Origin of the sequence: Aquidulcibacter paucihalophilus, assembly GCA_030285985.1 — a bacterium.
GTDB lineage: Bacteria > Pseudomonadota > Alphaproteobacteria > Caulobacterales > Caulobacteraceae > Brevundimonas.
In genome coordinates, this window is record CP127384.1 from 2335422 (window position 1) to 2393092 (window position 57671).

General features: G+C 65.8%; 46 protein-coding genes (2 of these 46 cut by a window edge). 16 read left to right on the top strand and 30 right to left on the bottom strand.

All coding sequences use genetic code 11. The features are described from left to right. A protein-coding gene (locus KB221_11555; protein WIY68714.1) for a cation:proton antiporter crosses the window boundary here: on the top strand, positions 1-419 show its 3' end. It extends 802 nt beyond the left edge of the window; the window shows 419 of its 1221 coding nt (coding positions 803-1221); its start codon lies beyond the left edge, outside the window; it ends in the stop codon at positions 417-419. A 383-nt stretch (positions 420-802) separates the two neighbouring features. On the opposite strand, the gene KB221_11560 is transcribed toward KB221_11555, so the two are convergent. From KB221_11560 to KB221_11580, 5 genes are all read right to left on the bottom strand, one after another. After that, complete coding sequence (locus KB221_11560) at positions 803-1561, bottom strand: prolyl oligopeptidase family serine peptidase (GenBank protein ID WIY68715.1); 759 nt, start codon at positions 1559-1561, stop codon at positions 803-805. Positions 1562-1765: 204 nt separating this feature from the next. Beyond that, complete coding sequence (locus KB221_11565; protein WIY68716.1) at positions 1766-5095, bottom strand: TonB-dependent receptor; 3330 nt, start codon at positions 5093-5095, stop codon at positions 1766-1768. Positions 5096-5503: 408 nt separating this feature from the next. Then, positions 5504-6268, bottom strand: coding sequence for a response regulator transcription factor (locus KB221_11570; GenBank protein ID WIY68717.1), 765 nt, complete (start codon positions 6266-6268; stop codon positions 5504-5506). Between the two features lie 66 nt (positions 6269-6334). Continuing rightward, complete coding sequence (locus KB221_11575; protein WIY68718.1) at positions 6335-6919, bottom strand: hypothetical protein; 585 nt, start codon at positions 6917-6919, stop codon at positions 6335-6337. Further along, positions 6909-7136: a hypothetical protein gene (locus KB221_11580; GenBank protein WIY68719.1), complete on the bottom strand. Its 228-nt coding sequence runs from the start codon at positions 7134-7136 to the stop codon at positions 6909-6911. The genes KB221_11575 and KB221_11580 overlap by 11 nt, the downstream gene beginning before the upstream one ends. Before the next feature lie 274 nt (positions 7137-7410). Between KB221_11580 and KB221_11585 the strand changes: the two genes are divergently transcribed. Then, positions 7411-8061 (top strand): winged helix-turn-helix domain-containing protein, encoded by a 651-nt coding sequence (locus KB221_11585; protein ID WIY68720.1) that lies wholly within the window; start codon positions 7411-7413, stop codon positions 8059-8061. A gap of 140 nt (positions 8062-8201) precedes the next feature. Here the strand turns inward: KB221_11585 and KB221_11590 are convergent, their stop codons facing one another. After that, entirely contained in the window at positions 8202-11210 is a 3009-nt protein-coding gene (locus KB221_11590) for a TonB-dependent receptor (GenBank protein ID WIY68721.1), read from the bottom strand. A gap of 825 nt (positions 11211-12035) precedes the next feature. On the opposite strand from KB221_11590, the gene KB221_11595 reads away from it, so the two are divergent. The 3 genes from KB221_11595 (at position 12036) to KB221_11605 (ending at position 15632) form a co-directional block, all read left to right on the top strand. Beyond that, positions 12036-12935 (top strand): haloalkane dehalogenase, encoded by a 900-nt coding sequence (locus KB221_11595; GenBank protein WIY68722.1) that lies wholly within the window; start codon positions 12036-12038, stop codon positions 12933-12935. A gap of 557 nt (positions 12936-13492) precedes the next feature. Next, on the top strand, positions 13493-14590 hold the full coding sequence (locus KB221_11600; GenBank protein ID WIY68723.1) for a hypothetical protein: 1098 nt from the start codon (positions 13493-13495) through the stop codon (positions 14588-14590). Positions 14591-14732: 142 nt separating this feature from the next. Then, positions 14733-15632 carry a haloalkane dehalogenase gene (locus KB221_11605; GenBank protein ID WIY68724.1) on the top strand — a complete coding sequence of 300 codons (900 nt, stop codon included), beginning with the start codon at positions 14733-14735 and terminating at the stop codon, positions 15630-15632. Positions 15633-15653: 21 nt separating this feature from the next. Here the strand turns inward: KB221_11605 and KB221_11610 are convergent, their stop codons facing one another. Next, positions 15654-16127 (bottom strand): DUF1330 domain-containing protein, encoded by a 474-nt coding sequence (locus KB221_11610; protein WIY68725.1) that lies wholly within the window; start codon positions 16125-16127, stop codon positions 15654-15656. Positions 16128-16203: 76 nt separating this feature from the next. On the opposite strand from KB221_11610, the gene KB221_11615 reads away from it, so the two are divergent. Further along, on the top strand, positions 16204-17289 hold the full coding sequence (locus tag KB221_11615; protein ID WIY68726.1) for a DUF2855 family protein: 1086 nt from the start codon (positions 16204-16206) through the stop codon (positions 17287-17289). 37 nt (positions 17290-17326) lie between these two features. Here the strand turns inward: KB221_11615 and KB221_11620 are convergent, their stop codons facing one another. Continuing rightward, positions 17327-18130, bottom strand: coding sequence for an SDR family oxidoreductase (locus KB221_11620; protein ID WIY68727.1), 804 nt, complete (start codon positions 18128-18130; stop codon positions 17327-17329). 81 nt (positions 18131-18211) lie between these two features. Between KB221_11620 and KB221_11625 the strand changes: the two genes are divergently transcribed. Further along, complete coding sequence (locus KB221_11625) at positions 18212-19210, top strand: NADP-dependent oxidoreductase (GenBank protein ID WIY68728.1); 999 nt, start codon at positions 18212-18214, stop codon at positions 19208-19210. Positions 19211-19306: 96 nt separating this feature from the next. Here KB221_11625 and KB221_11630 read toward each other — a convergent pair whose 3' ends face one another. The 3 genes from KB221_11630 to KB221_11640 form a co-directional block, all read right to left on the bottom strand. Further along, the gene (locus KB221_11630) at positions 19307-19723 is read right to left on the bottom strand and encodes a hypothetical protein (GenBank protein ID WIY68729.1); all 417 of its coding nucleotides are present in this window, start codon (positions 19721-19723) and stop codon (positions 19307-19309) included. A 258-nt stretch (positions 19724-19981) separates the two neighbouring features. Beyond that, entirely contained in the window at positions 19982-20935 is a 954-nt protein-coding gene (locus tag KB221_11635; protein ID WIY68730.1) for an alpha/beta hydrolase, read from the bottom strand. Between the two features lie 26 nt (positions 20936-20961). Beyond that, positions 20962-21585 (bottom strand): TetR/AcrR family transcriptional regulator, encoded by a 624-nt coding sequence (locus KB221_11640; GenBank protein ID WIY68731.1) that lies wholly within the window; start codon positions 21583-21585, stop codon positions 20962-20964. Between the two features lie 188 nt (positions 21586-21773). On the opposite strand from KB221_11640, the gene KB221_11645 reads away from it, so the two are divergent. Then, entirely contained in the window at positions 21774-23282 is a 1509-nt protein-coding gene (locus tag KB221_11645; GenBank protein ID WIY68732.1) for an NAD(P)/FAD-dependent oxidoreductase, read from the top strand. Here KB221_11645 and KB221_11650 read toward each other — a convergent pair whose 3' ends face one another. The 6 genes from KB221_11650 to KB221_11675 are packed head-to-tail and all read right to left on the bottom strand — an operon-like array spanning position 23283 to position 31050. After that, positions 23283-24266 (bottom strand): SUMF1/EgtB/PvdO family nonheme iron enzyme, encoded by a 984-nt coding sequence (locus tag KB221_11650; protein WIY68733.1) that lies wholly within the window; start codon positions 24264-24266, stop codon positions 23283-23285. After that, on the bottom strand, positions 24263-26062 hold the full coding sequence (locus KB221_11655) for a long-chain-acyl-CoA synthetase (protein WIY68734.1): 1800 nt from the start codon (positions 26060-26062) through the stop codon (positions 24263-24265). Before KB221_11655 ends, KB221_11650 begins: the two co-directional genes overlap by 4 nt. After that, positions 26059-26760, bottom strand: a complete 702-nt coding sequence (locus tag KB221_11660; protein WIY68735.1) for a glutathione S-transferase N-terminal domain-containing protein — start codon at positions 26758-26760, stop codon at positions 26059-26061. The genes KB221_11655 and KB221_11660 overlap by 4 nt, the downstream gene beginning before the upstream one ends. After that, positions 26757-27584: a formylglycine-generating enzyme family protein gene (locus KB221_11665; protein ID WIY68736.1), complete on the bottom strand. Its 828-nt coding sequence runs from the start codon at positions 27582-27584 to the stop codon at positions 26757-26759. Before KB221_11665 ends, KB221_11660 begins: the two co-directional genes overlap by 4 nt. A 23-nt stretch (positions 27585-27607) precedes the next feature. Continuing rightward, on the bottom strand, positions 27608-30010 hold the full coding sequence (locus tag KB221_11670) for an arylsulfatase (protein WIY68737.1): 2403 nt from the start codon (positions 30008-30010) through the stop codon (positions 27608-27610). After that, positions 30007-31050 (bottom strand): glutathione S-transferase family protein, encoded by a 1044-nt coding sequence (locus KB221_11675; GenBank protein WIY68738.1) that lies wholly within the window; start codon positions 31048-31050, stop codon positions 30007-30009. Before KB221_11675 ends, KB221_11670 begins: the two co-directional genes overlap by 4 nt. A gap of 104 nt (positions 31051-31154) precedes the next feature. Between KB221_11675 and KB221_11680 the strand changes: the two genes are divergently transcribed. Continuing rightward, on the top strand, positions 31155-32216 hold the full coding sequence (locus tag KB221_11680) for a glutathione S-transferase family protein (protein WIY68739.1): 1062 nt from the start codon (positions 31155-31157) through the stop codon (positions 32214-32216). A 12-nt stretch (positions 32217-32228) separates the two neighbouring features. Beyond that, positions 32229-33392, top strand: a complete 1164-nt coding sequence (locus KB221_11685) for a glutathione S-transferase (protein ID WIY68740.1) — start codon at positions 32229-32231, stop codon at positions 33390-33392. Between the two features lie 20 nt (positions 33393-33412). Here KB221_11685 and KB221_11690 read toward each other — a convergent pair whose 3' ends face one another. After that, entirely contained in the window at positions 33413-33715 is a 303-nt protein-coding gene (locus tag KB221_11690; protein ID WIY68741.1) for an SCP2 sterol-binding domain-containing protein, read from the bottom strand. A gap of 220 nt (positions 33716-33935) precedes the next feature. On the opposite strand from KB221_11690, the gene KB221_11695 reads away from it, so the two are divergent. Beyond that, the gene (locus tag KB221_11695) at positions 33936-34448 is read left to right on the top strand and encodes a helix-turn-helix domain-containing protein (protein WIY68742.1); all 513 of its coding nucleotides are present in this window, start codon (positions 33936-33938) and stop codon (positions 34446-34448) included. Between the two features lie 75 nt (positions 34449-34523). On the opposite strand, the gene KB221_11700 is transcribed toward KB221_11695, so the two are convergent. Genes KB221_11700 through KB221_11710 form a run of 3 tightly spaced genes read right to left on the bottom strand, consistent with a single transcriptional unit; the run spans position 34524 to position 39432 of the window. Beyond that, positions 34524-35609 carry an MBL fold metallo-hydrolase gene (locus tag KB221_11700; protein ID WIY68743.1) on the bottom strand — a complete coding sequence of 362 codons (1086 nt, stop codon included), beginning with the start codon at positions 35607-35609 and terminating at the stop codon, positions 34524-34526. Beyond that, positions 35606-36955 carry a DsbA family protein gene (locus KB221_11705; GenBank protein WIY68744.1) on the bottom strand — a complete coding sequence of 450 codons (1350 nt, stop codon included), beginning with the start codon at positions 36953-36955 and terminating at the stop codon, positions 35606-35608. The genes KB221_11700 and KB221_11705 overlap by 4 nt, the downstream gene beginning before the upstream one ends. 23 nt (positions 36956-36978) lie before the next feature. Then, a complete protein-coding gene (locus tag KB221_11710; GenBank protein ID WIY68745.1) occupies positions 36979-39432 on the bottom strand; it encodes a TonB-dependent receptor in 2454 nt (817 codons plus the stop codon). A 246-nt stretch (positions 39433-39678) separates the two neighbouring features. Here KB221_11710 and KB221_11715 point away from each other — a divergent pair, with 246 nt between their 5' ends. Next, the gene (locus KB221_11715) at positions 39679-40050 is read left to right on the top strand and encodes a hypothetical protein (protein ID WIY68746.1); all 372 of its coding nucleotides are present in this window, start codon (positions 39679-39681) and stop codon (positions 40048-40050) included. A 36-nt stretch (positions 40051-40086) separates the two neighbouring features. On the opposite strand, the gene KB221_11720 is transcribed toward KB221_11715, so the two are convergent. From KB221_11720 to KB221_11735, 4 genes are all read right to left on the bottom strand, one after another. Continuing rightward, positions 40087-41517, bottom strand: coding sequence for an aldehyde dehydrogenase family protein (locus KB221_11720; GenBank protein ID WIY68747.1), 1431 nt, complete (start codon positions 41515-41517; stop codon positions 40087-40089). Next, entirely contained in the window at positions 41514-43118 is a 1605-nt protein-coding gene (locus KB221_11725) for a GMC family oxidoreductase N-terminal domain-containing protein (GenBank protein WIY68748.1), read from the bottom strand. The genes KB221_11720 and KB221_11725 overlap by 4 nt, the downstream gene beginning before the upstream one ends. Positions 43119-43120: 2 nt before the next feature. Further along, positions 43121-43579 carry a MaoC family dehydratase gene (locus tag KB221_11730; protein ID WIY68749.1) on the bottom strand — a complete coding sequence of 153 codons (459 nt, stop codon included), beginning with the start codon at positions 43577-43579 and terminating at the stop codon, positions 43121-43123. A 233-nt stretch (positions 43580-43812) separates the two neighbouring features. Then, entirely contained in the window at positions 43813-44082 is a 270-nt protein-coding gene (locus KB221_11735) for a hypothetical protein (protein WIY68750.1), read from the bottom strand. A 128-nt stretch (positions 44083-44210) separates the two neighbouring features. Between KB221_11735 and KB221_11740 the strand changes: the two genes are divergently transcribed. Continuing rightward, on the top strand, positions 44211-45866 hold the full coding sequence (locus KB221_11740; protein ID WIY68751.1) for a sulfatase-like hydrolase/transferase: 1656 nt from the start codon (positions 44211-44213) through the stop codon (positions 45864-45866). Between the two features lie 7 nt (positions 45867-45873). Further along, entirely contained in the window at positions 45874-46506 is a 633-nt protein-coding gene (locus tag KB221_11745) for a hypothetical protein (protein ID WIY68752.1), read from the top strand. 31 nt (positions 46507-46537) lie between these two features. On the opposite strand, the gene KB221_11750 is transcribed toward KB221_11745, so the two are convergent. The 4 genes from KB221_11750 to KB221_11765 all read right to left on the bottom strand — a co-directional run bounded on the left by KB221_11750 (position 46538) and on the right by KB221_11765 (position 53570). Beyond that, positions 46538-47689, bottom strand: a complete 1152-nt coding sequence (locus KB221_11750; protein ID WIY68753.1) for an NADH oxidase — start codon at positions 47687-47689, stop codon at positions 46538-46540. 82 nt (positions 47690-47771) lie between these two features. Beyond that, positions 47772-49052, bottom strand: a complete 1281-nt coding sequence (locus KB221_11755) for a hypothetical protein (GenBank protein ID WIY68754.1) — start codon at positions 49050-49052, stop codon at positions 47772-47774. A 63-nt stretch (positions 49053-49115) separates the two neighbouring features. Further along, positions 49116-52181, bottom strand: a complete 3066-nt coding sequence (locus tag KB221_11760) for a TonB-dependent receptor (GenBank protein ID WIY68755.1) — start codon at positions 52179-52181, stop codon at positions 49116-49118. Positions 52182-52214: 33 nt separating this feature from the next. Next, positions 52215-53570, bottom strand: a complete 1356-nt coding sequence (locus KB221_11765) for a dicarboxylate/amino acid:cation symporter (protein WIY68756.1) — start codon at positions 53568-53570, stop codon at positions 52215-52217. A 268-nt stretch (positions 53571-53838) separates the two neighbouring features. Between KB221_11765 and KB221_11770 the strand changes: the two genes are divergently transcribed. Next, positions 53839-55608 (top strand): ATP-binding protein, encoded by a 1770-nt coding sequence (locus KB221_11770; protein WIY68757.1) that lies wholly within the window; start codon positions 53839-53841, stop codon positions 55606-55608. Then, positions 55605-56939, top strand: coding sequence for a sigma-54 dependent transcriptional regulator (locus KB221_11775; GenBank protein WIY68758.1), 1335 nt, complete (start codon positions 55605-55607; stop codon positions 56937-56939). Before KB221_11770 ends, KB221_11775 begins: the two co-directional genes overlap by 4 nt. 104 nt (positions 56940-57043) lie before the next feature. Here the strand turns inward: KB221_11775 and KB221_11780 are convergent, their stop codons facing one another. Then, on the bottom strand, positions 57044-57671 hold the 3' end of the coding sequence (locus KB221_11780; GenBank protein ID WIY68759.1) for a hypothetical protein. 11756 nt of this gene lie beyond the right edge of the window; only the last 628 of its 12384 coding nucleotides appear in the window; the start codon falls outside the window, past its right edge; its stop codon occupies positions 57044-57046.

Consider the following 57671-nt stretch of genomic DNA (forward strand, 5'->3'; position numbering starts at 1 on the left):
TCGACCGCAGCAGGATGGACCTGTTCCGGAACCACATCCTGCTCGCGATCATGCCGGTCTTCTTCCTCAGCACAGGGCTCAAGACCCGGTGGGACGTCGGGGGGGCGGCGGTTTTCATGGCCGCCGGCCTCCTCCTCATCGCCTCCGTCGCCGGCAAGCTGGCCGGCGTTCAGCTCGCGGGCCGAATCCTGAAATGGCCCCGGGGAGAGGCGTCAAAGATCGGCTGGCTGCTCCAGACCAAGGCGCTGATCATGATCATCTTCGCCAACATCCTTCTGGACCGGCAGATCATCAGCAACGACGCCTTCACCGCCCTTTTGCTCATGGCCATCGCATCGACCATGCTGACCATTCCCATGGTGACGCCAATGCTAAGGCCAGGGACCGCCCTGGCGAAGCCAGGCTCCCGGAAAAGGTGACGAGGCGCTCCTGGTCAGCACATAGGAGGCGGCCACTCTCGTCAGCCTCCCGGCGTGAAACAAGAGGCCACCAGCCCCGCCGCCCTCAAAACGGAGACCGGTTGCCACTGGACTGCCAGCACCGCCACGCACACCCGGGACGATGCTCCGATCCGCCCCCCCGCTCCGCAAGGTCCTGACAGGTCAGCGCCACGAGATCCCGAAAGCTGGACTGTACCGGAAGCCCTGGCCCGGGGCGGGCCGGATCACCTCAGCCGGCAACCGGTGACGCCTGGACGAATACGGCTTCACGAGACGCATCCCCGACAGGGGCTCAGGCCGACCCTGCCGGAGACCTTCCGGCGCTTGCCTGGCCGCACCCCTGGCGGCCCTGCCCGCCCCTTTCAGTCTTGCGTGGCAGGCCTCGGCGCGAGGGCGTCGACGAAAAACCCGGTCGCCCGGGCGAAAATGTAGCGCCAGGTCGGCTCGTCGAACACGTGTTCCGACGACCGCATTGTGACTGTGGTCACCGGCACCCCGGCGTTCTCCAGTATGCCCGCCCAGCGGCGGGTTCGGGCAGGCGGGATCACCGGATCCCGATCCGCATGTATCAGGAGAACCTGCGGCCGGCGGACGATGTCGCCAGGCGCGACATTGCCGGCCGAGGCCACGCCGACCACCGCACGGATCGCGGTCGACTGGACGGCGACCTCGGCGGCCAGGTATCCGCCCCGGGAGTACCCCAGGGCGCCGAGACGGTCCGGGTCCACGCCGGAAAGCCCCAGCGTCCAGGCGGAGGCATCGCGCACCGCCTCGGCCCACCAGCCCGTGTCATCGGTCTGTGCCGCGTCGGGCGCGCCGCTGAAATAGTCGGGAATGACGACCGTACAGCCCCGCAGGGTCCAGGCGGCCGCTTCGCGATGGAAGTCGCGCAGAGACCCTGCAAGCCCGCCCGAGCCGTGCAGAAGGAGGATCGCCGCGCCGGTGAGATCGCCGGCCCCGGCGGGCTCCATCACGAAGACGACATGATCCCGTCCCCGGCTCTGGAAGACGGTTCGGCGCGTTTCCACGGAGCCGGCGAACGCCGTTGGCGCAGACCGGCCGAGACCCAGACCGAATGCGGCGGCGGCCAGGCAGTGGCGGCGGTTCAAGATGAGGCTCAAGCTCTGCTCCTCCTGTATCCAGACCCCGGGGCGGCGCCCCTGCCCGCCGCATGCGACGGATGGGGCGTTGACCGGGACGCATTTGGTGTCCCTGCCTTCCTGACCCGACGCGACCCCCCGTCGATCGCCGACGGGGGGCCTTGCCCGGCGATAATGGGAGTCCTTGCGGACAACCCATTACGCCCCTGGTTGTTGAAGGCAGTTCTAGAACGGGCGGTAGTTGAGCCCGATGAAGAAGCGCGTTCCGTAGGGATCGAAGTTGGCGTTCAGGACACCGCCGAGGTACCGGGCCTGTTCGGCGTCGAAGGCGTTGACCACCCCCATCCGTAGCGACAGGTCATCCCTGGCGTTCCATTTGACCGTGAAGTCATGGCGGGCGAAGTTGCCCGTGTCATAGGTGTCGAGCGGACGGACGTCGATATTGCCCGTTCCCACCTGGGCGCGGTACCGCGCGCTGTCCTGGGCGGTCTGCCAGTCCACCGTCCAGTTGACGCTCCAGATGTCGTTGGGCGTCCAGGTCAGCGACGAGGTCAGACGGACGCGCGGAAGCTGGACGTCCGATGACAGCTCCTCAAAGGCATTCGGGTTGCCCGGATTGAGGAACCGCTTCTGCTCGATCAGCCAGAGGCCGCCGACGCTATAGTCGAACCTGCCCCAGTTGCGGCCGAACACCTCTTCGGTGTCCAGCGAATAACGCGCCTGGAAGTCCAGGCCGCGCGTCTGCAGCGCGGCGTAGTTGAGCGGTGCCTGGATGAAGCCGCCGACCGGGTCCGCGCCGGGAGCCCCGATGCCGAAGGGGATCGCGGGGTTTCTCCGGAAAATGAGGTTGCAGGCCGTCGCATTGAGGGTCGGGCCGTTGACGCAGTTGGCCGCGATTTCGCCGACCAGCGGGTTCGCGATCACGTTCTGAATCTCGATTTCATAGTAGTCGAGGACGATTGTGAGGTTGGGAATGAAGCGCGGCTGAAGGACCGTCGAGAAGGTGAAGCTTTCCGACTCTTCGGGCTCGAGCGCGGGGTTGCCGCCAAGAACACCGGCAATGCCCGAAGGATAGATACGGCCACCGCCTGCGGCGAGAATGAAGTCGTCCAGGTTGGTCGCGGTGGCACCGGCGAAGTCGAAGGTCAGCGCCGTGCCATTGGCCGTATTGTAGGCGGCGAGGAGGGCCTGGCAGTTGGCGATGCGGTTCGTCCGGATCTCGGCCGTCTGCAGCGCAATGTCATTGGTGGTGCAGGGATCGACCAGGTTGTTGCCGAAGGTCTGGTTGAAGGGCGCGAAATTCTCGAACAGGTTCGGCGCGCGGAACGAGGTGTTGAAGCTGGACTTGAACGTGATGTCCCCGATCGGACGCCAGACCAGGTTCACGCCATAGACGTCGCCCTCGCCGGCGGTCGAATAGTCGAACCGACGATACGACCCGCTCAGTTCGGCGTATTCACCCAGCCAGCCGTCGCGGAACAGCGGGATGGACGCCTCGGCGAACCACTCCTCCGACGTATACTCCGCGGCAGCGAAATCCGCGCCCGTGTTGAGGAACAGGAAACGGTCACCGGTGCTGGCGGTGCGGCCGACCCCTTCCGTGAACTCACGCCGGTGTTCGGCACCGACGGCGATGCCGATCGCACCGGCCCCCCAGAAGTCCCAGAGCTGGCCGGAGATCGCCGCAACCGCCTGTTCCTGTTCGTTGGCGTGCGTCACGGTGACCGCCGCATCGACATAGTCCAGCGCCGCCTGGCTCTGGTTGCCGGCGCCGAACACATTCAGCGGGACGCAGTTGTCGACCGCTGCCTTGAAGGCGGCGTTGTTGTAGGCGGTGCGGCCGCCGAAGACCCCCCGGAAATAGTCGTCGAGGTCGCCCACGCCCGACCGCTCGATCCGACGGGCGCGGCAGACGATCTCGCCGGGACGGCCATTGACGACGCCGGCCGTGTCGATGACGGCGTCAGCGGCCAGGGCGAAGCGCTGGGCGTCGACGCCGCGCTCGACATTCGCATTCGTGGCCTCGCCGGAGACATACGACAGATCCCAGTCGATGTTCCGGATGAAGGCGATCTGATCGAAGTCACCACTCAAGGCCACGACAAAGCGATTCACTTCGCGGTGGTTGTCCTGCGTGCGATCCGGGCCGAACAGCACGTGGCGCGCCCACTGGCGGGCCGTTGTCGTCGCCGCCGTACCCTCCGTGTTGGCGTTGGCCGTCCAGTTGGTGACCGTGTTGCCCGTGATCGCATCCTTCACGTTCTGGGGCAGGTAGGCGTTGTCGGTGTACCGCAGGTCGAACTGGTTCAGGGCCCGGATCGTGTTGGTCCACGTTGGGGCATAGCTGCCGTCATTCAGGAAGATGTCGAAGAAGGTGGGCTGGGCGACGTCAAAGGTGTCCTCCTCGACCATCTTGTATTCGACGCTCAGGTCGACGTTATCCAGCAGGGCGAAATTGGCACCGACCTGGTAGCGGGCCGAGGTGGACTGCGGAAGGCGGGAATCCTGGCCGAAGCGCGAAGGTGCCTCACCATCGCCGCCGATGTTTAGCGGGCGGTTGATCCCGACGTTGCCGACCCGCTGACCGAAATTGGCAAGACGAGCGGTGTTGCCTTCGTAGATGTAGGTCCTGGTGGGGTCGACGCTGTAGCAGTTGGCGCTGGTGAGCGCCGTACAGTTGGCCAGCGGCACATCGGGATCGTTCAGCGGGCTCGGACGCTGGGCGTTGGCGAGCGTGGTCTGGCCCCAGCGCGGGCGCTGCAGGGTCCTCAGATTGCTGAACAACTGGTTGTCGATCATACCATCGTTGACCGCATTGGTCGGATCGGCATCGACGCCGACGAGGGCATGCGCGGCGTCAAGCCAGTCGATATCCAGGCTCTGGACCTCATCAATGTCCTCGTACTCACCGAAGGCGTACAGGTTCAGCCTGTCATCCAGCAGGTTGACGCCGGCCAGGGCCGAGATGCGTTTGTTGGCCTGGCCGTCCTGGTTGATCATGCCGTAGTTGGCGTCGATCTCGAGGCCTTCGAAGTCGCGGCGCAGCTGGAAGTTCAGCACACCCGAGACGGCGTCGGCGCCGTAAACCGACGAGGCGCCGCCGGTGACGATCTCGATGTTCTGGATCAGAAGGCGCGGAATGGTGTCGATGTCCACGGCCAGATTGCCCTCAGCGGCACCGACGTGCCGGCGACCGTCCACGAGAACCAGGGTACGACCGCTACCCAGCGAGCGCAGGTTGGCGAGCGCCAGCCCCCCGTCGTTCAGGAACCCACCGGCCGTGTCCGACGGAACATATGAGCTCGACAAGGCCGGCAAGGTGGCCAGGTAGTCGATCACCGTCGACTGGCCGGAAGTCAGGAGTTGCTCGCCCGTGATCTGGATCAGCGGGGTCGGGGCGTTGGTCGGGTCACGACGGATGCGCGAACCGGTGACGACGACTTCGTCGATCTCGGTGGCTTCACGGTCAGCCTGGCCCTGGACGTTGACGCCCGGGAGCTTGTCCTGGGCGAAGGCCGGGCTGGTGATGGCGAGGACGGCGGCCCCGCACAGCATCGATGTCCCCAGAAGACCGGATTTGTTTCTAGCCAATTCAAACTCCCCTAACTTCGCTGCGAAGTGATGGAGCAGGCTACACAGCAAATATCCCCGTCCAAAGAGTTTGTGTCCCTTGTTTGTCATTAGCACGACAGACGAGGCGGCCCGATCACATATTCTACACTGTAACAACTACAGTATAATTAGTTAGCGAATGGGAGGGTTGTTGCAAAGTTGCAAATGCTGCCGGCAAGGGTCGCTCGATGCATTTGTCCGGCCCGGAAGTCGGCGTTCCAGTCCTGCTGGCCGGTGTCCGAAACCGAAGGGCAGGCGACGCGGGTCCCGCCGCACGGCGGAACGCCTGGCCGCGGCGGGTCGCAGCATCTGTCAGATCGAACACTGAAACCGTCTCGCACCAGGCAGCGGTCACAATGCCGGGGATCGATCGACCTCGCTCATCTGACGGGAGGAAGCGGCGAAGCCCTGCGACCCGGCGCAGAGGGCGGCGACACCCTCTTCCATGAAATACCCGCCGGAGCGCAGCGTCTTCACCGTGTCGGATTCCAGGCCGGCCTTCATCATCTTGCGGCGAAGCCGGACGATCGATGTCCGGAAATGATTGATCGACAGGCCCGGGAGTTCTTCAGCCGCGATTTCGCCCGTCACAGGCTGGCCCGGCCGAGCGAGAAACACATAAAGCAGGGCCACTTCGCCCGGCGTGAGCACCGCGGTGTCGCCTGTCGGGCCGGTCAGCTTTCGCGTTATGGCGTCGATGCGCCACGACTGCGCACCGCGAACCCGCTGGTGGCCGCCATCCATGCCAAGGATCCGGGCATTGAGCAGCGCTCTCGAGCGCCGAACCAATGCACGCGCTCTCGCGAGGAGTTCGCGGCTGTTGAAGGGGCGGCTCAGCAGATCGTCGGCCCCGACCTCCAGGGCGATGACACGATCGGTTACATCAGCGCTGTCCGAGATCATGATGATCGGGGCGGCGTACGAAACCGCCAGCCTGCGACAGACAGCCATGGCCCCGCCATCGCGCAAGCGTCCATCGAGAATGATCAGGTCGGCGTCTTCAAGCCGAAGGGCGGCTTCCGCTTCCGCTCCGGTTTCGACGCCGCGTGCCAGGAAGCCCTCGGCCTCCAGCAGGTCGCAGATTTGCGACCGTTCGCCCTGATCGCCGCAGACCACAAGCACGCCCGGATCGAGCTCGTCGAACTGTCTGGAAACTGTCTGGCTGGTCATTGCACTCATGCTTCACAAGGCCGCCGCCCGCGAGCGGTCGCCGGGGAGTGGGAACTGGCAAGCAGCTGAAGCGCCCGGGGCATTGGGAGCAGACAGCTGAGGGGCTCTGGCTGGGTCGGCGCGGCGTCCGGTCCGGTCGTGGCGATCGCCCTCCGCTCCACCCAGCCTCGCGAGGGCCCCGCTCACGTCCGGCTGTGAGACATCCGGTCCCTCTCCCGCGCAGATCCGCACGGGGTTGGCGATCAGGCGATCGATCCTGGCGCACAGGTCCCTGCCCTGCCGGGTCAGCCGTATCGTCTTGGAGTTTCGCGCGGGCCCCTGGGCGCAGAGTTCGACCAGACCCAGGTACGGTGAAAGGGCCCAGCGGGAGCCTCTCGGCGTCAGCGCCCGAATAGAGCGTGAGGCGGTCGGCTTCTTCAGACCGCTGATGGTCGCCAGCTCCGTGACGCTGATACCTTCGTTTTCGGCGACATAGAGGAAGACCAGGATGTTGGACATGTTGATGCCCAGGTCCAGGGCGCGGAACGTCTCGATGGCGGCGAGGACCGTATCTCTCCGGCGGCTCGCGCCGAACCCGGTCAGGGCTTCAGTCGACATAGGAGTTCAGCTTTCCCGTGCTGGAAAGTCTGCCGCCAGGCGGATGCCCCGGCGACATGCCACGGCGCACCTGCCGCCGTTCCCGAAACTCGAGCGCCGCGTCCGCATAGCTGTCGCGCATGGCGCCCAGCAGGGACTCGATGCGTCTCTGATGATCCGCTGCGTCGACAAAGTCAGCGGCATCAATGTCGATGGTGATGACCGCCCGCAGTCTCATGTCGCGCACCCCGTCACGGCGCGGGATTGCGCTGTGCTGAACCGACGCCAGCGCCGGTCCGGACCAAGAGAGCGTGGGACTGAGTCCATGGAAAGGCCCTGTGAAAGCGTGCCAACTGGCATGATCGTGACGCCGATCATGACGCAAGTTAGTATTTATTCCAGTGACTTTTTTTTAATAGGAGGACGCCCCACTCTGGAACCCGCCATGCCGGGCGCTCCGGCGAAATTTGTAGTTGCCGGTTTGCAAATGTGACAAACGCGAAGCAAGCACCGTGGCCTCGGTCAAGTCGCATTCAGGCCGCGTTCTCGAGGGGCTGTTCGTGAGCATAAGAACGGAAGAGGCGGACGAGACCCTGTGGGTCATGAACCGGGAACAGATCCGGCTGGCGAAGAGCCCGCGCCGACATGACATCGTGGACCGACTGGCCGCCTCGGGACCGCTATCGATCCGTGAGCTCGCCGAAATGCTCGGGGCTCAGCCGCCGGCGCTCTATCACCACATGCGCCAGCTCGTGGAGGGCAAGATTGTTGTGGAGGCGGGGCATCGCACGGTCCGACGGAAGCGTGAGCAACTCTATGACACCGTGTCCCGACGGATTCGCCTCGGCGCGGCGCTTGAGGATCCTGCGAACGACGATCTCATGACCGAGATTGTCGCGGGGCTGACGCGGCAGATGGATCGGGACTTCCGCCACGGGCTCAGCTCGGCCGACCGCGACGTGGCGGGCGCGGCCCGTAACCTTGGATTTCTCCGGGTCGTCTGCACCCCCAGTCCCCAGACCCTCGAGAAGGTGAACAGCAAGCTCGAGCAGATCGCGGACCTTCTGTGGCGCGACCAGGCCGGCGACGGTAATCCGCCTGTCGTTTTCCACTGGCTGATGGCACCCCTCACGCCGCCCCCCGCAGATTCCGGGAAAGGCTAGCGAACAGGCCGTTCGTCGGCCGCGCCCGTCTGGCTCACAGCCCGTTGCTGACGGGGTCACTCGCGACGCTTCGCCAGGGTGAACAAAAAGGGCGGCGGACCCGAAGATCCGCCGCCCCGAAAGATCCTGGGTATCAGGCCCTAGAAGTTGGCGGTGATACCGAAGAAGAAGTAGCGGCCGTTTGAATCATACAGCTGCGGATAGGTGTTGCCGTTGCCGACGGTGCCGACGCTGGTGGACAGAGGCGGATCGCTGTCGAACACGTTGTTCACGCCGGCGCGCAGTGTGACGGTGTCCCTCACCTGCCAAACAGCGGCCAGGTCGAAGTAGTTCTTGTCGTCAAGAACCTTGTCGATGCGTGCCGGGCTGTTGTCGAGGCTGCCGTCAGGCCCGAGAACGGCGACTTCCGACTCGCCGTAGTAACGCCAGGTGCCCGAGACATCGATGTCCCACGGGGTGAGCCAGGTCACGCGTCCACGGTGACGCCATTCCGGATTCGGGACGTCGCACTGATTGGCATAGAAGCCGGCGCAGTCGTACACGCTGTTGACGAAGCCCAGACCCGTGTCGGTCCCCAGTTCCTGCAGCAATGTGCCGACGAACGAGAACTGCAGCGAGCCCATGTTGGCGGCGCCCCAGTCTTCCAGATCAACGCCGTAGTTGGCGTTGAAATCGATGCCCGAGGTGCTGCGGCCACCGATGTTGACGTTGGTGTCGATGACATTGCCGTTGTTGAGCCAGAGGGCCCCCGTCGCACCATCGCGCACGATCAACGAACACGCCAGGGCGTTGCCGGCGGTGTAGCAGGCGTCCAGGGTGTTCAGGGGACCGATCCGGCCGATGAGGTTCTCGACCTCAATGCTGTAGTAGTCGATCGACAGGTTGAAGCGCGGCAGGAAGCTCGGCGTCAGGACAACGCCGAGGGTGTAGGTGTCTGCCGACTCCGGCTCCAGATTGGGGTTGCCGCCCTGAAGGAAGTTGTACTGACCGGCGGGGCTGTCGAGCAGGCCTCCGTCGCGTTCAGCGGTCGTCACCTGGTGAGCGCCGGCACCGACGCAGCTTGCAGGAACCGGTCCGGCTCCCTCCGCTGCGCGGCCGGGGGCCGAACAGGGGTCGAAGTCCGCGTCGAACAGGTTGAAGCCCCGGGCGGTGAACAGTTCGATCACATTCGGGGCCCGCACCGCGCGCGAATAGCTGGCGCGGAAGCGGACGTCTTCAACCGGCGCATAGTCGAGGCCGACCTTGTACGTGTCGGCGCCGAAGTTTTCGTACTCCGAACGACGGTAGGCGGCGTCCAGCGAGGCCGAATAGGCCCAGGGCTGGTCGTCAGCGAGCGGAATCTGGATCTCACCGAAGACTTCAGCAACCTCGGTATCACCGACGAAGCCGATGGTGGCGCCGCCTTGACCGGCGCCGTCGCCGGTGGCGAAGGCGCTGTCCGTGACCGAACCGAGGTAGTCACGGCGATACTCGGCACCGAACGCGACCTGAACGCTGCGTGAGGCGGCCGGCATGGACCAGCCCGTGTCGCCCGTGATGGCGGCGGTCACGACCTGCTGGGTGGTCTCGCCGGTCTGGAGCAGCGGGATCTGCACATAGTCCAGAGCCGCCTGGGTCACGCCACCCGGCGCGAAGATGTTGTAGGGCACACAGGTGGGATCCGACCCGTCCACCACCGACCGGCAGGTCGCGGTAACGCCGGGGCCCGGGTCGCTGTCGACGACGTCAAACGCACGGGCGAGACGCGTGTTCGAGAAATCGTTCAGAGCGGTCCGTGCGAGGCGAACACGCGAGAACTGGGCGGCCACATCGTAGTTCCAGCCGTCCGTGATCTCGCCGCGAACCCCGGCCACACCGCGGTAGGAGGTGTAGTTGAGCGAGTCCTGACGACCGCCGCCTTCGACGTTCCGGCGACCGATCAGCATGTCGACGGAACCGGCCAGGCCGCCGCCAGCGCAGCCGATGGTGGTGCGCTGTTGGGTCGACAGCAGCGGGTTGGCGCACTGCACCGTGATGATCGGCCCGAGGAAGGCCCCCGAGGGAGCGATCTGCGCCACCGACTGATAGTCCGAGAACATCAGTTGGGCGAAGACTTCCGCCTTGTCGTTGACCTCATAGCGGCCGAAGGCGCCGAGGGTGTAACGCTCATCGGGGCGCTGGTAGTAGTTCGACGGGCCGTAGTTGTACTGGTTGAGGGCCGCGTTGAAGGGCGTGAAGGTGCCGGTGCCGACGCCGGCGGTCCCGCCGACGGTCGAATTGGACCCGGTGTTCAGCGAAATGAAGCGCCCCGGGAAGGAGGTGCTGGAGCCGCCGCAGACGAAGTCGGCGGCGCCGGCCCCGCCATCGATCGCACAGGCCGAATAGTCGCGGTCGCGCTGCAGGATCGCATTGTTGTTGCGATAGCCGGCGTAGGCCATGATGTTGCCGCGGCCGTCGGCCGAGGACGCGCCCAGGGTCACGTTCAGCGAGCGGCTCTCACCGTCGGAGACTTCGTCCTCGGGCAGGGCGAACTGCGACGGGTTGGTCGCGGCGCGACCGGCGATGACGTTCCGCAGGTTGCCCACGCCGTCATAGCCGTTGTTGTGCTGATAGAAGCCATACTGGGCGTCGATCTGCAGACCTTCGAAGTCCTTCTTCATGATGAAGTTGACGACGCCGGCGACAGCGTCCGAGCCGTAAACGGCGGAGGCGCCGCCGGTCAGGACTTCAACGCGCTCAACGAGTTGTTCCGGGATCTGGTTCAGGTCGGCGGCGTCGTCTCTCGGCGAACCGTAGCCCATCCGGCGACCGTCGATCAGCACCAGGGTGCGCGACGAGCCGAGGTTGCGCAGCGAAACCGTGGCCGTGCCCGAAGCGCCGTTCGAGACGGTCGAGTTCTGGGCGGCGAAGGCTTGCGGCAGTTGCGAGATCAGGTCTTCGACCCGGGTCACACCCGCGACGTCGATGTCCTCGCCGGTCACCTGCGTCACCGGGCTGGTGGTGACAAGATTGGCCTGCGGAATGCGCGAGCCGGTGACGACGACATCGTCGAGTTCGGCATCCTGAGGCGCCGCATCCTGCGCAAGGGCCGGGGCTGCCGCCGAGAAAAGGGCGGCGCCGCAGATGATGGTGGAAGCCAGCAGTCGCTGGCGACGAAGAGTAGCTTTCACGGGGCGATTCTCCTGAAATCGGCGACGCCGCTCCAACCGAGCGACGGGCGCATCACTCCCGAGGGCTCAGCCCTGGGGAAACGCGTCGTGAATAGTTAGCGCCAACGAACCAACTCCGCTCAACGTATACATCTACTTATGTCTTGAATATTTCACGCAATGTCGCGAAATTGGCACGACAACAGTCATACTATTGCCCGACAACTGCACTCTACTTGTAAATTGACGCAACAATTGATGCGGTTCGGTCGCGAGCCTGCACTGTTTCTGTCACAACCGATGCGGCAATGGCGGGCCGACTTGCGGCAGCGTACCCAGGAGCAGACGAGACCTGAAAGAGATGAGTCGCTCGATCGCCTCGCGCTCGCGCGCAGCTTTCCGGGCAATCAGGCCCCGCCGGCGCCCTTAGCGCCCGGAAGCCGCGAGAGACGCTATACGCGCCGAAGTATCTGTCCGGGTCACCGAACTGTTCGGCGAGTCCGCCAAAGTCGGACTGGCGGAGACCGATTGTCAGACGACTGCCGCCATCCTCAAGGCTTCACAAGGCCTCCATCTTATGGCACTCAAAGTGCCGCTAAAAGGTGGAGACAGTTCTGGCGCGCGGGGCAACACTCGCCCGAAAGGATCACACGGTTCTGCTGTCCCGCCCGTTCCACGGGTTCGCGGTTCCGGTCACCGGAGCGCCAGGCCTGAACTTCCCGGTTCGTCCCAAGGTGGCGGCTGCGCGACCAGGCATGGCGGCCAAGGGCTGCGGGCCAGGCCTGGGCCGGCTCCGGGTCTGGTGATCTGCCGGCGAATTCACAGACATATGGATTGAGGACGACGATGGAATTTCTTCGCACCCCCGATGAGCGTTTCGCCAATCTGCCGGGCTACGCATTCACACCCCGCTACGACAGCGTCGAGGCCACGGACGGCTCGATGCTGCGGATCCACTATCTCGACGAGGGCCCCGCGCAGGGGCCGGTGGTGCTTCTGCTGCATGGAGAGCCGACCTGGTCGTATCTGTACCGGTCCATGATCGGTCCGTTGGCGGATGCCGGATTTCGCGTCCTCGCGCCCGACCTGATCGGCTTCGGCCGGTCCGACAAGCCGGTCGCGCGCGAAGCCTATTCCTATGCCGCCAATCTGGATTGGCTGGAGCAGTGGTTCCTCAAGCGAGACCTCGCCGACGTCACGCTGTTCTGCCAGGACTGGGGCGGTCTCCTGGGTCTCAGACTGGTCGCGGCTCACCCCGACCGGTTCGCACGCGTACTCGCCTCCAATACCGCTCTTCCCGATGGCTCGGACCTGGGCGATGGTTTCCGGCAATGGCGCGACTTCAGTCAGAGCCGGCCGGACATGGAGGTCGGCAAGGTGGTGGCGCGGGGGGTCAATCGCCGCCTGACCCCTGCCGAGGTATCGGCCTATGACGCCCCCTTTCCCGACGTCACCTACAAGGCCGCCGTCCTGACGTTCCCGACACTTGTTCCCGTTGGTCCCGATGACCGCGAGGCAGCTGAGAACCGGCAAGCCTGGTCTGTGCTGGAACAGTTCCAGAAACCCTTCCTGACCGCGTTCGGCGACCGTGACCCCGTCCTTGGGCATCTGGACTCCGTTCTTCAGAAACGCATTCCCGGTGCGCAGAGTCGGCCTCACATCCGCCTGGAGTCAGCCGGGCATTTCAGCCAGGAGGATGAGGCGGCGTTCTTCGTCCATGCCCTGTTGAAGCTGATGGACAACTGACAGGCGCCGCGGGGGAAGCTAGTGCGCCCATCGCGTTGACGATTCCGCCCGAAGCGCCGCGAGCGGCATGGTTTCGAGGCGTGTCTGAAAGGCTTTGAGCTTGTTGTCGGCAGTCGTCATCAGGCTCTCTCAAATTGCCGCACGATCAGAGGGCAAATCTGATGGTCCTGCACCGCAGGGCCTGATCGCGGACCTCGCCCCCCCCGCTGCGTCATCCGACTCTCGATGTCGTGAAAACCATGGCTGACGCAAAAGCAGAGCCGGATGGCGTAGCGGATGAGGTCCGCCGGCAACTGGTCGCCGTTGAACGAGAACGGCTTCACGAAATCGCTTGTTCGTCCAAGGCTTACAGCCGAACGGCCAGAGATCGCCTGCCGTTCGGCTGACACACCTCTGCGCGACAACTTGTCACTGACATAACGGCACTCTTTGTGCCACATTTCTCGCCAGACGGGTGCCCGAGATCGGCGCGGCCGGCGACAGTCCGCGTGAGCCCAGGTTTTTGATCAAAACCAGACGTACCGCAGGAAACCCCGGAGCGATTCAGAAGGACTTGCATGCCGGATCGCGCTGTTCGCAGCCTTGAGTTTCTGGAGAAGTCGGCCTCGACGGCCCGGGTTCTGAACCTGTTCAAGATCTTCAAGGCCCATGGCCATACCCGCGCCTGGCGCGAACAGCCGCTGTTCCAGACGGAGGGGCTGAACCAGGCCCTCCTGATCAAACACCGGCTGCGTCGCAATGAGACCGATTTTTTCGAGGGCCCGCGCCGGGTAGCGACCAAGATCATACTGCCGATCGACAACCGTGAGCTCAAGGCGGGCGGTCGCTACTTCTTCTTCGGACAGATCAATTTCGCTTCGATTGTCAGGGAAGTGTTCGGCATCACACCGGAACACCCCGATTTCCGGACACTGGCGCTCATAGACCAGCTGCCTTCGCTGGATCCCTTCCTGCTGCGGGAGCAGTTGAGCCGGGCAGGCATTGATCCGGCCCCCTGCTATTTCGCCATCAGTGAGGCCGACATGCAGAAGATGCTGAGCTTCGTCCAGGGCGAGATCGAACCCCTGGTCCAGCTCAGCCTCGGCGGAACGCAGGCCTCGCCCGATACGGTTGCCCGGATGGCGGCCAGGATTCTTTCCAATGCACCCGGCGACCGTTTGGACAGCCTCGGCGAGGTCCTGAGACTCAACCCTGAGCAATATGAGGAAGGGATCTTCTGCTGGAAGGGCTTCCTCTATTTCAAATGGACGCTCGGCAGTCTGGGCGAGCATCTCGTCACCGTGATGTCCCGGGTTTCCAGCATCAAACCGGTGGGCCCCCTGGATGGCGAATCCCGGGAGTATATTGCCCGCGGTCGGGAGGTTGTCCGCAAACTGATCAAGCGGGCCCTCGCGGAAACCCGTCAGACGATGAAAATCTATGACGAGGCTTATGCCGGTCTTACCCGGAACGACAATCCCCTGATCTTCCGGGACTTCCTGCTCAATGCCCCCGCGCTGTTCGCCCGCCTCGGTGACCAGCTTGGTGCCATTCAGCACGTCATCAGCTTCTGGAATTTCCGCTTCAGCCCGAAGTCCGAGGCCCCCAGTGTGTCGGAGCTGATCGACATCTTCATGGATTTTGAAACGAGCCTCAAAGGTCGGCCTGAAGCGTGAGCCAAGCGGGTGGGCGAGGGTGCCAGGTCACGAAAGACCCCCTTCCCTGCCCGACCTCAACCTGCAGCCTCACAGACCGCCATCCGCGAGATTGACGCAACAGATTATATTGGCATCCTGCGTGCAATATCTGGAGATGACCATGCGGATTCTGAGAACGCCGGATTCCTGTTTCGAGGGTCTCGAAGGCTACGATTTCGCGCCCCACTACACAGAAATCGTCGACGCGGACGGCACGGCCATCCGCATCCACCACGTCGACGAGGGCCCAAGGGACGGACCGCCGGTCCTGCTGATGCACGGCAATCCGACCTGGGCCTATCTTTACCGCAAGATGATCCCGATCCTGGCCGCGGCCGGTTGCCGGGTCATGGCCGTCGACCTGGTCGGCTGCGGTCGGTCCGACAAGCCGAGCGAAAAGGACGACTACACCCTTGCCCGGCACTATGACTGGATCGGCCGCTGGCTGGCGGCGCTGGATCTGAAGGGGCTGACCCTCTTCTGTCAGGACTGGGGGGGAACGATCGGCCTCGCCCAGGTCGCCAACACCCCCGAGCGCTTCGACCGGGTCATCGCCTGCAACACCGGCGTGCCGGCGGGCGAAGGCGGCAATGAGATGCTGCGAAACTGGCTGGCGATGATGGCGGTCCTGCCGGAGTTTCCGTTCGACGCCGTCATGCAGGGCGGCATGACGGTTCCGCTCACACCCGCCATGATGGCCGCCTGGAAGGCCCCCTTCCCCGAGCCCGCCTACCAGGCCGGCATCGTCGCCTTCCCGCAACTGATCGCCATCTTCGAGGACAATCCCGGGGTGCCATTGAACCGGGAAATCCGTGAGAAGCTGAAGCGCTTCGACAAGCCGTTCCTGACCGTCTGGGGCGGAAGGGACATGGTGACCCCCGGCGGCGACCGCCGCCTTCAGCGTGAGATCCCCGGAACGACGGGGCAGGCGCACGTTCACCTGCCCGAAGCCGGCCATTTCCTGCAGGAGGACGCCCCCGAGGAGGCGGCGCGGGCGATACTCTCCTTCATGGGGCGCTGACCGGGAACGGAAGTCCCGCTGTCAGCCGGCCTCGATGCCTGACAGGTCCTGCGCCGCCCTGAGCCACGCCGGCAGCACGGTCTCGATGTTGAGCTGGCCTTCCAGGCCGGCCGCCCTGTGCACCGAGATCGCACGCCATTCCGCCGAGGTGCTCATGGCGGCAAGGGCGGCCCGGTCAGGATACTGGGCGAGGGCGACCTCGTCCCAGAGCCGGTCTACCTCGCCGATCGCCAGCCAGGTGACGTCCCCGACGAACAGGACCCGGCCGCCGTAGGCCGTGATCATGGGACCGACCTCCGCGCCGTAGAGGGCATAGGCCTCGCGGCCTGTCAGGTCGCAGGGGCGGCCGTCCTCATAGACGGCGCGATCACGGAATTTGAGCAGATTGACCATGACGATCGGCCCTTCCGGTCCGGCCTCGAACATGCCCTTCTTCTGGGCCTCCGAGACCGGGTAGAGTGCGTTTCTGACCTGGACGGCGGCAGTGGCGTTCATGAGGGTTCCTCGGTTGTTTCGTCACACATGATGCCATAAGAATCCCACCAGACAAGATTTTGACCGGAGGCTCATCGTGAACGAGATCACCCAGATCCAGGTGCGCAGGAACGACCTGCACACCACGCGGATCGTAAGTCGCCCCCTGCCCGTCCCGGCCGCGGGCGAAGTGGTGGTCTCCGTGGACCGGTTCGCCTTGACCGCCAACAACATCACCTATGCCGTCACCGGTGACTTTATCGGCTACTGGGGCTTCTTCCCCGTGGACGCCGATTGGGGCGTGGTTCCGGTCTGGGGTTACGGCACCGTGGTCGCCTCCAACTGCCCGGAGATTCCGGAGGGAGAGCGTCTGTACGGCTTCTTCCCCATGGCTTCGCATGTCGTGCTGCAGCCCGGCAAGGTGACGGCCGGTGCCTTCACGGATTTCGCCGAACATCGCCGGGCCTTGCCGGGCCTCTATAACCGCTATGTGCGGACCGCCGACGACGCCCCCGAGATCGCCGCCATGGGTGACGAGCGGTGCCTGTTGTTCCCGCTGTTCGCCACCTCCTACATTCTCTCCGACTATCTGGAAGACAACGCCAATTTCGGCGCAAAGCGCGTGCTGATCGGCAGCGCCTCGTCCAAGACCGCCTTCGGCCTCGCCCATCTGCTCGCCAACGCCCCGAACCGGACCCTCGAGGTCATCGGCCTGACCTCGCCCGGCAATGTCGCGTTCACAACCGGCCTCGGTCTGTATGACCGGGTCATCACCTATGATCAGATCGGCACCCTCGAGACCGGCATACCGACCGCGCTGGTGGACATGTCCGGGTCCGGTGCCGTGATCCAGGCGGTCGATGACCATCTGGGCAAGGACGTGGTCCTCAGTTCCATCGTCGGGGCAACCCACTGGGACGCCAAGCGGCACAAGGGCGAGACCCAGGGTGCACGGCCCACCTTCTTCTTCGCGCCCGCCCAGTTCGCCAAGCGCGAGCAGGACTGGGGCCCCGGCGTGGTGATGCAGCGCGCCCTCGAGGCCAGCGCGCAAGTCGCGGCCGACGCCCGGTCACTGCTCGATGTCCGGCACAACCGGGGGGCAGAAGCCGTGCGCGACGCCTATGTGGAAATGCTCAATGGCCGGACCTCACCCGGCATCGGGGTGATGCTGAGCGTCGCCTGAGGCCCTGCCTGTGCCGGCCCCGGAAGGGGGCCGGCTGTCAGAGGCTGTCGGTGATGATGGCCGGGGCGGGGAAGGCGGCGCTGAGGCCACCGCAGACATTCAGGGCCTGCCCGTTGATGTAGCGGGACTCATCGCTCGCAAGGAAAAGGGCGGCGTCGGCCATGTCCTCGGCCGCGCCGATCCGGCGCATCGGATTGATGTCCGCGAGCGGATTGGATCCAACCGCCGCCTCGAGAAAGTCGAACGAAGGCTTGGTCATCGGCGTGGCGGTGCCGGCCGGGCAGAGCGCATTCACGCGGACGCCCTTCCGGCCGAGCGACTGGGCCGTGTTCTGCACCAGGCTGATGACACCGGCCTTGGAGGCGCTGTAGTCGATCGGACCGGAGTTGGCCCGCTGGCCCGCAATGCTCGCCGTGACGATGATCGCGCCGGACCGCCGGGCGATCAATCGCGGCGCACCGTGCTTGATGAGCAGCATCGGCCCCACGAGATTGATGCGGATCGTCTCCATGAAATTGGCGACATCCGTGCCCTGGACAGGAACCATCCAGCCCCCGACACCCGCGTTGGCGACCAGGACATCCAACCCGCCGAAACGCTCTTCGGCGGCCGCGACGAAGGCCGCCACCGAGGCCTCATCTGCCACATCGGCACGATGGAAGGCGATGCGGTCCGAAGTCGGCCCAAAGCCATCGAGGGCCGCATCAAGCCGACGCAGGGAGCGGTCGACGCCGAAGACCTGGGCACCCTCCGCCACGAACCGGCGGGCCATCGCCAGCCCGATGCCACCACCGACCCCGGTGATCAGCGCGACTTTGCCCTCGAGTCGTCCACTGCCCATGATGCTCTCCCGATGCGATTCTTATGGCAGAGTTAGTGCCAATATATAGACTGCCGCAACCCCTATTCACGGAGCCCAGTCATGACCCGACCGACCCAGATCCGCCTCGCCCAGCGTCCCGTTGGATCGGCCGACGCTTCGACCTGGGCGACGACCCACGACGCCGGCCGTGATCCGGCAGCGGGTGAGATCCGGCTGAATGTGACCCACATCTCGCTCGACCCCGCCATGCGCGGATGGATCAACGCCGGTCGCAGCTATATCCCGCCGGTCGGCATCGGCGAGGTCATGCGGGCTATCGGCGTGGGCGAGGTGACGGCGACGGCCTCCGACCGTTTCAAGGTCGGGGAAATCGTGATGGGCCTGACAGGCGTCCAGACCGATGCCACGGTTGCCGCCAAGGATTTCAACAAGATAGAGCCGTCTTTGGCCCCGCCCTCCACCTTCCTTGGTGGCCTCGGGATGCCGGGCATGACCGCCTATTTCGGCCTGCTGGACGTGGGCAAGCCCGAGGCCGGGCAGACCGTGGTCGTCTCCGCCGCGGCCGGAGCGGTCGGCGCCGTCGTGGGGCAGATCGCAAAGCTCAAGGGGTGCCGGGTCGTCGGTCTGGCCGGGGGCGCCGACAAGTGCCGCTATGTGGTCGAGGAACTGGGCTTCGACGCCTGCATCGACTATCGGGGAGGCGCGCTGCAGGAACAGTTGAAGGCGGCCTGCCCGGACCGGATCGACATCTATTTCGACAATGTCGGCGGCGAGATCCTGGACGTCTGTCTGGGCCTTCTGGCCCAGAAGGCCCGCGTCGTGATCTGTGGCGCCATCAGCCAGTACAACGCCACCGAAGGCATGACAGGGCCCGCCAACTACATGAGCCTGCTGGTCAACCGTGCGCGGATGGAGGGCTTCGTCGTGTTCGACTACCAGAAGCAGTTCCTGGGGGCGATCATGGAGATGGCCGGCTGGATGATGTCCGGTCAGATCAAGTTCAAGGAACATGTGGTCGAGGGCATCGAGAGCTTCCCCCAAGCGTTCGACATGCTGTTTGCCGGCACGAATTTCGGCAAGCTGGTGATCAAGGTCTAGCCGGGATCAGTGGGTCTTCCCGGACCGCCGGAACCGGGTGCCACCCCGGTGCCGGCACACCGGGGATCGCCGTGCCCGGGCCGGGCGCCCGATCGGCTAGCGCCGGGCCAGCCCGGGCTTACGGTCGCCATAGACCGCGAGCAGCCAGGCGATCACGATGATCGGCAGCAGGACCATGTTGAAGATCTCGCCGGGGACTTCCACCGGCAGCGGCCTCCAGAAGTGGAGGTTCACGACGGCCCCCGCCGTCAGAAGAGCCTGCAGACCAAGCCCGAGCACAATGAGGTCCCGTCGGGCCGCGAGCATATAGGCCTCGAACAGCCCGATCACGATCTGGTTGACCCCGATGAGTGCGAACAGCGGGATGATCGTGCTTGCCGAGGTGCTCAGATCCAGCCCCGCGATCGTGCCGGCACCCCCGTCAGGGCTGAAGGCATGGACCCCGCCCCGCGCCAGATTCATGAGGGCGAAAAGGCCCAGGACGATGGACGGCCCGAGTTTCAACGGGTTCATGTGATCAGCTTCCCCAAAATGTTAGCCGTTCCGCCCGGCCGACCGCTGCGGCCGTTCGGGTCGGTCGTCTGAGCCTTTGCCGGCCGGATTCACGGTCCGCCCTCCGCCGACCATAATGCACCATGAGTGTCGATAGATGGCAAGTCTCGCGGGCGGTCCCGTCGTCGGATCGACAGTGGAGCCCATTTTCGCCCGCTGGTTCTCCCTCCGCTGGCCGGAGCGATCACGGCACCGTGGCCCCGGGTGTTCTGCGGACACTCAGGCCGGCGGCAGCGTAAGGGCCCGGCGCAAGGCGTCGAGACTATCCCGGGCCTGCTGCCGGCTGACCCGGGCCGGCAACACGACCGAGCCGTGGAAGGTCCCCGGATAGCTGTGCACCTCAACACTGACGCCGTCACGGAGGAGCTGCATGGCGTAGAGCAGTCCCTCATCGCGCAGCGGGTCGAACTCCATGGTGTTGACCAGGGCCGGAGGCAGGCCGCTGAGATCCGTCGCCCGCGCCGGCGCGGCCAGGACGGGCACATCATCCGCACCACGCCGATAGCCCGCCCCCAGATAATAGTCCCAGCTGGTCTCGGCCAGGGACCGCGTCCAGACCGGCGTGTCCGTGAAGGCCCGGGCGCTGGGGGTGTCCAGTCGATCGTCGAGTTCGGGGATGCTGAGATGCTGGAAACAGATGGCCGGCCCGGACCGGTCCCGGGCCAGGAGGCAGAGAGCGGCGGCCAGACCGCCGCCGGCACTGACGCCGTAGACCGCGATCCGCGCAGGGTCGATCCGCAACGCTGCGGCCTGCTGATGCATCCAGACGAGCGCGGCATAGCAGTCGTCCAGTCCGGCCGGATAGGGATGTTCCGGAGCGAGCCTGTAGTCGACGGTCACGACGGTCACGCCAAGGCTGACGGCGTTGTGCACGGCCAGACCGTGTTCGGTGTCCAGGCTGCCGACCACGAAGCCGCCGCCGTGGATCTGCAGAATTGCCGCCGAAACATCCGGGGCATCGTTTGGCCGATAGATCCGGATCGGCACCGGCGGCCGTCCTCCCTCGCCCGGCACCGAGCCATCCTCGATGACCAGGGCGCTGGTATCCACCCCGGCGGACAGCATCGCATTCACGTCCTCGAAGTACCGGCGTGCCGGGACCGGGTCGACGAACGACCCTGAAGGGATCGAGGCAGCGAACTGCGCCAGCTCGGGATCGAGGGGATATTTCATACTGGGTCAGACCTGTTCGAGAAACTTCAGCGACTGGCGATACCGTCCAGCAGCATGCGCCTGACGGCAGAGTTCATCCGTTTGAGAAGTTCCTGATCACCCGCGTTGATGGTCATCAGGATCGTGCTGAAGATCATGCCCACCAGCAGATGGGCCGTGGCTTCCTTGTCCAGGTCGCTGCGCAGGAAGCCCTGCTGGATGCCGTTTTCGAAATAGGCATCGACCTGCCTGGCGCACCAGTCGAAGAAGTCGGTGATCCGCCGGGTCATTTCGGGGTCGATAGAGGTCGCCTCCAGCAGCAGGATCCGGAACAGGCCCGGCGTCTCATGGAGGATCTTGCTCAGTGAGACGCCCAGCCGTGCCAGCTGGCCCTCATAGTCTTGCAGCGTTTTGCTGGCCGTGGGCGCATTGGCCTCGGCCATGGCCAGCCTGATCTTCTCGCAAACGCTATCGATAACGTGCTCGAGGATATCGCGCTTGTTCTCGAAGTATCTGTAAAACGTCCCGTGTCCGATGCCGAGACGTTTTGCGATGTGAGATATACTGGTCTGGTGATAGCCGCGCTCAGAAAACCCTATGAAGGCAGCATCGATTATTTCTTGCCGTAACTGCAAGCGATGGCGTTCCGCCCGACTCACGGGCGCAATCACTGATGCGTTATTATTCACCGGCTGTTTCTACGACCAAATCCAGACTCCATCAAGCCAAAGCTGAAATGTTGTTCCGAAACTGACATTGCATTCCGCTCAAGAGCCGACCATCATCACGCGGCCTGCGGGGACTGGATGTTCGCCGGAAAAACCCGCCGCCGGCGCGGTGGGCCCGGGAAAGAAATGCCATGAGTTCAGCGACCCGGACGAACCAGCCCGGCCGCCTCGGGACGGACCCGGCATCCGGGAGCGAACATGTCCGGGTGATCGTGGTCGGTGCTGGTTTTGCCGGCATCGGTGCTGCGATCCGGCTGCGCCAGGCCGGGATCGCCTTCGCACTTCTGGAAAAATCGGGGGAAATCGGCGGGGTATGGCGGGACAACACCTATCCGGACTGTGCCTGCGACATCCCCTCGGCCTTCTATTCCTATTCGTTTGCACCGAACCCGCGCTGGAGCCGCTTCTTTGCCGCCCAGACCGAGATCCGGGACTATTGCCAGGCCGTCGCCGCGCGTTTCGGCGTCATGCCGTTCGTGCGGGTGAATCACGAGCTCAAACAGGCCGTCTGGGATCCGGGGATGCGGCACTGGCGACTGGAGACCAGCGCCGGCCGGTTCACGGCCGATTTCGTGATCATGGCCTGTGGCCCGATGCACCAGCCCCGCCTGCCCCGCATCAAGGGATTGGACAGCTTTGCCGGCGCCAGTTTTCACTCGGCGCGGTGGGATCACAGCTATGACCTGACGGACAAACGGATCGCGGTCATCGGCAGCGGGGCCTCGGCCATCCAGTTCCTGCCCGCCATCCAGCCCCGCGTGGCGCAGCTGACCCTGTTCCAGCGGACCGCGCCGTGGGTCCTGCCCAAGATGGATACAGCCGTGTCGGCGGCTTGGCAGCGCCGGTTCGAGCGCTTTCCGATCCTGCAGTCCCTGCTGCGGCAGGCGCTCTACCGGGCCTTCGAACGGCTGAACGGCAGCCTCAACCGACCGAAAGCCCGACAACGGTTGGAGGCACGGGCGCGCCGCAACATTGAGCGGGCGACCGAGGATGAGGCCCTGCGCAGAAAGCTGACGCCGGACTTCGCGATCGGCTGCAAACGCATTCTTCAGTCCAACACCTGGTATCGGGCCCTGGCCCGGCCGAATGTGGAGGTCGTCAGCGGGGTCGCCGAGGTTCGCGGCAACACGGTCATCGCCACCGACGGCTCGTCCTGCGAGGTGGACCTGATCATCTTCGGGACCGGATTTGAGGTCGCCAATCCACCTGTGGCGGAGATCATCGTCGGCACCAGCGGGCGGTCGCTTGCCGAACAGTGGCAAGGCAGCCCGGAAGCCTACCTCGGGACCACGACCCCGGATGCCCCTAACTGTTTCCTGATGTTCGGACCGAACCTCTACACGTTCTCATCGGCCTTCGTGATGATCGAGGCTCAGCTGGACTACATCATGGACGCCCTCCGGCAGGTCGAGGCGCGGAAGATAACCACCCTCGCGATCCGCCCTGATGTCTCCCGGTCCTACAATGACGCAGTGCAGGCGGCGCTGCAGTCCAGCGTCTGGAACAGCGGCGGCTGCACCAGCTATTTCATCGACAGGAACGGCCGCAACAGCACCAACTGGCCGTGGAGCGCCGGCCGGCTGCGGCAGCGCCTGCGGCGGTTCCGGCTGCGGGACTATGAGATACAGACCGGGGCCTGATCACGGCATCGGTGCGACCGTGCGGAAGCCGACATGGGAGGCCCCTAGGGTCAGGTCCTGGGCCTGGCGCGCGCCCGGGCGGTACCGCATGCAATAGTTGGGGGCACAGAGGTAGCTGCCGCCCTTGATGACCCCCACCGCGACGCCCGGCTGACGCGGATCGGCCCCGGGCTCGCCCGGTGTGATCGTCCGCGACCGGGTCTGCCGGTACGGATCAGAGGTCCACTCCCAGACATTGCCGATCATGTCGTGAATTCCGAGGCGGTTGGCCTTGAAACACCCCACGGGGGCGGCACCGTCATAGCCGTCCCGGCCCATGTTCCTGACCGGAAAAACGCCCTGCCAGGTGTTGGCCTCGGACGGTTGCTGACTGGAGTTTCCGGCGGCGGCATCCGCCGACCGCGCCGCCCATTCCCATTCGATCTCGGTCGGCAGGCGACGCCCGGCCCATTGCGCATAAGCCTGGGCATCGGCCAGGGCGATATGAACCACCGGCAGGAAGTCCCGGCCGTTCAGGTCACTTCCGGGTCCTTCGGGATGGCGCCAGGACGCGCCGGGAACGAAGGTCCACCAGGTCCCGGGATTGCCGGGATCGAAGCGCTCGCTGTCCAGCCGGAAAACCGCGGAACCCGGCTGGAGCGCCGCCGCCGGCATGCCGGGATACTGCGCCGGATCGACCGGCCGCTCGGCAACCGTGACATAGCCAGTCTCGTCCACAAAGCGGGCGAACCGGGCATTGGTCACCTCGGTCGCATCAATGCGGAAGGCCGCGACCGTCTCGAGGCGTGGCGGACCCTCATCTTCATAGACGTCGTCGCCCATCAGGAAGCGTCCGGCCGGCACATTGATCAGCTGTCCCGGTTGATCCGTCTTGGGGGTCGCCGGGCAGACGACCGGAGCGATCCGGGCGGCGGGGCCGCAACTGCCCAGTCCCGCCATGACCAGGGCGGCAAGGACGGCGACCCGTTGCAGCCGACCGGTCATAGCCGCAGGGTCCCGGAAACGATCTCGGAATGGAGTTCGGGCGACAGGCGCACATAGGCATCGTGGCGGGGGTCGTCGAACATGAGGGTGTCGGCGATGGCGCTGGGATCAAACCCTTCCCGCACGGCCTCGGCCTTCTTCTGTTTGAACGTGCCGGTCACCTCCATGGCCGGGGTCAGGCGCAGAAACAGCGGCCGGGCGTAACCCGGAAGGCCCGAATGTACCGCCTCTCGAACCAGGGCCAGATCGCACTTCGCCTCGTCCACGACCAGACTGGCCATGCCGGTGCGGCCGCTGCAGCCGGGGATCTCCACGCCATAGACGTTGACCTCGAGGATGCCCGGGACGGCGGCGATGACCCCGGCGACCTCGGCGGTGGAGACATTCTCGCCCTTCCAGCGGAACGTGTCCCCGATACGGTCGACGAAATAGAAATAGCCGAGCCGGTCGGATCGCATGAGGTCACCCGACCGGAACCAGGCATCCCCCGGCTCGAAGACGTCGCGGAGAATCTTGCTCTCGGTCGCACCGGCGTCGGAATAGCCTTCGAACCGCATCTCGGCCTTGGCCGGATCAATCCGGGCGATGGCTTCGCCCGCCTCGCCCTCGACACAGGGGAGGCACCGGCCGGAGGTATCCCGAACCGGACATTCCGCAACGGGGTCGAACCGGATCAGGGCCACATTGACCGCGCCCTCCATATAGGAGGGGACCCTGCCGATCGCGTGCGGCCCCCCATCCAGGTTGAACAGGGTCAGATTGCTCTCGGTCGCCCCGTAGAATTCGAGGATCCGCGGAATGGCGAACCGCGCCTGGAACCGGTCCCAGACGTCCGGCCGCAGGCCGTTGCCGATGACCAGCCGCAGCCGGTGCCGACGCTCGTCCGGGTGGGCCGGGGCGTTGAGCAGATAGCGGCAGAGTTCCCCGATATACTGGAACAGGGTCGCGTCGAAACGGACGCAATCGCTCCAGAAGGCGCTGGCCGAGAACTGACGGCGCAGACCGATGGCTCCCCCCACGGTCAGGGCGATGCCGGGCGCACAGACCCCGCCGACCGTGTGATAGAGCGGCAGGGGTGCATAGATGACGTCACGCGCTGTCGATCCTGTGGCCGCCGCGAAAGAATGCATGGTCAGCAGCATCCGCAGATGGGTGATCCGCGCGGCCTTCGGCAGTCCGGTCGTGCCACTCGTATAGATCAGCAGAACCAGGTCCTCCGCCCGGATGCCGGCGCGCAGCTTACGGTCGGGACGCGCCGACGAGGCGTTGAGCAACACCGGGTCGAGATCGGCGAAGTCGCCGGCCGCCGCGCCCGACAGCCAGGCCTTGGTCGGGGTCCGCAGATGGGGACGCGCAGACCGCCAGGCCTCGGCGAGCGGGGCATCAACGATGACATGGCCGGCCCCGGCAGTGTCCACACAATGGGCCAGTCCGGCTCCGGTCAGCTGGGTATTGATCAGCGCCGTCGACAGGCCGACCTTGGCCATGCCGAACCAGATCGCCAGATAGTCAGGCCGGTTCTCCATGAACAGGGCAACCGTCGCGCCCGGCTTCAACCCCTGGTCCAGCGCCCATGCGGCATAGCGGTTGGCCCTGCGCTCGAGGTCGGCATAGGTCCAGCGCTCATCCTCGAACAGGATGGCAAGCCGTGCGGCATGACGGTCGACAGCCCCTTCGAGGTCATCGGCAAGATTGACGCCGGAGCCCGGTTTGAGACGGCGGATACGGGCCAGCATGCGCAGCCCCCCGCGAAGGAAGCGAACCTCGCGCCCGAGCGCGGAAAACAGGCCGGTCAATCCCTGGACCCACCCATGTTGACCAGGGTTTGTCCCCCACGGGCGAAGGTCTCGGCACCGCTGCGAGTGGCCGCCATCATGGCCTCGAGGTCAAACGGCACCTTGATCCCTGCCTGGGCCGCCGGACGGGCTGCAATCGCGGCAACCCAACGCTGAAGGTGTTCAAACGGTTCGATGTTCACGCCCGACCATTTGTGCGTCCTGACCCAGCACCAGTTGGCGATATCGGCGATGGAATAGTCCCCGGCCAGCCATTCATGATCCGCCAGATGCCGATCGAGGACACCGAACAGCCGCCCGCTTTCGCCCTGGTAGCGATCGATCACCACCTGGATCTTCTCGGGGAAATAGCGATGGAAGACATTGGCCTGTCCCATCATCGGGCCGATCCCGCCCATCTGGAACATCAGCCACTGGAGCACGCGACTGCGCCCCTTGGCGTCCGAGGGCATCAACTGACCGGTCTTTTCAGCAAGGTAGATCAGGATCGCCCCGGACTCGAAGACCGCGAAATCGTCGGCGTCGTGATCGACAATGGCCGGGATGCGGCCATTGGGGTTGATCGCCAGATAGTCCGGGGCCCGCTGCGCACCGGAGAGCAGGTCGATGGCATGGACCTGATAGGGCAGGCCCAGTTCCTCAAGCGCAACGGAGGCCTTCCAGCCGTTCGGGGTCGGGGCGGTGTAGAGGGAAATCATGGGGCTTCGTCCAGGCTGGAAGGCAGATCCCGGGCACACCGAAAACCGATGTGTCCTGTCGAGGTTTCGGGGGGCAGTCCGGTTCTAGCGGCCGGTCGGTAGCGCGCGCAATATTCGCCCGCACAGAGGTATGAACCGCCCTTCAGCGTCTGCCGGACCGCGCTGGCAGCGCCCTCGCCGCAGCCGCAGGTCGGGGTCCGGTCAAAGGGATCGGAGGTCCATTCCCAGACATTGCCGATCATGTCGAACAGTCCATAGCCATTGGCCGGATAGGCACCGACCGGGGTCGTTCCGGGTTCGGGAGCCTCCGACCACCACGGAAAGGCCCCTCGCCAGATGTTGGCCATCAGCCGCCCGCCCGGGGCAAGGCTGTCGCCCCAGGCATAGTCGGCCTGGTCCAGACCCCCGCGCGCCGCCACCTCCCACTCCTGTGCGTTCGGCAGGCGCTTGCCGGCCCAGACGCAATAGGCGCGTGCATCCTCGCAGGAGACATGGACCACCGGGTGATCCTCGCGGCCCGCGATCGACGATCCCGGGCCCTGCGGACAGTGCCAGGCGGCTCCATCGACGAACCGCCACCACTGTTCCGGGCGGCTCAGGTCCACGGCCTCCCGGGTCATGGCAAACACCGCCGAGCCCGGCGGATCGAGCTGTTCGGCGGTCGTCACCCACCCGGTCTCCGCGACAAACCGGGCAAAGGCCGCATTGGTCACCGGGCCAACGTCGATGGCAAAGCCGGGTACCTCGACCGCACGCACCGGGCGCTCCTCGGGATAATGGTCGTCGGACCCCAGGTGGAAGACACCACCGGGTATGACCACCATGCTTCCGAGCGCTGCCCCTGGGGTCATACGGTCATGCCCATACGATCAAGGAAGCGACGGGTTTCAAGGGGATTGGTCGGCTTGTTGTCGACCTCGATCAGGACCCGCTCGATCGTACCGCCGAACGGGTTCGGCCCCGAATAGCGAGCCGAGACCTGGTTGCCGTAATCGGCACCGATCGAAAACCCGTCATAGCCCGGCGAGAACAGGACCTGTTCATAGGTCCGCTCGCCGGCCTTGCGACCGTTCACAAACAGGCTGCCGCGGCCGTCAAACGGTCGGGCCGTCAACGTCTGGACATAGCGGACGGTATTCCGGCCCCGCACCAGCGGGACGCTGGCGACGATCCGCTCGCTCCAGGGCACGAGGCTGTATTCATAGGTCAGCCGCCCGTCCTCGACATACAGCACATAGCCGGCATGTTTGGATCCGGACGCCAGCAGCACCCCGTCCTGTCCCGGTGCCCAGGTCAGATCGACGGTGATCTTGTGGTCGAGACCACAGACGAGCGGGGACACGTCCGGCCCGAGTCGCTCGACCGGCGGCCGGAAGTCCCAGCGCGCCCGAAGACCCTTGGCCTGGCGGTCCTGCACGAGCTTGAGCATGAGGCTGCGGTCATCCAGCGGGAAGACGTTGTATTTCTCCGCATCGGCCTGCCATGCAGCCCGGAGCCGCTGCACGACCTCGGGATTGGCCGCCGCGAGGTCCCTGCTCTCGTTGGAGTCCTGGCTGAGGTCGTACAGTTCCCAGACATCATCTTCCTGCAGGGTCCCGCGTTTGTGTCGGCTGACCAGCCGCCAGCGGCCGTCCTCATAAGCCCTGTTGCCTCCCAGTTCGTAGTATTGTCCGGTCCGCGTATTTGCCCGGCCGGAAAGAAGGTTGGGCAGGAAACTCGCCCCCTCCAACGGCTTTTGAGGGGCTCCGAGATAGGTGTCCGGCCGCTCCACGCCGGCTGCTTCGAGCAGGGTCGGCATGACATCGACGACGTGGACGAACTTCTCCCGCACCCGGCCCTTGTCGCGGATCCGGCGGGGCCAGGAGACGATCAGGGGGTCGGCGACGCCACCCAGGTGCGCGTACTGCTTGTAGAGGCGGAACGGCGTGTTCGAGACACAGGCCCAGGCCATCGGGTAGTGGGGGAAGGTCGCGTCCTCGCCCATCACATCATAGAGTTCGGCGGCCTTCTCCACCGGCACCGGCCGACCGAACGCAGGGGCGAAGACATTGGGCGATCCGTCGGGGGTTCCTTCGCCGGATCCTCCGTTGTCCGACATGACCAGCACCAGGGTGTTATCGGCCTGACCGAGGTCGCGCAGCGTCTCCATCAGCCGCCCGACATTGCGGTCCATATTGGTGATCATGGCGGCATAGACCTCCATGTAGCGGGCAAAGACCCGCCGCTCGACGGCGTTCAGCTCGGCCCAGGGCCGGGTGCCGAAGGACAGGGGCGGCAGGCTGGTCGTCGCCGGCGACAGACCCATTGCCTTCTGCCGCTCCAGCCGGGCCGCACGCACCGCATCCCAGCCGATGTCATACTGCCCCTTGTAGGCGTCGCGCTCGCGTCCCCGTGCCTGCAGCGGGGAATGGGCACCCGGGAAGGCCAGCTGGAGATGGAAGGGCTTGTCCGGCGACAGCGCCTGCTGCGTGCGGATATAGCTGATCGCCCGGTCGGTCAGATCGTCACAGACATAGTAGTCGTCCGAGACGGGCGCTTCGACCGGAGTCACGCCGTCGTGCAGGGTAGAGGGTTTGAAATAGTCGGTCGAATGGCCCTGGAACCAGTAGGCGCGCTCAAATCCGCGCGAGGTCGGCCAGTTGTGATAGGGCCCGTTGGGGCCGCTGCTGCCCGAATTATTGACATGCCATTTGCCGACCAGGAAGGTCGACCAGCCGGCATCGCGCAGGATCTCGGGCATGGTCGCGGCCTCGCGGGTCAGGTCGCCGCGATAGCCGGGATAGCCGGCGTCGATATCCGCCAGCCAGCCCATGCCGGCCGAATGGGAATTAAGACCCGTGAGCAGCGCCGCCCGGGTCGGCGAACACATGGCGCAGGTGCGGAAATTGGAATAGCGCACGCCCGCCCCGGCCAGGGCGTCGAAGGCCGGTGTCCGGATCTCGCTGCCGTAACAGCCCAGATCGGCGAAACCGACATCATCCAGGACGATCGTGATGATGTTCGGCGCGCCCTGCGGGGCCGTCGGCTCAGCGGAATAGGACGGGCGTGAATCCCGGAAGGATTCCCGCACCCGCGCGGCCGCGCCGGCAGGCACTGCCGCGGGGGTGATGTAGGGCGCTGTGGCCTCGCGGATCGCTCCGATCCCCAGGGCACCACCGGCCGCCGCCGCGGTCCCGGCCGCCGTCCCGATCAACAGCGACCGTCGGTCGAGCTGGCGGAACGACCACTTCTTCGGGTCCTGATCGGTCATGCCGCAACTCCTTCGGATCCGTCGCTGGTGAGCAGCGAGTAACACCCGGTTTCTGCAAGAACAGGCTCGAGCCTGGCGCGCGCTTCGTGGTCCAGGCCCGCGAAGGCCGAAAGCACCGCCTGGAGGCATTTGGCCTGATAGCGATCCGTCGGCTGGGACAACTCAACGCCGCCTGCCCGATAGCGGAACGTCGTCTGCCCCGAGCGCAGGGCGGCGGCATTGGCCATCAGACAGGGCAGGTAGTGTGTCGCGCATTCGACCAGCAGGGCCCTCAGCGCCGGCGAGTCGACGTCCTCATCCCACTGGCCCTCGACCTCGCCCGACAGGTCGTCGGATATCTGTACCCAGCGGAACAGCCACGGATACAGGTCCCGCATCAGTGCCTGGGGCGTCGGGTCGGTGGCCAGCTGGGTCAGCTGACCGTAGAAGGCCATGTCCGCCGCACTCGGTCGGTCACCAAACAGGAAGCCCCGCTCGACCACCCGCTGGTTCAGGGCGGCCATGATCCTGGCGGCCGAGGCTTCGATGACTGGCTGGGCCGCCTCGCCCGCCCCCACGAGATCGCGGCGCCCGACCTGACGGTCCCGCCAGACCGCAGCCTGTTCGACAACGGCATCGACCCCGCCCCCCCGAAGGGCGTCAAAGGCAAGCCAGCGGCTCATCTGTTCCTGGTCGACCGGCCGGGCCCAGCGGTAAAGATACATGGCCTTTGACAGCCACTCGTCCGCCATGTCCTCGAGCAGCAGCGACAGGAAGGCCACCGCTGGATCCGTCGGGACCAGGCTGCGCGCGCCAGGGTGCCAGACCTCAAGTTGCTGGATCAACCGGGTGGAGTCGTTCCAGGCCTCACCCTCCGGGGTGACGAGCACGGGCACGACCTTGGCCTTCATCGCCTGGGCCGCCATGAACCCGACCAGACCACCCTGCCAGACAAACGGAATTCGCCGATACCGGAGGACCGCGCGCATCTTCATCGAATAGGGCGATCCGATCGCCCCCTTGAGCTGATACAGGCCCGACCCCGCCAGATCCTCGTGCAAATTAACCTCCGTTGCAGGGGTTGGAACTGTCTACTATTGGCATTCAGGCTGCCATAATGATGATGGCAGGGAGGCCGGTCAATCGATCTGGCCGGAGTGTTTCAATGCTGGTCGTGCATGGGCTGGATCTGTCGTATTTTACGGGCAAGCTGGAAGGCTATCTGCGCGCCAAGGGCCTGCCCTATCGACTGACCGAGATGAGCGTCGGCAGCTTCCGCCGGCTCGCCCGCCACACCGGCGTGCAGCAGATGCCGCAGCTGGAAATGCCGGACGGACGCTGGATGACGGATACGGTCCGGATCATCGACGCCCTCGAGACCGAATGTCCGGAACCCGCCCTGACCCCTTCAGACCCGGCCTGTCGGTTCATGGCCGAACTCATCGAGACCTTTGGAGACGAGCACCTCTGGCGACCGGCGCTCTACTACCGATGGGCTTTCGCCGACGATGCGCGTCTGATGAGCGCGCGCCTGGCGCGCGGCATGCTGCGGGACATCCCCGGTCCGGCGGCCCTGAAACGCTTGCCGATCCTGTGGCGGCAGCGCGCCCACTATCTGCGAGGCGAAGGCGTTACCCCGGCGAACCGGGCCGCGATCGAGGCGGACTATCTCGATCTGCTGGATGCCCTGGAGCCTGTCCTCAGCCGACGGGACTGGGTCATGGGCGATGCGCCGACACGGGCTGATATCGGGCTGTTCGGTCCGATGTTCCGCCATTTCCACTGCGACCCGACGCCGGGCCGGATCATGCGGGCGCGGGCACCGTCCGTCGCAGCCTGGGTCACGCGACTGTGGGCGCTGAACGGAGCGGGGGGAGCCGACGCCCGGTCAGTGACGTCGATCCCCGACGATCTGGGCGCTGTCATCAGCCTGGTCGTGGAGCGTTTCCTGCCCGAGCTCATGGCGAATGCCGCCGCCTGCGCAGCCGGCGCGGGCGAGGTCCGATACCGTCTCGGCAACCACGACATTCGCTATTCGACCAACCCCTACCGGGCCGGGCGGCTGTCACGCCTGCAGCAGGCCTTCGCGGCCCTGCCCCCATCTGCCCGGAACACTTTGACCGACCGGCTCGGCGCGGCTGCCGTTCGGCTGCTGTCAGGGCCGGTCATCCCCGATTTCGCCCCTGCCCCCGGTCTGAGTGACCGCCAGGGCCGCCCAATCCGCTGACGAGGTACAGCCATGACGCAACCCTATCTTCTCTACGGCATGCCGGTATCCATGTTTACCGGCAAGGCCCGGGCCCACCTGCGCAAACGCGGCGTTCCGTTCCAGGAACGGCTGGTCAATGACCCGCGATTTGGCGGCACCATCGCGCCGGCACTCGGCCGGTTCATGATCCCGGTCCTCGAGACGCCCGACGGCACCATCATCCAGGATACGGCCGATATTCTCGATCACGTCGAACAGGCCTTTCCGGCGGCTGTCCCGATCTATCCGACCGGACCCCGACAGTCGGTCATCGCCCGCATTTTCGAACTGTTCGGTGATGAAGGCATGATCCGGACCGGCATGCACTATCGCTGGAGCTTTCCCGAACAGAACCACGCCTTTATCCAGGCCGGGTTCGCCGCCGGGATCGCGCCCTCTGCCGAGCCGTCGCAGGTCCCGATGATCGCCGAAGCAGCGATGGCGAAAATGGGGGGCTACCTGCCCATCCTGGGTGTCACGGCCGAGACCATCCCCGCCATCGAACAGGCCTATGAGATCCTGCTGGCCGCTCTGAACGAGCATTTCCGCCGGTCGCCCTACCTGCTGGGCGGCGTGCCCAGCATCGGCGATTTCGGCCTGCTGTCGTCCTTCTATGCCCATCTGGGCCGTGACCCCTACCCGGCCGATCAGATGCGGCGGAAGGCCTATTTCGTCTTGCGCTGGGTCGAGCGGATGAATGCGGCCGATGCCGACATGCCGGAGTTCGCCGATCTGGATCCGGCCTATGCCGCGGACGACAGCCTGGCCGAGACCCTGGGTCCGGTCTGCGCGGCCGTGGCCGGGATCTACGGTGCCGAACTGACCGCCCAGGTCGAGGCGCTGGACCGCTGGCTGGCCGACCATCCAGACCTCGCGGCCGGTGAGCTCCTGCAGTCAGAGGACCGGAGCCGCCGTCCGAAGGGGCAAGTGACCTTCGACCTGATGGGGACGCCGGTCACGACCACCCTGAGGGCCTTCAGTGTCTTCAAACTGCAGTCGGTGACCGACGCGTTTGAGCGGCTGGAACCGGCCGGGCGCGAGTCCGTGCGGGCCTATCTCGCGCCGCTGGGACTGGCCCACTGGCTGGAACTCAAGGCGCGCCGACGCATTGAGCGTGTTGGGAACCGCGAGGTGTGGGCCGGTCTCCCGAGCTGAGCGACCGGCCCGGCTGTTCTCTAGTTCAGGATATTGCCCAGCTGCATGGCCAGGCCCATGTCGCCTTCGATCTTGATCTTGCCCGACATGAAGCCAGCCGTCGGGTTCAGGCGGCCGGCAGCCATTTCGAGGAAGTCGTCTTTCGAGATCTTGACCGTGCAGTCGGCCGCGCTGTCTTCATTGTCGACCACCGCCTCGTCGCCCCGGGAGTCGATCCGGATGGCTCCATCGTCGCCGAAATGGAACTTCACCGTCTTGCCCTTGATGCCACCGTTGGCCGCGACGCGGCCCCGGATCTCCGAGGTGATTTCGTCTAGCGTCATGTCACGTTCCTCCGGTATGGGAATAAAACAGGTTAAGGTGGCTGGAATAGCCACGCGGAATGCGTAATGTTTTGGCATTCCGGATGTCAATATTTGGAGCATTCTTTTGCTGGAAAGCGCGGACGAAGAGTCTGTTGTCGACGGTCGGCGCATCCGCAGTCAGCGCAGCCGCTCTGCGGTCGCCCGGGCACTGCTCGACCTGGTTCGCGAGACACGTCAGATGCCGACGATGGACGCCGTCGCCGACCGGGCCAATGTGTCCCGGCGCTCCGTCTTCCGGCATTTCGCCGACACCAATGAGCTGATCATCGCGGCGACCCAATTGCAGCGCGAAGAGGTCTTCGCCCGGTTTCATTCACGCGACATCAGCGGGCTGCCCGAACCCGAGCTGATTACTGCCGTGGCGCAGAGACTGGGCCGGCTGTGGGAATATGTCAGCCCGGTGCGGGATGTCGCCCGATCCATGCGCGCCATGAATCCTGTGATCGACCGCATGCTGCGCGAGGACGAAGGCACCCACCGCAACTACCTGAACACCGTCTTCTCGACGTCTCTGAACCAGGCGGCCGAAGCCGACCGGGAACTGTTCCTGCGCTCCATGGTCCTGGCCTCATCCTGGCCGACATGGATCGGAATGCGCCGCGACCAGCAATTGACCGTAGTCGAGGCCAGACGGGTGATGGAGCACACGCTTCGGTCGCTGCTGCTGGCCGCCCGAACGCCGGCCGGCTGAGCCCGGAAGCAACCGGGACCGAGCGGCCTGCCGCGGGCCGGGTCTGGACGCGATCACGTCCAGACCGAACGCGATCTAGAACAGGCGTTTGCGCTGCATGCTGTCGTCACCGCGCGGCAGGCTGAACAGCATGCCGTCCTCGCCGACGATGATCGGGCCGTCAAAATGCTTGCGCGCATCGCCCAGGAAGGCCGCGTACCCATAGTCGAGGGGCTGGGGTGGCACGAGGTGGTTCAGAACCAGCGTGTCCACGCCCGCGGCCTTCGCCGCATCGGCTGCCTGTTCGGGGGTGGCGTGATAGTCGACGATGTCACGCATGACCTGGGCCAGATTGGCCTGCCCCTTGTCATCCAGTCGCTTTTCGATGGTCGAAAGCAGGGCCGGCTGCAGGGCATCGTGAACGAGGATGTCGGCACCGGCCGCCATGGCGTTCAGGTGGGCCGAGACCGCCGTGTCGCCGCTGAAGACCACGCTGCGCCCGGCATAGTCGAAGCGATAGCCTACGGCCGTATGGACCGGATTATGATTGACGGTGAACGCCGTCACCACGAGGCCATCGGCATTATAGACCACGAGCCCGCCGGCGGCCGCTGCACCCTGGATACTGAAGGCGACGGGGGCGGCCCCCTGTCCGGAGGGCGGCGCAATGGCAGCGCTGTGGTGCGCGACCCGATAGCCCGAGTCGAGCACATAGGCGGCATTGAACCCGGCGGCCACACTCTCGACGCCCTCCGGTCCGTAGAGAGGCATTGGCCGGGTGCGGGTCCCGCTGACCCAGCTCTGCAGCAGGACCGGCGGCAGACCGTCGATGTGGTCGGAATGGAAATGGGTCAGGAAGATCGCTTCGATCCGCGAGGCCGGAATCCCCATTCTCGCCAGGCTGCGGGCGGCCCCCTCCCCGCTGTCGATCACGAAGACCTTGCCACCGACAATCACGGCGCTGCATGGACCCGCCCGGGTCGGGTCGGGGAAGGGTGACCCGGTTCCGCAAAGCGCGACATTGAGACCGTCCGCCATGTCAGCGACACTGTCGCGACCGACCTGGGTGTTCGCAATACGCCCCAGCACGCCGGCCCCGATGGGTCGCTGGAACACGATCAGCACTCCGGCCGCCAGAACGACGAGGATGAGACCGGCGAGTGCAACGCGGCGAAGGTTCATGTTTTTGTTCCGGTTCCGAAGTCTGAGGCGGTCGCCTTGGGCCCGCCGAGGGTTTCAATAATGGCCTGCTCGACCAGCCAGAGCCGGTCCTGGCCCCAGGTGGCCAGGTCTCCGAAACGGAACGACGGCACGCCCCAGAGCTGATCAGCGAACATGGAGCGGCGATTGTCCTCGGCGACCTCGCGCCAGCTCTCATCCGCCATCCAGACGAGGGCCTGTTGCCAGTCGAGTCCGGCCCGTTCGACCAGATGACGCAGGCCACTGTCGGAGCCGGCATCGATCGCCTCGGCGAACACACCGCGCAGGAAGGAGCATGCGAAAGCCATGCCGGATCCCGTTGCGATGGCACCGTTCAGGATGGCCAGACCGCGTTCCACCGGCCGTCCCACCGGATCGCAGACAGAGCCAAAGGGAAACCCGAGATGGTCGGCCTCCCGTTTGCAGTCGCGCAGGATATAGGTCCGCTTGGCCGCCGGGACCGGAAGGCCGCGCATGACCATGGGCAGGACAAATCGCAGGCGCAGTTCCACCCCGTAGTGGCTGACAAGGGCCCGGACCCGTTCCATCGCCAGATAGGTGTAGGGACTTCGGAACGAGAGAAACATCTCCAGGGCCGGTGTACGCGTGTCTGCGGCTCGAGCGGTTTCGAGAAACCTCAGTTGCGGGCGCGTGGCCAGGGCGTGGAACGCCGGGCCGCCGTCGCCGCATCCAAGGGCCCCGAGCCGCATCTCCAGATCGCCGAGACGATCAACGCCCCAATACCACTCACCGGCATGATGCAGGGTCGCGCCGAGATAGTGACCAAGCCGGTTCCGCAGGCGGTCGCCAGCCTCAAGCGCCGCCGCGACGGTCGCCGGGGTCGCTGAACCGAACGCCGCCTCAGCAGCGTCGAGGGAGTCTCCCGCGCCGAGGGCACGCGCGACAACCGGGGCCGCGACCGCAAAACGCCCGGTGTCGATCGCGGACTTCAGAATGGACTGGGCCCGTTCCACCTCCGGCGCGGACGGAATGGCCCGGTCACAATAGTCCAGACCATAGGCGGGGGCGATCAGCGCCGCGTCCCGCCGGGCATAGACCGTCAGCTTCTGCCGCTCCGGTGCCGCCCAGCCGGGCGGCGGGGGCACCAGATGTGGCGTGAGTACGACCCCGTATTGCTCGACCAGGCCGGCAAGCCGGCCGGCCATCAGGGCAGAATAGGGGTCGTCCACCTGATGGAAATACAGGACTTCATGCGGTTTTCCGGCCCGAACACGAGCATCCTCGAACCGGCGACGCTGCGTATCGCGTCGCCGGTTCGAGGTGATCGCCCGGCTGACCATGGGCCCGATCAGTGCCTTGATCCCCATGGCCGAGCCCTGGCGTCCCCCGATCAGAAGTTACGACGAAGGGTGATGCCCATCGTACGCGGAGCCTCCATGAAGGCGCTCTGGCTGCCCGTCTGGAAGACCGTGTCGAAAACAATGTTGGCGACCCGTTCGTCCGTCAGGTTGCGAACCCAGATCTCCGCACCCCAGGCCTCGTCAAGCGTGCCAATGCCGATGCTGGCATTGAGCATGACATAGCCGTCCTGGAAGGAGAGCGGGTCGAGGTCCTGGGCGGTGGCGTATTCCGACCGGTACAGATAGTTGAGGTTGGCCCGCAGACCGAGGGAACCGGTCAACGGCGTCTCATAGGTGATGCCGCCGGAGATCAGGACCTCGGAGACGAAGTTCGGCGTCCTGCCGCTCAGGTCCTGAACGTTCTGACCGGCAAGGACCTGGGCTGCGGTAGCCTGGGCGTTGGCAAAGTCGGTGTACTGGACGTCCTGCAGGGTGCCGCCGCCATCGATGATGATGTTGTCGGTCAGCCGGATGCGGTAGTCCCACTCCAGTCCCTTGCTCTCCAGTCCGCCGGCGTTGGTAATCCGGAAGCTGCTGCCGTCAAAAGCATTGGTCTGGTAATCTTCCAGCGCCTGGAAGAACAGGTTGGCGTTGAGCTGGCCCCGACCGTCCCAGAAGCGGATCTTGGTCCCCACTTCAAAGGCATCGACGACCTCGGGGTTGAAGATCACCCTGTTGGGGTCAGCCACCGGGTTGCCCGGCGTGGTCTGCGCGGCCGTACGGTTGAGGTTGAAACCGCCCGACTTGTAACCCCGGGCATAGCGGGCAAACAGGTTGACCTCATCGGAGAGCTCATAGGCCACGCTGACCGTCCCGGAGAGATCGTCATCCTTGATTTCTGCAGTGAACGGATTGACCGCCGGGTAGAGCTGCAGACTCCGGAGCGCCGCAAACGGAGCCAGGGGACCAACGAACTGGATCTGGGAGAGCGTATCGAATGACTGGATCCGATAGTCGGCATTCTTCTCTTCACGCGAGTAGCGAAGCCCACCCGTGATCGCGAGCCGATCCGTCACATTGAAGGTCGCCTGGCCGAACAGGGCCGCGCTGCGGCTTTCGTAGTCATAGTCGTCGTTGACGGCGACGCCGGGGGCCAGGAACGTGCCCACAGGGCGTCCGGTCACCTGCTCCAGACGGGTCAGGATCGGCACGGTCACCCCGGGCGCGACAGGCACGCGCGGCGTGATCGCCTCGATATAGGCGCGGAGCTGGTTGCCGTAGCGGAGCTCCTGGTCGGCGAAGATGTCCTGGTTGAACAGGAAACCGCCGATCAGCCACTCGAGCCGGGCATCCGGATCCGCCGAGGCCAGACGGACCTCGAGGGACCCCTCCGTGATGTCCTGACCGGTGGTCTGGGACAGCATGTTGAGGTTGGTGAAGTCGGCATCGACCGTGGGCATGGTCTCAAAGGTGCGACGCGAGGCGATGACGGTCAGGTCGGTCGCCCCCAGGTTCCAGTCCAGCTGGGCCGAAACACCCTGGTCGACCGAGGAGTCGTCGAGGGGCTGGGTGGCCGGATTCACAGCCACATCATAGATGCTGTTGTCGACAAAGCGGCCGGCGAAACCGCCATGGGACCCTGCCGTCCCTGTCCGCAGCACGCCCCCCAGCGCAGTGAGCGCCGCCGAGGTCGGGCCATAGAAGACGGGTATGGCGGCACAGCAGACCTCCTCGGTCTCGGACCGGTCGGCGATCAGACGCAGCGTCGCATCGGGCGAGATATCCCAGAGCAGTTGCCCCTTAACCGACCAGCGCGACCGGTCATTGTAGGTGCCGCCCAGGCGGAAATCGTCGACGTAGCCGTCACGCTCCTGCGAGGTCGCGGTCAGGCGTCCCGCCACGGAGTCGCCCAGCAGGGGTCCGGTGACAGTCGCCATGAACTGGCGATGGCCATAGTCGCCCGCAGACGCCGTGAACTGGCCGCCGGGGACAAACTCGGGCTGTCTTGTCTGCACGGCGATGACGCCGCCAGACGTATTCCGACCAAACAGCGTGCCCTGCGGTCCGCGCAGCACCTCGATCTGGCTGACGTCGGCGAGGTCGCCGAGGGCCGCCCCGGGACGGCCGCGATAGACGCCATCCAGGAACACGCCAACGGACTGCTCAAGCCCGGTGTTCTGGCCGGCAGTGCCGACACCGCGGATGGTGAAGACCGTCTGGGTCGATCCGGTGCTGGAGTTGACCGCAAGGGTCGGGGCCACAATCTGCAGATCGCGCACATCGCGGACCTGGGCGGCCTGAAGCTGCTCGCTTGAATAGGCGGTCACGGCCACCGGAACATCGAACAGGCTCTCGGACCGCTTGGTCGCCTGGACGATGATCTCGTCCAGCCTTGCGGGCTCCGAGGCACCGCTCTGCGGGTCCTGCGCCATGGCAACATTGGAAGCTGCCATGGCCGCTGTAAGCGACAACAGCGATACGCCGAGTTTCCTGGTGGTCTTCATAACAATCCTCCCCTTGGCTGCCACGCTATTGAAAGCTGGAGCCTCCCCTCGTCCTGTCTCGTTTTTTACACGGCGGACCTGAGGGGTACGTTAGCACCATAAGTGCCAAAATAAAGTGGGCTTGCGACGATTAAGCTTTGCCGCAGAATACCGGCTTGGTTAAGCGTTCCGGGCGATCGGCGGTCAGGAGGATCCTGACCATACCGGACGCAGTTCTGTCACCGACCATGCCAAGAGGGCCGCGTCTTGAATACCATCGTCCGGTTTGCACTGTTTGGCCTCGGGGCCCTGACCCTGCCGCTGGCCGCAGGATTCCTGCTGACACCTGCTCGGGTCGCCCTGCGACTGGGACTGGAACCGACAGGCCCGGTCGGACTGTCGACCCTGCGCGGCGACTTCTTCGCCCTCTTCCTGATGTTCGGCCTCTCGGCGATCTATGCCGCGGTGCGTAACCGGTCGGACGTCCTGCTCATCCCGATGATCATGCTCGCGGTCATCATCCTGGGACGCCTGGTCAGTGCCGTCCTGGACGGCAGCGGCGCAAAGGCCATGCCGCTGATCGCGGTCGAGGTGGTGATGCTGGCGATTGTCTTCGTCGGCTACCGGACCCTGCCGTAGCGCCGTCCTGCACCCTGTCCGGGGGAATGCCCCGGTTCAGGATTTGAGTGCGATGCCGGCAGCGAAGCGGAACACGGCACCATAGGGCGGCGCGATCAGCCGGCTCGAGTGCCACCGGCCCGCCTCGAACACGCTGCGGGCATGGCTGAACTCCTCGAAGCCACGCTGTCCGTGATAGGCCCCCGAGCCACTCTCGCCGACGCCGCCGAATGGCAGGTGTTCATTGGAGAGATGGACCATGGTCGTGTTCACCGAGACCCCGCCCGAGAGGGTGCTGTCCAGCACCTGACGGACGACGGCACGGTCATCGCTGAACACATAGAGCGCCAGGGGCCGTTCCCCCGCGTTCACCCGGGCGCAGGCCGCGGCAATGGAGGCGCTGCTCACGATCGGCAGCACCGGTCCGAAAATCTCCTCACGCATGACGGCCAGGTCGGCGGGCGGATCAATCATGACGGTGGGAGCTATCCGCCGGCTACCGGCAAGGGACGCGGCGTCGTGGGGCGGCTGCAGGATCTGCACCCCCCTGTGTCGCGCCTCGTCGATCATCGCCGTCAATCGCGCATGGTGCCGGTCCGAGACGATGGCGGTGTAGTCGGGGTTGGAAGCGAATTCGGGATAGAAGACCCCCGCCTGCCGGATCACGGCCTGACCCAGGGCCTCGGCGCGGTGGCCCTCGACCAGCACATAGTCCGGCGCGACGCAGGTCTGGCCCGCGTTCAGGAACCGGCCCCAGGCCAGGGGATGGGCCACGCGGTCCAGAGGGATTGAGGCATCAACGATGACCGGGGACTTGCCGCCGAGTTCCAGCGTGACCGGCGTCAGGTTCCGGGCGGCGGCCTGACCCACGGAACGGCCGATCCGCGTTGAGCCGGTATAGAACAGATGGTCGAACCGCTCGCTGCAAAAGACCTCGGCGACATCGGCCCCACCGGTCACCACCGCAACCTGGTCAGCGGGGAAGCGCTCGGACAGCAGACGAGCCATCAGGTCACTGGTCCGGGGGGTCAGTTCGGACGGCTTGATCAGGGCCCGGCAGCCGGCCGCCAGGGCAGCAATCAACGGAACGAGGCTCAACTGGATCGGATAGTTCCAGGGCGCGACAATCCCGACGACGCCCTTGGGCTCATACCGGACAAGGGATCGCCCCGGTGCCGCCATTGAAGGCGTCGGCACCGTGCGAACCTTCATCCATCGCGACAGGTCCTTGCGGGCATGCCGCGCCGCCTGGGCCGTGACGACAATCTCCAGCAGCCGCGTCTCGTTGCGCGATCGCCCGCCGAAATCGGCATCGATCGCCTCGGCAATGGCGTCCTCATTGTCGAGCACTAGGGCTTCCACGATGCCCAGGTCGCGCCGCCGGTCGGCCAGCGAACGCCGGGGATCCTGTGCGAAAGCGGCCTGCTGGGCCGCGATAAGGGCCCGGATCCTGTCCGATGCAGGTGGGGCTGTCAGGGTCCCGGTCATTGGGCTGTCTCCAGGATCATAGCGGCGCCAAGGGTGGCGATCATGATGGTCGGGGCATTGGTGTTGCCGCCGACCAGCCGGGGCATGACGGACGCGTCGACGACCCGGAGCCCCTCAACGCCCCGTACCCTCAGTTGCGGGTCGACCACAGAGAGCTCGCCCTGCCCCATCATGCAGGTGCCGACCGGATGATAAAGGGTCTCGGCCCGTGCCCGGACGTCATCCATCAGCGCGGAACGGCTGGTCTTGTCCGGACCCGGCAGCAACTCGGCGCGGCGGTCAAATTCAAACGCTGCCGAACCCAGCAAGGTCCGGACGATCTCCAGCCCATCGGTCAGGACCTCGAGGTCATGCGGGGCCGTCAGATAGGCCGGGTCGATCGCCGGCGGCACGGCCGGATCGTCGCTGACGATGCGGATCCGGCCGCGGCTCTCCGGATAGAGCACACAGGCATGGAGCGTCGCCCCGTGCCCGAGCGGCAGTTCGCGTCCGTGCGGCGCGGCCAGACCCGGTGTGAAAACCAGCTGGATGTCCGGCAGGTCGCCGGCCCGGGATGAACGGACAAAGGCACCGCCCTGGATCGGATTGGTCGACAGGGGGCCCGGCCGCCCGGCCAGCCAGGCGGCGACACCGCCCACCAGGGGCGGCAATCCCCGCAAGGACAGGCCGATTGAGGCCGCGCTACGGGTCGAGATCTGGCCGATAATGTCGATATGGTCCTGCAGGTTGCGGCCGACGCCCGGCAGGTCGACTTCGGGCGTGACGCCTGCGGCGCGAAGATCCGCGGCATCGCCAACGCCAGACAGCTGCAGCAGTTGCGGCGAGTTCACGGCACCGCCGCAAAGGATCACCTCACGCCGGGCGGTGAACGGCTCGTGCTGGCCGGTGCCCCCCAACTCCACGCCCCGGGCGACGCCACCTTCGATCAGGATCCGACGGGCGAGCGCGCCGGTCCTGACGGTCAGATTCGGTCGCGACAGGGCCGGCTTCAGGAAGGCATCGGCCGCACTCCAGCGGTGCAGGCCACGCTGTGTGACCTGATAGGGACCGAATCCCAGCTGGGCGGCCCCGTTGAAATCGGGGTTTCGCGGATACTGGAGCAGCCCCCCGGCCTCGAAAAAGGCCTCTGTCAGCCGGTTCAGCGGGGCAATGTCCTGCACCGTCAACGGTCCATCGGCACCGTGATACGCGTCTGCTCCGCGCGTCTGGCCCTCGACCTCCCGGAACGCCGGCAAGGCCCTGTCCCAGCCCCAGCCCTCGCATCCGAAAACGTCGCGCCATTCGTCGTAGTTTCCGGGCGCTCCCCGGATGTAGTGCATCGCATTGATCGCACTCGAACCGCCCAGGGTCCTGCCCCTGGGCCAGTAAAGCCGCCGGTCGTTCAGCCCGGCCTGGGCTTCGGTCTCATAGTGCCAGTTGTAGGCCCGGGACTGAATGGCGAGGCCCATCAGCATCGGCGTGCGGATCAGGGCACTGTTATCCGGCCCGCCCGCCTCCAGCAGCAGAACGGTATGGTCCGCATCGCGCGAAAGTCGCTCGGCCAGCACACAGCCGGCCGAGCCGGCACCGACAATGATGAAGTCGTAGATCGCCTCGCGCATCGTCAGGCCGTCAGTTGCAGGATCAGGGACTCAGCCGTCAGGGCCGGCTTGTCCGTGCCCCGGATCTCGACCGTAATCTCATTGCGCAGCAGCCAGCCGGATCCCCGCGGGGTGGCGCCCAGGAACTTGTGCCGGGCCCGGATCTCCGAGCCCGAGCGAACGGGCGCGATCAGCCGGACCTTTTCGAACCCGTAGTTCACCGCCATCACCAGACCCTCTACGAGCAGATAGCCGGGGGGCAGCATGGCAATGGCCATGGACAGGGTCAGCATGCCGTGGGCGATGGTGCCGCCAAACGGGGTCTGTGCCGCCGCCACCGGATCGACATGGATGAACTGGTGATCGCCGGTCGCCGCCGCGAACCGGTCGATCCGCTCCTGATCGACCAGAACCCAGTCCGAAAAACCGAGATCGTCCCCCACGCGGCCCACGAGACTGTCGGCAGAGATGATGTGTGGCATGGGCCTGGGTCTCGCTCGACGGCACGCCCGCCATCTGAGTGGCACTCAAGGCGCAGACCGTGCTTGGGGGTTGAATGACTAAGCCGCCCTGAAAGCCGGACGGGGGATGCGGTGGATCGCCTCTTTGGTGCCCGGGACCTTTGCCAGCCCTGCCGGACACGGGAACGGACGGCGGGTTTCATTTCCCGCTCGAGGGCACCGCGCGACCGGCGTCATCGGGGCGGCTGATGTTGCTAGCGGAGCTGCAGTTCGGCGCGTGACAATTGCCCGTTGCGGTCGCTGTCCAGTTGCTGGAAGGCCCGGTCATAGACATTCCGGTCACGGACCATGACCGCCCGGGGGCGCCCGGCCGCGGCCCCGAGACTGATGAAGCGACGAAACTCGGCGGGACTGAGCGTGGCGGAGCGGTCGGCATCACTGGCGACGAAGTCCTCAGCCGGGGTTCCCGCCATGGCCGCGCCCGGAGCCAGGATCAGGCCTGCTAACAGAAAAAGGGTCGCCATCACGTGTCGCTCGCTCATTTTGGCAGGTTCCTGAAGGTTCCGGGACTTTACAGGCCCTTCTATATATTGGCATCCTCTATGACAATAAAAGACGGGTCCGTTCCGAGGGGCCCGACGGGGGACAGACCATGAAGCGGGCCATTTGGATTGGTGGAGCCCTGGCGGGCCTCTTTTTGCTCGGCTTCGGTGGCCTCGCGCTCAAGGACTATGTGATCCTTCACATGGCCGGCTGGCGCGGCCCCCCGGTCGGACCGAACCGCCCGGTTGTCTGGGAAGCCGGACCGGCAACGCCGGCGATGGCCCCCGCCGATCGGCCGCCGAACGTGATCGTCATCCTGGCCGATGACCTGGGCTTCAACGACATCAGCCTGAATGGCGGTCTGGGCGACGGCACCGTCCCCACGCCCCACATCGATGCCCTGGCCCGGGGCGGCGCGATTCTGGCCGAGGGCTATGCCGGCAACGCGACCTGCTCCCCCTCCCGCGCGGCCCTGATGACCGGCCGCTACCCAACCCGGTTCGGCTTTGAGTTCACCTCTGTTCCGGTCCAGATGGCGCGGCTGCTGCCGACCCTGTCGCGCAAAGACAATGAAATGCGACCCGTTTTCCGCAGCGACCGGGTGGACCAGGTCCCTCCCTATGAGCAGATGGGCGTCCCGGCCGGCGAGATCACAATCGCGGAGCTGATGCAGTCCCGCGGCTACCACACCATGCACCTGGGCAAGTGGCACCTGGGCGAGACTGCCGGCATGCGGCCCGAGGATCAGGGCTTTGACGAGAGCCTGGGCTTTATGGTCGGCGCACAGATGTTCCTGCCGGAACGCGACCCGAACGTGGTCAACTCGCGTCAGTCATTCGATCCACTCGACCGCTTCCTGTGGGCCAACCTGCCTTACAGCGTCCAGTACAACGGCGGGCCGCGGTTCCATCCCGACCGCTATATGACCGACTATATGACGGATCAGGCGCTGGCCGGGATCCGGGCCAACCGTAATCGGCCGTTCTTCATGTACCTGGCCTATAATGCGCCGCACACACCCCTGCAGGCCCTCAAGTCGGACTACGACGCCCTCTCGCACATCACCAACCACCGTGAGCGCGTCTATGCGGCGATGATCATCGCCCTGGACCGCGGCGTCGGCCGGATCATGAACGAACTGAAGGCCCAGGGGCTCGACGAGAACACGCTCGTGGTCTTCAGCAGCGACAACGGCGGGGCCAACTACATCGGCCTCCCGAACATCAACAAGCCTTTCCGGGGCTGGAAACTGACCTTCTTCGAGGGTGGAATCCGGGTGCCCTACTACATGAACTGGCCCGCACGCATTCCCGCCGGGACGCGTATGTCAGCGCCGGTCTCCCATTTCGACATCTTCGCGACAGCGGCTGCGGCGGCCGGCGCAACCCTGCCGACGGACCGACGGATGGACGGCGTCGATCTGACGCCCTTCCTGGCCGACGGCAGGGCCGGACGGCCGCATGAATCCCTCTTCTGGCGTTCGGGCGGCTATCGCGTGGTCCGTTCCGGTGACTGGAAACTGCAGGTGCTCGACCGGCCGGCGCGTGCCTGGCTTTACGACCTGGCCAACGACCCGACCGAACGGACCAACCTTGCGGCCAGCCGCCCCGAGGTCGTCGCCAGGCTGAGGGCAGAGCTGCAGGCCCATGACGCCACCCAGATGGCCCCGATGTGGCCGGCCCTTGTCGAGGCACCGGTGGGGGTTGACCGGACCGGTGAGGACCCGATCCGTCCCGGCGACACCTATGTGACCTGGTCGAACTGAGGGCGTCGTGAATCCTCACCCCTGGATGATCTGGGCGCTGGCCGCGGGCCTGTATCTCATTTTTCGGCTCTGGTACGACAACTGGCGGGGACCGCTCCGGCCGCATGAGGTCGAGGCTTTCGTGGCCCGGGCCGAGGCCCTCTGGCCCCAGGGCCTCAATGACATGACTCTGATCCGGCGTTTCCTGGAACAGGATGACGGCCGCGAGTTCTTCATGTTCAACCTGATCCGCATCAGGCGCGAGCCGGCGGCGGATCCGGTCTCGGGCAAGATCCGCAGTGGAACGGATCTGATGAAGCACTATTTTTCGGTCTTCGCCCCGACGCTGATTGCCGGCGGCGGGATCCCCCTGCTGACGTACCGGAAGGTTTCGACCTATGTCGACCCGCTCAATGTCCCGGCGGACCCGGGCTGGAGTCTCGTCGGCCTGATGCGCTATCGCAGCCGTCGCGACATGATGGTGCTCTCGACCAATGCTGCCTTCCTGCAGGCGCACGAATACAAGATGATGGCCCTGACCCACGCCATGGCCTTTCCGACACAGCCGGTCTCGACCCTGGTTGCCGGGCCGAGGGTTGCCGTGGCGGGCGTCCTTGTCCTGGCCGCTGCGCTCACCCACCTGGCCTGGCTGACCCTCTGAGTCAGGCCTGCCTCCCGGCAGGAGGGACGGCCTAGTTCAGCGTGGGGTTGATGAGAAACTTCTCACCTGTCGCCTTGCGTTCATAGGCGCGCAGCAGGTCAGGATCGAGGGCTTCGCCAAGACCAATCGTCCTGGTGTAGTGCGTCGCAAAGGTCGTGGTCAGCTCATCAAACACGCGCTTGCGCAGACGCATCACGGTTTCGGCCCCTGCCTTCTGCAGGAACGGGGTCAGCAGCCACCCGGATACGCTCCATTGAAAACCGAACGCCAGGCGATCCAGGACCATCGGTGAGAGATCCAGGGCACCATAGACGTACAGCTGCTTGAAGCTCGTCGAGCCGTATCGGCTGTACTCTGTCATGCGATTGACAGCCCCCTTCTCCATCGCACGCATGATGTCGCTGCCGAGCGAGCCCCCGCCGATCGCATCAAACGCGACGGTCGCCCCGGTCGCGCTGACCGCATCGACGAGCTGCGACCTGAAGTCTGCGTCAAGGCTGTTGAGGACAAACTGCGCGCCCATGCCCCGCAGCAGTTGGACCTGTTCGTCAGAGCGAACGATATTGACGAGGGGGATGCCGTCGCTGGCGCAGATCTTCTGCAGCATCTGTCCGAGGCTTGAGGCCGCAGCGGTGTGCACGATCGCCGCGTGACCTTCGGCGCGCGCTGTTTCTACAAAGCCAAGGGCCGTCAGCGGATTGACCGTCAGCGCAGCCCCTTCCGCCGCTGCCACACCCTTCGGAAGCGGGAGCGCGTCGCGCGTCCTGATCTTGCGAAGGTCAGCATACATCCCGCCCCCGACCAGGCCGACGCACCGCCCTATCCAGTCCTTTGCCTGCTCACCCGCGGCGACGACCGTGCCGGCCCCCTCATTCCCGACGCTCAGCGACTGGCCGACGCGGGCCGCGACACTGGCGCGCCGGGCCTCCGGAATGTCGAAAGCCAATGCGGGCCGGCCGGAGGATCCCTCTGAACGCATCGACGCAACGTCAGCCGGGCCGAGCAACAGGCCGAGATCACTCGGATTGATCGGAGCCGCCTCGACCCGCACGACGATTTCGTCCGGCGCCAGGTCTCCGACCACGACCTCATCGAGTGACAGCCTCAGCACCCCGTCAGAAACGGTCGACCGTAGTTCACGTCCCGTGAGCGACATACGCTTGCATCCCTTTTCGGCAGTCATGACGGCTGAGAGGATACCGGTGCCTCTGCCGGTTCAGAAGCGCAAGTGGCGGCACTTGACCGCCGACCCACGCGCTTCCCCGTCAGCGTGCAATGAACAGGCAGGGCCCCTGCTGCGACCAGAGCGCTTGGCATCGGGCCTGGAAGGCGGCGGGGTCTGGCCGTTGGCCACGATCAATCCAGCGCTCCAGCGCATCCAGGACTGTCATATATCCCGCGTCTGACAGTTTGCTGTGGTCGGATTCATCCGTGACCGCCTGCACAAGCCACGCCGACCGGCCGGCCGCGGAGACGGTCGCGGCGTACAGGGCTTCAAGATCAACGCTCACAGTCGGATCGTGGAGGCCGTGCAATGTCAGGGTCGGGCGGACGATCTCGCCCGTCAGATCCGCATCATGCGCCAGCAGCGCCACGCCCTGCGGATCGGCCGCAAAGCGCTGGACGCCCGCGTTCAGCGCCGCATCGTCAGCGGATCCACTGTACACCGTCGCGCTGTTGTCGAACGGATTGCGTCCTTCGAGCCGCAGCAGGACCATGTCCTGGAACAGGAAGGTCGCCCAGCTCAGGTGGCTGACCAGCTGGGCTTCGGCCACGCCGGTCACGGCCAGGATGTCCCGCAGCCGTGCGGCCTGGTCGGGAGACCGGCGCGCAGCGGGCCGGTCCACGCCGGTACAGGCCTCAACCCGCCGCCGCAGCTCCGCCCGGGTCATGCGGCTGTCCAGCGGCAGGCCCTGCCAGAGCGGATAGGCGGGCTCATCCGGGGCCGGATGGTTGGCGCAGTAGTACTGATAGACCGCCCTCAGATCAGCGCGGAAGCCATAGGCGCGGGTGCCGCCTGAAACGACGCCATTGGTGATCAGGACGCCGTCATAGTTCCAGCCCGGTTCAGCGCTTCCGGCATAGAGCTCTGACGCCTTGGCGGCGACATTGCCGCCCCAGGACTGGCCATGCAGCAGGGTGCGCTCGGGGCGGCCGTACAATGACCAGAAGACCGCGCGACTGTTGTCGGTGTCCTCGGCGGCCATTCTCACGCCGTAGCCGCCGCGCCGATAGGTGGAGCCGATCCAGGCATAGCCATGGCGCACCATGACCGAGAACCGGTCAAGATCCTCCAGCGGATCGGCCGCCTCGGGCGTCCCGGTGCGGGGCCCGCCGTGGGCGTGGACGATCAGCCGGTTGTTCCAGTTCGGCGGGATCGCGAGAACGTACCAGGCGCCGTTGGCGTCCTGTCCCGAGAGGCACCGCGTTCCGCGTCCGGCCGAAGCGGGACAATCGATCGGGCGCGGCGTCGGCGGGTCAGCCCGCACGCCGGTTGCGGCGATGAAGCCGGCGATCGCAAGCGCCGCTGCCGCCAGCTGCCTCATGCCTGTCTCTCCTGCCGGGTCAGACAGGCGCCGTGACCCATGTCAGCGGCGCCGGTCCCGGTGTCAGAACGTCTTGGTAATGCTGGCGTACCAGTAGCGGCCATAGGGACGATAGAGCGATCCCAGATAGCCCGACGAAGTCAGCGGCGGCGCCTCGTCGGTGATGTTCCGGGCACCGACGCGGATGCGGGTGTCGGCAGCCCAGCCCGCGCCCTCGAACTCATACTGGCCGTACAGGTTCGCCGTGGTCTGGGCCTCCACAATCCAGGCATCGCCGGTCGTGTTGAGGAAGCCGGTTTCTTCCACCGCGCTGGTGTACTGGACGAAGGCACCGACCTGGAACGGTCCCTGGCTCCAGGTCAGCGTGCTCGACACCTTGAACTCGGGCCGTCCATTCCGTGCCAGCAGGTCGCTGGCGATGGGCAGCGGGGTCGAGGGATTGATTGCGCCGGCGTCGCGCGCGTCGTCGAGCGCCTGCACGGTCGGGCCGGCATCACGATGGAACTCGAGCAGCTGGGCGACATTCACCTGGGCCCGGAAATCGCCCCACGGCGTGTCCCGAAGACGCCAGTTCACGGCATAGTCCACGCCCTGCACGTCCTGCGGCAGCAGGTTGACGAAACCGTCATTGACGAAGAGGACCGCCCCGACCGGCGCGATGCCGGTTCCGGTGAAGAAGGCGATGTCGTCGACGTTCGGGACCGCGCGCACCACATTGGGATTGGAGGAACCGTTCAGACGGGCCAGATAGTCCTGGACCACCGCCGTCTGGCCGCCGATCAGGCCGACGATGTCCTCCTGCTGGATGCGCCAGCGATCCACCATGAAGGTGAAGTCGCCGAATGCCTCAGGCAGGAATTTGGGCTCGAAGACCAGGCCGACCGACTGGTTGGTGCTTTCTTCCGGCTTCAGGTCTGGGTTCCCCGAGACACGCAGCGAATAGCTGACCGACCGGGCGCAGGCGTTGAAGGTCGCGATCCGACCGGCGCGAAGATCGGCCTCGCAGCGGAGATAGTCGTTGTTTGATGCGAGGCGCGAATAGGTCGTCGCATTGGTCTGCTCAAGGTTCGGCGCGCGGAAGCCTTCGGAATAGGACGCCCGCAGCCGCAGCCCGTCGAAGATGTCCAGGGCCATGGCGATCTTGGGTTTCGCCACGTCTCCGAAGTCGCTGTAGTGCTCCATACGGCCTGCGACCTGGAACTCCAGATTATGGATCAGCGGGATGTTCATCTCGGGTGAAACGACCGGCACGGCGAACTCGAGATAGGCCGAGGTCACATTGCGCGTACCCGAAGTATCCGGGTTGGAGCTGACCGCCGACAGGTTCGAGACGCTGATCGCGCCATCGATCATGTCGGTGAAGACATTGGTCCCGTCGAGGTCGGAGTCCCGGTCATCGTTCTGGGTCTCGTGTCGGAACTCGACACCGAAGGCTACGCCCAGCGGGCCGCCGGGAAGCTCCATCAGGTCAGGCCGGCTCATCTTGAAGTCAGCCATGGTCAGCGAAGTGCTCGACACCCGGACCAGTTCGGTCGAGATCGCGTCAATGGCGACCTGTGAACTCGGCGTGCAGTCGCCAAAGGTCGTGGTCGCGACGCAACCGCCGTTGAACGGGTTGTAGGCGTCCGGCGTGGACAGGGCCAGGCTGGCCTGCAACGCCGTCATGTTGACGGCATTGGAGGTGTCCGTGGCTTCGGCCTCCGAATAGACGATCGCCGTCTCCCAGTCGAAGCCCCACCGCTCGCCGCGCAGCCCGCCCAGGATCCGGGACTGGTAGTTTTCGACGTCCACGATCTGGAAGCCCGCGTCGTTGAAGCGGTAGTTGCCGAGGCGGACATTGAGACCGCCGACCGGCACGCCCGTCAGGCCGGAGAGACGGTTCGGATTGGCCTGGCCGTTCGCGAAGGTCACCGGTCCGAACGGGTTCCAGTAGTTGGACGCCGGGATCCAGAGGGCGTTCAGGCTGATGGTCGGCGGCTGGATGTTCTGGGTCGTCGCCTGGTAGAATCCGATCTCGCCGAAGGCCTCGAGTTCATCGTTCAGATCATAGCGGCCGGTGAGGAACACGTTCAGGCGCTCCACCTCGGGGGTGACCGTCGTACCCACCTGGGTGTCGTACCGGAGGTCGCGCTGAATGCCGTTGGCGCTGGCATTGCCCGTGGCGATACAGATGTCCGTTCCGATCGGCGTCGCGCAGCCGAAACTGGCGGGCTGGGTGTGGAAGAACCCGGCCGAGGTGGTCAGGGCCGTGCCGTTGCGTCGAATGGTGGTGCTGGTCTGCGCCTGCAGATTGGCCCACGCCCCGCGGGTGGCGCGGCCGTCGGGATCAAGGCTGGTGTCAAAGCCCGGCTCATTGGCAAACAGGCTGCGCAGGTTGGACGAGGCCGTATAGTCCTGATCCTCCGCCAGAAGGGCGGTTCGGTCCGTATAGTCGATGAAGCCGGAGATGTTGCCGCGCTCGAAATTCCGGCCTGCGAAGATGTTGGTCGTGAGCTCGCGCATATGGGTGCCCTCGGCACCGCCGTACTGGGTCTGGATGCGGAGCCCGTCGAAATTGTCGCGCAGGACGGTGTTCACAACACCCGCCACGGCGTCGGCACCATAGATGGCCGCCGCCCCGTCGAGCAGGACCTCGACCCGGCCGGTGCCGGACACCGGGATGGCGTTGGAGTTGTAGCTCAGCACCGGCACCGTGCCCGTGTCGGACGTGCCCTGGCTGGTCGGGTGGGTGATGATGCGGCGACCGTTGAGCAGCACCAGGGTGTTGCCAACGCCCAGCGAGCGCAGGTTGACGGAGTTGACGTCCCCGCGCGCGGCATTGGACGTCTGCGGATTGTTGGCGGCGCTGAAGAGGACGTCGCCCATCTGCGGAATCGACCGAAGCAGGTCATCACCGTTGACGGCGCCGGTCGCGAGGATCTGCTCCTCGTTCACCACGGTGACCGGCAAGGCGGCGTTCACCGCGGCTCCGCGGATCTGCGAGCCCACAACCACGACCTCGTCGAGATTGTTGGCCGCGTCCTGCGACCCGGTCGCCGGCGCCGTCTGCGCCCAGGCCCCCGAAGCCGACGCCAGCAGCGTCAGCATGGCGGCGCTGCCGAGCAGCGCTGTCTTGTGGATGGTCCTCATGTCTCTTCCTCCCGCTTTTATTGTCGACCGCTCTCAGTCGGCCGTTACGACGTCTCGATCACCCGGCCCTGCCGCCGGATCCGGCGGTGCGGCCAATGCCTTCGGTCCGGACCCGAGCGCCGCGTGCAGCGCCTCCCGGTCCAGTTCCCCCTCCCAGCGGGCGACGACCAGGGTCGCCACCGCATTGCCCACGAAGTTCGTCAGCGCCCGGCACTCGCTCATGAAGCGGTCAATGCCGAGGATCAGCGCCATGCCGGCGACCGGGACGCCCGGCACCACCGCCAGCGTCGCCGCCAGGGTGATGAAGCCCGCTCCCGTAATGCCGGCGGCCCCCTTTGAGCTGATCATGGCGACCAGCAGCAGCAGCAGTTGATCCTGCAGGCTGAGCTCGATGTTCATGGCCTGGGCGATGAACAGGGCCGCCAGAGTCATATAGATGTTGGTGCCGTCCAGATTGAACGAATAGCCCGTCGGGACGACCAGCCCGACCACCGACTTGGGCGCACCGGCGCGCTCCAGCTTCTGCATCAGGCTGGGCAGCGCCGCCTCCGACGACGAGGTGCCGAGCACCAGCAGAAGCTCTTCCTTCAGATAGCTGATCAGCCGGAAGATCGAGAAGCCGTTGACCAGGCAGACCAGCCCCAGCACGCCGACCACGAAGACCAGAGACGTCACATAGAAGGTGGCGATCAGGGCGGCGAGGTTGGCAATCGCGCCGAGACCATAGGCACCGATGGTGAAGGCGAAGGCTCCGAAGGCACCGATCGGCGCGGCCTTCATCAGGATCGCCACCAGTTTGAAGACGACCTGGCTGAGGGCGTCCAGCGCGCGGGTCACCGGGGCTGCGACATCGCCGGCCATGGCCAGGGCGATGCCGAACAGGATCGACACGAACAGCGTCTGCAGGATGTTGCCCTCGACGAAGGCGCTGACGAGGGTGTTGGGAATGATGCCGGTCAGGAAGCCGACAATGGTGCTCTCGTGCGCCGCGGCGGTGTACTGCGCGACGGCACCGGCGTTGAGCGTGGCGGGGTCGATGTTCAGGCCGCGGCCCGGCTGGACCACATTGGCAATCACCAGTCCGATGATCAGGGCGAGGGTCGAGAAGACCAGGAAATAGGCAAAGGCCTTCGCCGCCACACGACCCACCTGTTTCAGGTCGCGCATACCGGCGATGCCGGTGGTGATGGTCAGGAAGATCACCGGGGCGATGATCATCTTCACCAGTTTGATGAAGGCGTCGCCGAGCGGCTTCAGGGACTGGCCGAAGTCAGGCCACAGGTGGCCGATCACGCCACCCGCCACGATCGCCAGCAGGACGGTGAAGTACAGGCTGCGATAGAAGGGACGGCGCACGGCGGGCGCACCGCTGGTGGCGGCTGGATGCAACAAACGACCTCCCTTGGAACCGCTGCCCGGCCCCGGTCACTGGCGCGCTCTCATCGGCGCGATTGGTTCCAGTATCGATCAACTATCCAACGCAACAAGCGGCCTCAGCCGCCGACAGTTCGTGTTGAAAATATTGAGGTATTCAGGATCAGAGGCCTGATCGGCGGGAACATTGTGCGGTAATCCGCACATTCTCGATGGATTTTTGTGCGTAATCTCGCATAGTCGCTCAATGAGAGGCCCGGGATCCCCAACGACTCAATGGCGCGTGTTCGGCGTGGTCTGGGCCCTCGTCGCTGTCATCGCGGTCATCTCGAGCGGCGAGATCGCACGGCGGGATGCCAGGGCATCCGCGGGAGGTCAGGCGGCGACGGCAAGCGCACTGCATGCGGCGGTCCTTCGCAGCGAACTGGAACGGCACCGCTCCCTGCCCATGGTGCTCGCCCAGGACCCCGATCTGGAAGCCCTTCTCCGCCGACCCGATGCGCCGGGCGCGGCGCGCCTCAACCGGAAATTCGAGGCCCTGGCGAAGGAGGTCCGCGCGGCCGCCATCTACGCCCTCGACTCCGACGGCCGCACACTGGCCGCCAGCAACTGGCGACTGCCGACCAGTTTCGTCGGTTCCAGCTACCGCTTCCGACCCTACTATTACGAAGCCATGCGGGATGGGCAGGCGAGCTTCTTCGCCCTCGGCACCGTCAGCGGCCGTCCCGGACTCTATCTGTCCCGGCGCGTCGACGATCCTTCCGGGCGGCCACTGGGCGTCATTGTGGCCAAGGTCGAGTTCGATGCGCTGGAGGCCGACTGGCGGGCGTCGGGCGAACCCACCTACGTCACCGATGCCGATGGCGTGGTGGTGATCACCACCGTGCCGGCCTGGCGGTTCCATACCGCCCGTCCCCTGTCCGCCGACCTGCGGCGGCGGCTCGCAGCGACCCAGACTGCCGGTTCGACCATTCCCACGCCCCTGCCCTTCGAAGCCGACGGTTCCGGCCTCGTCCGGGTTTCGACAGACATCCCCCAGGGATTGTATGCCGCTGCGTCGGACCCGATCCCGGAGATCGGCTGGCGGCTGAACCTGCTCGCGCCGTCCGGTGACGCGATCGACCGCGCTGTGGCCGTCGCGCGTTGGCTCAGCGCGCTCACCGTGGCCCTGCTGGCCGCCCTTACCGGCATCCTCCTTCGGCGGCGACAGCGCGCCGCGGCGCGGGCGACGGAGGACGAGCAGGCCCGCGTTGAGCTGGAGCGGCAGATCGACCTTCGGACGTCGGAACTGCGCTCCGCCAACGATCAGCTGAACCATGAGATCGACGAGCGCCGACGTCTGGAGACCGTTCGCCAGGACCTCCAGGACGAGCTGATCCAGGCCAACAAGCTGGCGACCCTGGGCCAGATCGCCGCCGGCGTGGCGCATGAGATCAATCAGCCGGTCGCGGCGATCCGGACACACGCCGACAGCGCTGCGGTCCTCCTGCGACGCGACGACAGCGCCGGGGCGCTTCGATCCCTGGCCAATATTGATCGCCTGACCGAGCGGGTCGGGGTCATCACAGACGAACTCCGGGCCTTCTCCCGCAAGACCCGGTCGGAGACGGTCGCCGTGAGCGTCGACGGAGCCATCGACGGCGCGCTCCTCCTTGTCGGCGGACGGCTCAGGGAAAAGGGCATCACCCTCGAGCGTCGCCGGGCACCCGCGGGGCTCGCGGTGCGGGCGGAAAGGAACCGGCTTGAACAGGTCGTGCTCAACCTGCTCCAGAACGCGATCGAGGCTCTCGACGGCATCGCTGATCCGGTGATCACCCTTGGCGTTCAGGTCCGCGGCAAACGGGTGACGATTCACGTCACGGACAACGGACCCGGCGTCACGCCGGCCGTGCAGCAACGACTGTTCACGCCATTCACGACCGACAAGGCGGACGGCCTCGGGCTTGGGCTGGTCATCAGCCGCGATATCGTTGCGGCCTTCGGCGGAGAACTGGTGCTCGAACCGACCTCCACCGGCGCGAGGTTCACCATCCGGTTGGCGAAGGCGTCATGAGCTTCGAGGCTCTCAACCGGATCGCGCTCATCGATGACGACGACAGCTTCCGTGACGCCCTCGCGGAGCGACTTGAACTGGAGGGGCTGACGGTCCTCGCGTTCGGGTCCGCAGAGGCAGCGCTCAAGGTGGTCAACGACCGGTTTGAGGGCGTCGTGGCGACCGACCTGAGAATGCCGGGCATGGACGGCCGGCAGTTGGTGGAACGCCTCAACGACCTCGATCCCGATCTGCCGGTGGTCATGATGACGGGTCACGGCGACATCGCCGAGGCCGTCGACGCGATGAAGCGCGGCGCCTACGATTTCCTCGCCAAACCCTTTGCACCGGAGCGGCTGATCGAGACGCTCGGTCGGGCCCTGGAGAAGCGCGCGCTGGTTCTCGACAATCGTCGACTGGCCGCCCTCGCCGCCGACGACGAGGGCTCAATCCCGCTCAGCGGCTCAAGTCGACCGGTGGAGTCCCTTCGCGCCGCGGTCCAGCGCCTCGCCGACGCAGAGGTCGACGTCCTCATCGAGGGCGAGACCGGTTCCGGAAAGGAGGCTGTGGCTCGCGCCATTCACAACGCCGGCCGTCGGCGCCTGCGACCGTTCGTTGCGGTGTCCTGCGCCGCCTTGCCGGAAACGGGGCTTGAAAGCCTGCTGATGGGCGATGTGGCCGGCCCGTCCGGCGCGTTTCGCCGGCGCGTGGGACAGATCGAACAGTCCCACCAGGGCACCCTCTTCCTCGACGAAATCGATCTTGCGCCGCGCGCCGCCCAGCTGTTGCTCCTGCGCGTTCTGGAGGAACGCGAGATCCTGCCGGTCGGGGCGGTGGAGCCGCAGGCCCTCGACCTGCGGATCCTTGCCGCAACCAAGGGCGACCCGGTCGAGGCTGTCGTGCGCGGCGACCTCCGGGAAGACCTGTACTATCGGCTGAACGTCATCCGTCTTCGGACGCCGCCCCTGCGCGAACGACGCGAGGACGTGCCGCTGCTGTTCGCCCGCTTCCTGAGCCGGGTGGCTGGCCGTCTGGGACGGGACATGCCGACGGTCGACCATGCCATTCGCCGCCGCCTGCTCGAACACGACTGGCCGGGAAACCTGCGCGAGCTGGCCAACTACGCGAGCCAGGTCGCAGTGGGCCTCAGCCCCCTCATGTCGGAAACCCGGTCTGACGAAGGGCTGGTCCAGCGCGTGCAAAACTATGAGGCCGAGCTGATCCGGGAGTCCCTGACCCGTCACGAGGGCGACATCCGGCAGGTCACCGCGGACCTGCAGATCCCCCGCAAGACGCTCTACGACAAGATGACCCGCCACGGACTGATCCCCGCCCGCCACCGCCGGCGATAGAGGTCGGTCGCGGGCGGGGTGGAGCCTCCCCCTCCGGACAAGCTCCACATCCCCGCCCGACCGGCTCCCGACGGAGCCAGACTACCGGTGGCCTGGCAGCACCCCTACCAGCGAACGTTCAGCTTCATCCCGAACTGGTTGTCGTTCAGACGCTCGCTGAACAGGCCGCGGTATCCGGCGGAGATCGAGACGCCGTCGGCGGCCTCGACCTCGAGTCCGAACTCGGTGACGCCGGCCAACGGCGGGGTTTCAGCCCCTTCGATGGTGAAGGCTCCGAAGCCCGTCGGCGCGCCGCTGAAGCGCATGTCGCCCGTGGCCTGCCGGTCGCCGGTGGTGAGCAGGACGCCCAGGCCACCGTAGACCTTCATCGTGCGGCCATTGACCCGATAGGGCTGGGCAGCGCGGGCGCTGATGTTCAGCGTCTGCCAGTCCCGCTCCAGTCCGGCGACCGTCAGGGACAGGGCACCCGCGCCGGTTTCGGTGAAGCCGTCGACGGAAGCGTTGGACAGTGTCCCGATGACGCCCAGGGCGATCGTGCCATCATCTTCGAGGTGGAAGCGGCGGGCGACGCTGGCGGCGATCGCCTGACCTTCCGCATGGGTGTCACCGATCGCGGTGCCGCTGAACGCGCCGACGCTCACAGTACGACGGGTGTCCGCCTCGCCACCGAAGACCGATGCGGTCACGTCGGCGGCCCACTGGCCGTCATCGTAGCCGAAATACCCGGCCGCA

Excerpts from the sequence above, each read along its gene's own strand:
- KB221_11720 (WIY68747.1), bottom strand. The coding sequence starts at position 41,517 with ATGACCGGGACCCTGACAGCCCCACCTGCATCGGACAGGATCCGGGCC.
- KB221_11580 (WIY68719.1), bottom strand. The coding sequence starts at position 7,136 with ATGAGACTGCGGGCGGTCATCACCATCGACATTGATGCCGCTGACTTT.
- KB221_11610 (WIY68725.1), bottom strand. The coding sequence starts at position 16,127 with ATGAACGCCACTGCCGCCGTCCAGGTCAGAAACGCACTCTACCCGGTC.
- KB221_11665 (WIY68736.1), bottom strand. The coding sequence starts at position 27,584 with ATGGTGGTCATACCCGGTGGTGTCTTCCACCTGGGGTCCGACGACCAT.
- KB221_11670 (WIY68737.1), bottom strand. The coding sequence starts at position 30,010 with ATGACCGATCAGGACCCGAAGAAGTGGTCGTTCCGCCAGCTCGACCGA.
- KB221_11700 (WIY68743.1), bottom strand. The coding sequence starts at position 35,609 with ATGAACCTTCGCCGCGTTGCACTCGCCGGTCTCATCCTCGTCGTTCTG.
- KB221_11760 (WIY68755.1), bottom strand. The coding sequence starts at position 52,181 with ATGAGGACCATCCACAAGACAGCGCTGCTCGGCAGCGCCGCCATGCTG.
- KB221_11650 (WIY68733.1), bottom strand. The coding sequence starts at position 24,266 with ATGACCGGTCGGCTGCAACGGGTCGCCGTCCTTGCCGCCCTGGTCATG.
- KB221_11710 (WIY68745.1), bottom strand. The coding sequence starts at position 39,432 with ATGAAGACCACCAGGAAACTCGGCGTATCGCTGTTGTCGCTTACAGCG.
- KB221_11660 (WIY68735.1), bottom strand. The coding sequence starts at position 26,760 with ATGATTTCCCTCTACACCGCCCCGACCCCGAACGGCTGGAAGGCCTCC.
- KB221_11625 (WIY68728.1), top strand. The coding sequence starts at position 18,212 with ATGACCCGACCGACCCAGATCCGCCTCGCCCAGCGTCCCGTTGGATCG.
- KB221_11735 (WIY68750.1), bottom strand. The coding sequence starts at position 44,082 with ATGGCGACCCTTTTTCTGTTAGCAGGCCTGATCCTGGCTCCGGGCGCG.
- KB221_11575 (WIY68718.1), bottom strand. The coding sequence starts at position 6,919 with ATGTCGACTGAAGCCCTGACCGGGTTCGGCGCGAGCCGCCGGAGAGAT.
- KB221_11740 (WIY68751.1), top strand. The coding sequence starts at position 44,211 with ATGAAGCGGGCCATTTGGATTGGTGGAGCCCTGGCGGGCCTCTTTTTG.
- KB221_11595 (WIY68722.1), top strand. The coding sequence starts at position 12,036 with ATGGAATTTCTTCGCACCCCCGATGAGCGTTTCGCCAATCTGCCGGGC.
- KB221_11635 (WIY68730.1), bottom strand. The coding sequence starts at position 20,935 with ATGAAATATCCCCTCGATCCCGAGCTGGCGCAGTTCGCTGCCTCGATC.
- KB221_11750 (WIY68753.1), bottom strand. The coding sequence starts at position 47,689 with ATGACTGCCGAAAAGGGATGCAAGCGTATGTCGCTCACGGGACGTGAA.
- KB221_11775 (WIY68758.1), top strand. The coding sequence starts at position 55,605 with ATGAGCTTCGAGGCTCTCAACCGGATCGCGCTCATCGATGACGACGAC.
- KB221_11680 (WIY68739.1), top strand. The coding sequence starts at position 31,155 with ATGCTGGTCGTGCATGGGCTGGATCTGTCGTATTTTACGGGCAAGCTG.
- KB221_11600 (WIY68723.1), top strand. The coding sequence starts at position 13,493 with ATGCCGGATCGCGCTGTTCGCAGCCTTGAGTTTCTGGAGAAGTCGGCC.
- KB221_11730 (WIY68749.1), bottom strand. The coding sequence starts at position 43,579 with ATGCCACACATCATCTCTGCCGACAGTCTCGTGGGCCGCGTGGGGGAC.
- KB221_11645 (WIY68732.1), top strand. The coding sequence starts at position 21,774 with ATGAGTTCAGCGACCCGGACGAACCAGCCCGGCCGCCTCGGGACGGAC.
- KB221_11705 (WIY68744.1), bottom strand. The coding sequence starts at position 36,955 with ATGGGGATCAAGGCACTGATCGGGCCCATGGTCAGCCGGGCGATCACC.
- KB221_11690 (WIY68741.1), bottom strand. The coding sequence starts at position 33,715 with ATGACGCTAGACGAAATCACCTCGGAGATCCGGGGCCGCGTCGCGGCC.
- KB221_11685 (WIY68740.1), top strand. The coding sequence starts at position 32,229 with ATGACGCAACCCTATCTTCTCTACGGCATGCCGGTATCCATGTTTACC.
- KB221_11695 (WIY68742.1), top strand. The coding sequence starts at position 33,936 with ATGCCGACGATGGACGCCGTCGCCGACCGGGCCAATGTGTCCCGGCGC.
- KB221_11605 (WIY68724.1), top strand. The coding sequence starts at position 14,733 with ATGCGGATTCTGAGAACGCCGGATTCCTGTTTCGAGGGTCTCGAAGGC.
- KB221_11630 (WIY68729.1), bottom strand. The coding sequence starts at position 19,723 with ATGAACCCGTTGAAACTCGGGCCGTCCATCGTCCTGGGCCTTTTCGCC.
- KB221_11725 (WIY68748.1), bottom strand. The coding sequence starts at position 43,118 with ATGCGCGAGGCGATCTACGACTTCATCATTGTCGGTGCCGGCTCGGCC.
- KB221_11755 (WIY68754.1), bottom strand. The coding sequence starts at position 49,052 with ATGAGGCAGCTGGCGGCAGCGGCGCTTGCGATCGCCGGCTTCATCGCC.
- KB221_11620 (WIY68727.1), bottom strand. The coding sequence starts at position 18,130 with ATGGGCAGTGGACGACTCGAGGGCAAAGTCGCGCTGATCACCGGGGTC.
- KB221_11565 (WIY68716.1), bottom strand. The coding sequence starts at position 5,095 with ATGCTGTGCGGGGCCGCCGTCCTCGCCATCACCAGCCCGGCCTTCGCC.